Here is a 54,301-nt window from a genome sequence, read left to right on the forward strand (position 1 = left end):
CTGTTCGGCCAGATGTACTCGTGGGCCCTGGAGGGACGGGAGCGGGAGGCCGAGCGCGCCGCCGACGCGCGTGCGCGCGACCTGCACAACCGGCTCATGGGCGCCATCGCCTCGCGCGACGCGTCCGTCGCCGACTTCGAGGATTATCTCGGCGAGATGAGGGGGGTCGTGGCGTGCGACGGCATCGCCCTGTGCGTCGAGGGGCGCGTGGCCTGCGAGGGCGTCACGCCCGACGTGCGGGACCTGCCCGGCCTGACGCGCTTCCTCAACCGCACGGCGACGAGCCGGGTCTACGCCACGCACGCCTTGGGCGGAGCCTACGAGCCGGCGGCGGCCTTCGCCGACCGGGCCTCCGGCATCCTCGCCATCCCGGTCTCCCGCGAGCCGCGGGACTACCTGCTGTTCTTCCGGCGCGAGGTCGCGCGGACCGTGACCTGGGCGGGCAAGCCGGAGAAGGTGCTGACCCTGTCCGACGACGGTTGGCGCCTGTCGCCGCGCAAGAGCTTCGCCGCCTGGGAGGAAAGGGTGCGCGGGACCGCCACGCCCTGGGGCGCGTCCGACCTGCGCGTCGCCGAGGCGCTCCGGGTGACGCTGCTCGAAGTCGTGCTGCGCCTGACCGACAGCTCGGAGAAGGAGCGGAGGTCGGCGCAGGAGCGGCAGGAGGTGCTGATCGCGGAACTGAACCACCGCGTCCGCAACATCCTCAACCTCATCCGCGGCGTGGTCGGCCAGAGCAGGGGGCAGGCGACGACGGCGGAGGAGTTCGCCGCGGTGGTCGGGGGACGCATCCAGGCGCTTGCCCGGGCGCACGACCAGATCACCGCGATGAACTGGACGCCGGGCTCGCTCAGGGACCTGATCAGGCTCGAAGCGGAGGCCTACCTCTCCGACAAGGCCTGCCGCGTACATGTCGCCGGGGAGGACGTCCTCCTCGAACCCCAGGCGATGTCGACGATGGCGCTGGTCATCCACGAGATGACGACGAACTCGGCCAAGTACGGCGCGCTGGCCGACAGCCGGGGGCGGGTCGACGTGTCCCTGGCGCGGACGGGTGACGGGGCCCTCGTCATGGACTGGGCCGAGGCCGGGGGCCCGCCGGTCCGGCCCCCGACGCGGCGCGGCTTCGGCAGCGTCATCGTCGAGCGTTCGGTTCCCTACGAGCTCAAGGGCGAGGCGGGAATCCGCTACGAGCCCGGCGGCGTCGAGGCGCGCTTCGTCGTGCCCGCGGCGTTCGTCCATGAGGCGCCGGCCGCGCTGGCCGTGCCGGAGGCGGCCAACGCCAACGAGGACATCGAGGCGGCGGGCCTCGTCCTGCGCGGAACCGTCCTGTTGGTCGAGGACAACATGATCATCGCCCTCGAAGGCGAGGAGATGCTGCTCGGTCTCGGCGCGCGGGCGGTGGAGACGGCGGCCTCGGTGCGGGACGCCCTGCGCATCGTCGAGACACGCGATCCCGATTTCGCGCTGCTCGACATGAACCTCGGAACGGAGACGAGCCTGCCCGTCGCGGAACGGCTCCGGGAACGCGGGACGCCGTTCGCGTTCGCCACCGGCTACGGCGAGCAGCTTCGCCTCCCGGACGGGCTGCGCCACGTCCCCGTGGTGCGGAAACCCTACGACGCCCAGGCGCTGCGGCGCGCCTTCGGCCACTGAAAGCCCGGCCCGGCAACCGACCGGGATGTCGAACCTCGCGATGGAGCGGACGGGGATGTGGACCCGCAAGGACATCCGGCAGGTGACCGGGGAGTGCGAGACGTTCGGCGGTCGCGGTCACGCAGCGCTGACGGCGAAGGGGACTGTGCTGATCCTCTGCCCCCACTGTTCCCAGTTCAACGCACGCAAGCCGGCGCGCCCGGCCACGTGCATGTGGTGCGGGTTCGAGGCGATCGCCGAGCAGGCCGCGAAGCCTGGCCCGATCTTCCCGGACCCGACCCGCGCCAGGGCCACGCCGCGGGAGCGGCATCCGGGTATCTGGGGCCTCAGGGCGACCGGAGGGTGATCAGGGGGATCGGCGGACGCGAGTTGCCGAGCGTCGGTGTGTGCGGGTCGGGGGGAGCGGGGATGCATCGGAACGGGACGGGCGCGGGCGAGCCGGAGGGAACGCCCGCCCGCGGGCAATGGCCGGCCTTCGACCGAGCCGTGAAATGTCCCGCCCCCTGCGTCGCCGCGTTGTCGGTGCTGGTCTTCGGGCTGCTCGCCGCGCTCGGGGCGGCCCAGTGGGCGGAGGTATGGAACGCGCGCACCAAGGGCGAGCGATTCGAGGCGGCGGCGAGCCGGGTGGCCTCGCTCATCGAGAGGCGCATGGCTCTTTACGAGTACGGTACCCGCGGAGCCCGTGGCGCCGTGATCGTCGCGGGCGAGGACGCCATCACACGCGAGAGCTTCGGCCGCTACTCCCGGACACGCGACGTCGACACGGAATTTCCGGGGGCGAGAGGCTTCGGGCTGATCCGGCGCGTACCAGCCGCGAGCCAGGAGGCGTTTTCGGAGGCGGCGAGACGGGACGGCGCGCCGGACTTCCGCATCCGGCAGCTCCGGCCGCATGACGGCGAGCGCTACGTCATCCAGTACATCGAGCCCATGTCGCGCAACCGCGAGGCCGTCGGCCTCGACGTCGCCTCGGAGGAGGACCGGCGCGCGGGCGCGCTGCAGGCCATGGAGAGCGGCCGCGCGACGCTGACGGCGCCCATCACCCTCGTCCAGGCCTCAGGGATGAAGGAACGCGGCTTCCTGCTGTTCCTGCCGGTCACGCGTCCCGGTGCACCCGCCGGCACCGCGGAGGAGCGCCGGTCGGCGACGTGGGGATGGACCTACGCGCCGCTCGTCATCGACGAGGTGCTCGCGGGCGTGGACCTCGATTCCCCCGCCCTCGACGTCGGCATCCGCGACATGGAGGCGACAGCCACGCGCTTCTACGGGGACCGCGAGGGGGCCGGGACCCCGACGGACGGGCTCACCGCCACCCGGCGGCTCTCGATCCACGGACGGACTTGGCTCGTCGACGTGGCGGCCCGTCCCGCCTTCGTCGCAGGGCTGAACCTCGTCCGCCCGGCGACCGTGGCCGCCATCGTCGGCACGGGCACGCTGCTGCTCGCGGGCCTCGTCTACCTGCGCCTGGCCGGTCGGCGCCGCGAGGTGCTGGCGGCGGTCGAGAAGGGACGGCTGGCGGCCATCGTCGAGAACGCGGACGACGCCATCGTCGGCAAGTCCCCCGACGGCGTCGTCACCGACTGGAACCCGGGTGCGGAGCGGCTGTTCGGCCGTCCCGCCGCCGAGGCCATCGGCAGGAAGGCGGAGGACCTCATCGTCCCCGGGCACCTCCGGGAACAGGAGCGCGACGTCCTCCTGCGCATCCGCCGGGGCGAGGCCGTGCCGACCTTCACGACCCTCAGGATGCGCAAGGACGGCACGGTCTTCCCGGTGCAGGTGACCGCCTCCCCGATCCGTGCGCCCGACGGCACGGTGGCCGGCGTGGCGGCGGTCATGCGCGACGTTTCCGAGTAGGCGGCCGCGGAGGAGCGCATCCGCGAGGCCAACGCCTCGCTCGAACGGCAGGTCGCGGAACGGACCGAGGCGCTCCGGGCCGGCTCGGCGCTGCAGAAGGCCATCCTCGCCAACGCCGGTTACGCCGTCATCGCCACCGACATGCAGGGCATCGTGACCTTGTTCAACCCCGCCGCCGAGCGGATGCTGGGCTACGACGCCGACGAACTGGTCGGCCGGTCGACGCCCGCCGTCTTCCACGACCCGGCCGAGGTCGAACGGCGTGCCGTGAGCCTTTCACGAGAACTCGGACGGGTCGTGCGGCCCGGCTTCGAGGTGTTCGTCGCCAAGGCGCGCTCGGGCCGGTCCGATCCGAGGGAATGGACCTACGTCACCAAGGGCGGCGAGCGGCTGCCGGTGCTGCTCAACGTCAGTCTCCTGCGCGCCGACGACGGGCAGGAACTCGGCTTCCTTGGCATCGCCCTGGACCTGAGCGAGCGCTACCGCCACGAGGCCGAGATGAAGGCGGCCCAGGCCGGCACCTGGAACTACGAGGTCGCGACGGGCCGGGTCCTGTTCTCGTCCGAGTGCGCCCGCCAGCACGGCCTGCCGGAACGCGAGACTGAGCTCGACGTCGAGGCCGAGTGGAAGCCGCTCGCCCACCGCGACGACGTGCCCCGCGTGCTGGCCGACCTCGCGGGCGCCGTCGAGACCGGCGGCGGCTACACCACCGAGTTCCGGGTGCCGCTGGCCGACGGCGGCATGCGCTGGATCACCGCCATCGGCCGGGTCGAGGCGGACGCCGAGGGGCGGACGGCCCGGGTGATCGGCCTGACGCTGGATACCACCGCCCGCAAGGTGGCCGAGATCGCGCTGTCCGAGGCCAAGGCGGTGGCCGAGGCGGCGCGGGCGGAGGCCGAGCGGGCTAACCGGGCCAAGACCGACTTCCTGGCCTCGATGAGCCACGAGATCCGCACGCCGCTCAACGCGGTCATCGGCTTCACCGACCTGATGCTGGCCTCGGGCCGGCTCGATCCGGGCAACCGCCGTCAGGCTGAGCTCGTCCGATCCTCGGGCAATGCGCTCCTGACGGTCGTCAACGACATCCTCGATTTCTCCAAGGTCGAGGCCGGGGCCATCGAGTTGGTCGAGGCGTCGTTCCCGCTGCTCGCCCTCATCGACAACTGCGTCTCTATCGTCCGAGGCCCGGCCGACGCCAAGGGCCTGGAGCTCCGGCTTCGGATGGACCCGGCCTTGCCGCGCTGGCTCAAGGGCGACGAGAACCGCCTGCGGCAGGTTCTGTTCAACCTGCTCAACAACGCGGTGAAGTTCACGGCGGCGGGGTCGGTCACGCTCGACGTGGCGCCGGAGGAAGGTAGCTCGGGCGCCGACCGCCTTCGCTTCCGGGTCATCGACACCGGCATCGGCATCCCGAAGGACCGGCAGAACCGGCTGTTCCAGCGCTTCAGCCAAGTGGACGACTCGATCCAGCGCGATTTTGGCGGCACCGGGCTTGGCCTAGCCATCTGCCGGCATCTCGTCGAACTCATGGGCGGCGAGATCGGCGTCTCCTCGGTCGACGGCGGCGGCTCGACCTTCTGGTTCACCGTGCGCATGCCACGGGCCTCCGCGCCGGCCGAGGTGGCTGCGCCGGTCCTCGCCGCGGCGCCCCGCCGGACGGGACGCCTGCTGCTGGTCGACGATTCCGCAATCAATCGGGAGCTCGCCCTGGCGGTGCTCGGTGCGGCCGGGCACGTGGTCGAGACGGTGGGGGACGGGCAGGCGGCCGTCGACGCGGTTCGGGATCGAGCCTTCGACCTGGTGCTGATGGACGTGCAGATGCCCGGCATGGACGGGATGACCGCGACCCGCCGCATCCGGGCGCTCCCCGAACCGGTGTCGCGGCTGCCCGTGATCGCCATGACGGCAAACGTGCTGCCGGAGCAGGTCGCGGCCTTCCGCGCGGCAGGGATGGACGACCACGTCGGCAAGCCGTTCGACCGGGGGGTGCTCTATGCGACCGTGGACCGGTGGCTTCCGCGGGAGGCGGCGTTCTCCGAGGTGCCCGCCCAGGCGTCGCCTCCCGTCGCGTTCGACGAGGACGCATACCGCGAGGTGCGTCGGTTCCTGTCGCCGACCCGACTCCGCGAGGTCCTGGACATTCTCGTTCGGGAGCTCGACACGAGCTTCGTGGGGGACGCGGCTGTGGGGGAGGTTCGCTCCATGCTTCGCCATCGCGCCCACTCGCTGGCCTCCGCGGCGGGCATGATCGGCTTCCGCGAGTTGGCGACCGCCTGTCACGCGCTGGAGGCGTTCGGGGAGGCGCAAGTGTCGTCCGAGGGGGTTCCCGCGTTCGACGCGGTCCTGGGCAAGGTGCGCCATCTGGCCGACCTTTCGGCGAGGGCGACCGAACGCATGCTGGCGGACGTAGAGGCCCCGGTCGGTCCCAAGCTATCGTACGGCCTTCGATGAGGCAGCCGTCCCCGTCGTGGTCGCGGCGTTTGGGTCGATGTATCGACGGTGGATTCTCAACATCGAAGGAAGCGGCATCCGTGACGCGCTACGTCGGGACACCTTTCCTTAACCGTGTTCGCCGCAGCCTGACGGCTTCCGGAAGGTGCGGGCGATGGCGCAGAGCAACGGGGACCCGGCGCGGGCCCAGGCCCCGCGGCGGTGGGAGGTGTTCCGCGCGGCGGACCAGCTCCGGGCCGAGGGTAAGGAGCGAGTCCCCGCGGGCAACGTGTGGGCGCGGATCAGCGGAACGCCGGCGTGGCCGGCACCAACAAGCTGGTCAGCGGCCATCTGTCGGACTGAGCCTTGAAATGCGCCTACACCCCCGAGGGCTGCAATCGACTTGGAATGGTTAGTCGTGGCGATCAAGACATCTTGATATCCTGACCGCTCCGGGGAGGTCCGCTTCTTCGCTCGGAGCAGACGCCTCATCCGGCCAGCCGCTAGATCTTCAAAGGGTCAGGAGTTCGCGCGCCACGACGCCGATGCCGGCCGGCGCGCCGCGGCGGAGATGGAGCGGGCTACCGCCGCGCAGATCGCGGCGGCGTTCACGGCACCCCCATCGACCTGTGGCGGAGGGTGAAGGGACCGGTCCCCTCCGCCAAGCCATGCAGGATGACGGGCATGAACTCCCAGAGGGTCCGGACGCAGCTTCGCGCCGGGGACATCGAGGGCTGGGGCCTTGATAGACTGCTCGCCGTCGCGGCGAGCCTCGGTCTGCGGGCCGAGATCAGGTTAGTGGCTATCGGGGCGCCGCCCGAGGCGGCGTAAGAGGCTGCCGTCCTACCGGACCAAAGAGACCGTTCAGTATATCGGCGACAACTAATTGAAAGCTCGAAACATCCATGCGATCAATGCGTTAGACTGCATTGTCCATGGTGCGCGCTATGTCTGCTGGTTCAGTTCTCTCCCACTTCGACGGCATGTTCCAGGGCTTCGCCGGTGGACTGGGGAGCGCCCTCGCGCAGGGACGCGCCGCGCGGGCTGAGGCCGACGCGGCGGACCGGCAGGCTGCCCGGACGCTGGACCGCGTGGCAACCGTCGCGCGGGGGATGGCGCGCGACAGGCAGGAGATCCACGCCCTGCGGGAGGAGAACGACCGCCTCCGGGACGAGCTCGCTGCGATGCGGGCGCGCGCAGTCCGCGCCGAGGCCGTGGCCATCCGGGACCGGCGTCAGCCGTAGGCGAGACGCGGGCCGGCGTAGGCGAGGGCGGCGGGCTCCGGCTCGGCGACGCGAGGGGCCGGGGGCGTCGGTAGCAGGCTGGCCTGGTGCTGCCGGATCGTCGGGCAGAGGGACAGCCCCGGGATCGGCCATGTGCCCAGCATGTGCTCGCCGGCCTGGCGCGGCGTCAGCATCCGGAGGCGTCCGAGGTCCGCGTCGTCCAGGCCCCGCAGCCAGGCGAGCGCCGCCTCGTCCAAGGTGCGCAGGTCCGGCTCGGGCTCGCCGGCCTTGCGGGCGACGGCGTACGCCAGGGCGACGGCCCCCCACTCCGATGCGGGACAGACCGGGGCCGGCTCCGGCGCGGTGACCGCCGGCGCTGGCGCGGGCAGGCTCGCCTCCGCCAGGGCGTCGAGGGCCTCGTCCGCCGCGACGGCCGCCGCGGGAGCACGGGAGCGCGGCGCGGCGACCGACTCGGCGATCCATCGACCGGCCCGCCAGACCAGGCGGACGGTCGTCCGGACGGCTTCGGCCATGGCGGCCAGGATAACGGCGAGCATGATGGCGAGGCGGCGCATGGGATGGTCTCCAGTGTGACGAGGGGATGGTGCTGCGCGGCTCCGCATTGCACCAGGGCAGTCAGGCGGCCTGTCGCCGAGCCGCCCGGTAGGCGCTGAGGGCCGCGTGCCCCTCGGGCGTCTCGCCGGGACGGCCCTCCCACCTGGCGGGGTCGAGCAGGTCCAGTAGGGATAGCTGGCGGGGATCGGGACGGCGGCGGGCCATCGTCACGCCTCCGTCCCGAAGACAGCCCGCCGGAAATCCGGCGGTAGCTGCCGCCGGTGTCGGTGGACCGCCGCGAGGGCATGGCTCGCCTCGACGACGCTTAGGGTCTCCAGGCCCGCGAGGACGTGGCCGAGCCTGGAGTGCGACTGCCCCCATCCGGAGCGGTTGCGGACGCTGGCTTGATCCTCGTCGAGGGCAGTAAGCACCCTTACGGCGGCGTGGACGGCCTCGCGCACGGCGGGGTCGTCGGCGCGGGTGAGCCAGTCCTGATCGGGATGCTCCGCCGCCCGGGCGCGCGTCGCAGCGATGCCGGCCTCGACCTCCGCGACCAGGTCGCGGGCGAGGCGTGCCGCTCCGCTCCGGGGCACGCCGCCGGCACCGGGCGCCTCCGCCAGCAGGGCTTCCGCGACCTGTCGCTTCCGCGTGCCCCACGCCCACAGTTGCGTGTCGAGCGATTCGCGGAGGGCGGCGAGGTCGGCTCGGCGGGCCTCTCCATTGAGAGCCGCGTCGAGATCGGCGTTCCGGAGTGCCTGCGCGGCCTCGGCGGCCAGACGCTCATCGTCTTCCGCCAGTGCCTCGTCGGCGGCGGCGAGAGCGTAGTCCATCGCCGCTTCCGGAGCGGCGGGGTCCTCCCAGCACACCGGCTGCATGACGCCGTTGTCGGATTCGGCCGTGCCCCAACTGAAGCCGACGTCTCGGAGGGTCTCGCGGGCAAGCTTGTACGCGCGCCCGTACCGAACGTCGTCGCCCTCGCCGAGCCAAAGGACGCGCGGGCCGCGTCCGGTCAGAACAGCGCGGTGTCGGCGCCACGTCAGGCCGAGGGCGGCCACCGGCAGGGCCGCCCCGATGGGCGCGGGAACCGAGGCAGCGGGCTCGGGAGCACCCCGGGAAGCGGCGACGGCGGCGAGCAGCACGGGGGCGACGACCCCGGCGGCGGCGATGACGAGGATGAGGAGGGAGAGCACGGCGACAAATCCTGTTCGTCGTTGGCAACTCCGGACAGCATCCCCCTAGCCCCGAAATACGTCAAGTATTGATGGGCGCCTTCAGGCCAAGAATAAAGCTTTGAAATCCGAAGGATCGGCCTTGGCGATTTTTGGTAGAAAGTAACAAAAATAAAAGCGTGCTGCCCCTATGGACAAACGCACATCGAATCGTGCCGTGTTGCCTACAGGCGACGCGTCGCGTCGCCGAGGGCAGTCGGACTGCTTAGGCCATAAGGATGATAACTTCGATGGGACCGAAGGTGACCCCAGGTGAAGTGCGCGATCTGCTGCGACGGCGCATTGAGGAGGCCGGCTCCACCAGAGCCGCCTCCCGCGCGCTCGGCGTTTCCGCCGCGTACCTTATTGACGTGCGCCACGGGCGCCGCGCCGCGGGCGACCGCCTCTTGTCCGGGCTCGGTCTGGAGCGCGTCGTCGTCCCCGTCGAGCCGGCGGAGGGCGCGGCCCATGTCGCGTAACCCGTTCTTGGACGACGAGGGCATCCGGGACCTTCCGGATTTCCTTCGCTACCTGGAGGCGGACATCCGCCTCGCTGCAAGCCCGTCTTTCAACCGCCGCGCCGCCCGCCCACCGGTCGAGCCACTCCCGCCGGAAGCGCCCCCGGTCGCGCCGGTCGACGCGCGCCCCATCGCGCAGGTCCGCACCGTCCCGCCGCCGGCGCCCTGTCCCGCTCCGCGGCGCCCGGTGCGCATGCCTGACGCCGATCCCCGCCAGCCCGCTCAGAGGAGGATGCTGTGAGCGACGTCTACTCCATCGACGCTGCGGTCTACGCGATGCCGGCGCCTGGCGCGGTCGCGCGCCGCATCGATTCGCACGGGTTCGAGGCGGCGTCCGCGCGTTGGCACTGGCTGGGTCAGCGCACGATCAACTCGCTCGCGCAGCGTGGACGCGCCCAGGCCGGTGACGTCGCTCCCCGGCGCACCGGCGGCCGCCGCATGTCCTGTTCGGAGATCGACGCCGCCGTCGCCGTCGAGGCGGGACACGTCCTCGTAAACGCCGTGCGCGGCATCCGCGCGCCCGGCGCCACCGTCGCCGCGCAGGTCGTCTACGGGCGTCGCGGCCTGACGCCGCCAAAGATCTCCCCGTCCGAGCGCGGCGTCGCCTCGGCGCTCGCGATCCGCGCCCGGCGCGGCGACGTCGAGGCGGCCGAGGCCTGGGACGCTCGCCTCGCCCATGAACGGGCGGTCGGCGCCGTCATCCGTGCCGCGCTGGCCCTGGTCCCGGCGCAGCCCTCTACCGGCCGCTACCGCCTCCCGCCGCAGGACGACCGCCTCGCCGAGGCGCTTCAGGGCCTCGACCCGGACGCGATCAGCGCCGTCTTCCCCGACCTGCCCCTTATCCCTTCCGAACCGGAGCCCGACGTGACCCCGACACCTGCCGCCGAAACCACCCTCGCCGCCACCGAAGCCGCGTCGCCCGCATCCCGCGGCCGCCTGCCCGACGTCGAGATGCTGCGCGACCTGCACGCCAAAGGCCTGTCCTGCGCCGACGTCGCCGGCCGCTACGGTGTCACCGCGACGGCTGTTCATTCGCGGTGGGCGCGGCTCGGCCTGGACACGCGGGGCCGCTGCGGCGGCATCCCGTCCCGGACGCCGGCAACCGCCCCGCTGGCGGAGACGGAAAGCGCCGCGTCGCCCTCGGAAACGGAGGCGCCGGCTTGGACGCCCGGGACGGACTACGCCGACGTCACGGTTGTCCCCGGCCGCCCTGGGGAGCGCCTGTCCGTCGAGGATCTCGCGCTCGCAGTCGACCTGATGCGGGCACGATCGATGACGCCCGACGCCGCCATCGCCGTCGTCCGGGCCGAGGTAGCATCTTCCCAAGCGGCTGCGACCAAGACCACTTTCAACGGCATGCGCAAGAGCGCGATCCGCAGTTGGTTCTCCGCGCTCGCGGACGACCGTTCCCTGCCGTCGCTCGACCAGGAGTAAGCGAAATGGCCGAGATCCCCGCCGTCGCCCTGATCGAGAATAGCGACGCCGCCGAGGAGGCCGACCGTCTCCGAAACGGAGAGCCGTGGCACATGTCCTCCGTCGCCGGGCTGCAGGTCTACGACTACGGCACCGAAGGGCTCGACGAGCAGCCGGTACGCCCGCGAGAAGGCGACCGGCTGCATCTTATCCGGGCACCGGAAAACCCGTACGACGAAAACGCAATCGAGGTGTGGTGGAAGAACAGCATCCGCCTCGGGCGCGTCCCTCGCGACCTCGCGGCCCAACTCGCATGGAGGCTCGACGAAGGGCAGGTGCTCCGGGCCTACGTGGCGAACGGTGGCGACGGGTCGGCATGGTCCGCCCGCGCGCTTTTCGTCGGCGAGGCCGTCCGGCACATCTACGAGCGCCGGCGCGACCGTGAGATTGCGAACGGGGTGGACGCGCACTGGTATGCCGAGCGTTGCGACGAGGAGCGTCGGCGACGCGTCGGGCAGGATCACGGTCGGCAGTTCGAGCTTCGTATCCACGCCGTTCGGGAAGCCCGCATGGCCCAGGCCGTCGCGGTGTTCCGCCGGGCCATCACTGCCGACATGACCGAGGTCGAGGCGCGGATGCCGGCGGCCGGCGAAAAGCACGAGTTGATCATGCTGGAGAGCGCGGTCGGCTGCTCGCGCTCGACGGGGAAGCGCCTCGCGGCCCGGGCCGGCGCGCCAGTTAGGGTGGCCCGGCCCGGCTGCTACTCGGACGGCTCCTACGTCAACGTAACGCCCGCCCTCCGGACCGCGCTCGCGGAATGGGCCGCCCGCCACAACTGAGAGAAACACCTCATGCTCACGCTTAAGGACGTCGCCGCCGCGCTCGGGGGCAGCACCCGGCGGCCTCGGGGCTGGCTCCTCCTAGGAGCGCCCCACACCGGTCAGGGCCGGGACGTCCGCTTCGACCGGAACGCTCTCGTCGCATGGTGCGAGGAGGGCGCCGAGGGCTCCCGGGCCGCCGGCGACATCGAGACCTTCGCCCGGTGGCGTGGCTACGCCGACCAACTCCGGTCGGCCTGAGCCGGGACCGGGCGGGGAACGCTCGTTAACCTTGCGGCCTGTTTCAGCTGGCGCAACGACCCCCATTACGCGATTCTGGTCCCCATGCCGACTTACGAGCTAATCGTCGAAAAGATCTCTGTCCTCGAAGGCCTCTACGGCGAGGACATCGACGCATTGATGACGCTCGACCTGGCCCGCCACGCTCCGGAGATCCGGGATGCGAACGGCGAGCCGGCGTTCTCGACGTACCAGCTGCGCCGCGCCTGCGAGACGGGTGCGCTCAAGGCGTTCCGGCCAGTGAGAGGGTGGCTCGTGACTCGGCGGTCAATCCGTGAATGGAAGGACAGGCCGTGGCAAGGAAGCGCGAGGGAGCAAGCCTCCTCTACGAAGAAGACAGGAAGCAGTGGACGATCCGAGACTACGACCCCGCCACCGGCAAGCGCGTCAAAATCCGCCTCGACCGAGACCGCGTTAGAACTCGCGGCGAGGCTGAAAAGGCGTTCGCGCTCCACATCGTAGAGCGCGACCGGAAGGCCGACGCCCTGGCGCGCGAACGTGCCATCGTCGCCCCCGACACGGACGATCCGGCAAACCAGGACCCGCGCCTCGTCAGCATCGCGGCCACGCTCGCGTTTTACCTCGGCATCCTCGACCGGAAGGAGCAGGCCATCGAGGACCGCATCGGCGCGGGCGGCGGCGGGGGCCGGTCGGCGGGCGGGAACGCCGGACTGGCGGCCATCCACGTCGTGCACCTCCTCAGGCATTGGGACGGCAGGACGCTGGCCCAGGTCCGGGGGCAGACCTGCCGGGCGTACGTCACGGCACGAACCGGTGAGACGCACAAGCCGCGCGGTTCCAAGGGGCCGGGCAAGCCGATCTCCGAACAGACCGCCCGTCGCGAACTCCAGACGCTGAGCGCGGCCATCGGCGCTTGGCACAAGGAATTCACGCTCACGTCCAGGCCGGTCGTATCGATGCCTGAGGCCGGCCAAGCGCATCCGGATTGGCTAACCGAGCGCGAGTACGCCCGGCTCCTCCGCGTCGCCCAAGGCTGGCGCTGGGTGGCGTCAGACGTCTCGACCCGTTCGCCTGTGTGGGAGCGGGCAAACGACACCCCGTTCGTCGCGCAGTGGCGTGCGTCCGCCGGCGACGCCTACGTCGAAGACGACCACATGGAGCGGTTCCTTGAGATCGGCTTCGCGACCGGCACCCGCTCCGGAGCCATACTCGACACGCGCTGGGCACGGCACCGTGTCGATGGCCACATGGACCTGGCGGCACGGACGTACCACCGCTGCGGTCCGGACGCGCCGCCGTCGCGGAAGGGGCAGCCGCCCTGCCGCATCCCCGACCGGCTCCTGCCCCGGCTGAAGGAATGGCGCGAGACCGACAGGACGCGGCTCCCGGACAGCAGTCACGTCGTCCATGAACGGGGCGTGCCCATAGCGCGGGTCGACAAGGCGTTCGGGCGGCTTGCCGCGCTCGCCGGCCTGGACCGCCGCGACATCGACGGCGCCATGAGGGTCGGAAACCCGGACCCGCGCGACGACCTTGGCATGCCGACGCCGCACATCCTCCGGCACACGCGAGCGACCCTCCTTCTCCAGGCGGGCGTGTCGCCCCGCGAGGTCGGCGAGTTCCTCGGCATGTCGACGAAGATGGTCGAGCGGGTCTACGGCCACCACCACGTCGAGTATCAGGCCCGCGCAGCGGCAGCCTGACCGTCAGTCCAGTTCGACCTCTACCTCCTCACCCTTAAGCTGCGCGGACAGGTGCTTCCGGAGCTCGTCCACGGAGTTCCAGTGCTGGCCGGCATCGACGCCCATCTGGTCCATTACATCCACGTCGTTCTCGTCGGTCAGGTCGATGACTTGGAAGCCGCCTGCCCCTGAGCTCTCTCCCGTCTCGTGGTCAACATGGGCCGTGAATGTTCTCATGGTGTGCCTCCTCGGACCTGCATGAACAAGCGTCGGCGGGCCTATAGAGGAGAACCGCATCCGGGACCAGGGCGGGACCAGAACCGGGGTTTCGGGACCAAATGGGGCTTTACGGCGGTTGACGAGACTGCACTGGACTTCACGTCAAACCATTGATCCATTTGGATAAACCGTCTTTCTGCCTCGGAGCCGAGAAGCTCAGGGGTTACGTTGACATGGTAGGGGTCACAGGTTCGATCCCTGTCGCGCCCACCATCCTCAGCCTTGGCTAGGATCGGTGTTTCGAGGCCCCGGCAACGGGGCCTTTCTCGTTTCAGCGTCCGCATATCGGAAGTGATCCGGGCGCTCCGGCCCAGGCGATTTTTCGTCGATCGTCAGGGCTCAGGTGATCGAGATCGCCTGGAGGTCGGCGTTCCCTATGAAACGGATGCGGTGAGCGCGGCCCGCGGAAGGCGGCCCGGATCCGATGCCGGCCGTCCGCCTCAGTCGGGTATGGCGTAGCCGATGGCCGAAAAGGTCAGCGCCATCGCCGTGGCGCAGGCCGCGATCCGACCCAGCTCGCCGTGGGAGCGAGCCTCGGGGACGACGAACTCGTCCTGATAGCGGGCGATCATGGTCTCGACGGACGGGAATGCCCGGAGGGCCAACCGGATCCAGAGCACGAGCGCGGCCAGCCCCATGAGCAGGCCGCCGTAGGTGAAGCCTTCGTCCAGCACACGCGTTCCCGCTGCCAGACCCCCTTGCGCGGATCCTAGGCGGAGCGGGCCGGCGCCCGCAAGGCCGGGACGGGCCCGGCCAGAGGGGCCGCGTCCGGCATGTGCGCTTCCGCGCATGGTCGGCACGCGGCGGGCGCAGGGCAGCCTTCTCCGCGGGGCGCTTCCGGGCGGCCGCGGGCGGCTTACCTGACGGGCGCCGTGGGACGACGGTCTTCGTATCCGATCCCGCGGCTCCCCCGCGCCGCGCGTCGGAGGTCGGCCATCGCCGCCGCGGTCCCTCCGGCACAGCCTCAGCAGACGGAGCTTCGCAGATGCGGACCTACACGCTCGCCATCGCCGACGACGTCCTCTTCGTGTGCCTGCCCGACGAGGCGGACATCGCGGGTGCCATCCGGGACACCACCTGCACCGCCTACGGGCACGGGATCGAGCTGGAGATCAGCCGCGGCGCGATCCTCACCGACCGGCCGGATCCGGAGGATCAGGTGATCTGGAGCGACGGGCCCGACGGCGAACTGACCGACGCGGAGGGCCGCGCCTTCCGCTACGCCGTGCGCCGCAGGTCCTGAGGCGCCGCGGCGCCGAGCCACTCGGCGAGCTTCGTGTAGCGGCGCCGGTGGCCGCCGCGCACCGCCATGGCGATCGCCCGGCGCTGGCCTACCAGTACGACGAGCTGCCGCCCCCGCGTCACGCCCGTATAGAGCAGGTTGCGCGCCAGCATCGCGTAGTGCTGCGTCACGAGCGGGATCACCACCGCCGGGTACTCGGAGCCCTGGCTCTTGTGGATCGTGGTGGCGAAGGCCGGCACCAACGTGTCGAGTTCGCCGAACGGATAGCTCACTTCCCGGCCCTCGAAACCCACCACAACGGCGCCCTCCTCGTCGTCGATGCGCAGGATCCGGCCGAGATCGCCGTTGAAGACCTCGCGGTCGTAGTCGTTCTGCGTCTCCATCACCCGGTCGCCGGGCGCGAAGCGCCAGCCGAAGCGCTGCACCTCGGCCGGCGGATCCGGGTTCAGCACCCGCTGCAGCACGATGTTGAGGTTGCGTGCGCCCATCGCGCCGCGCTGCATCGGCGTCAGCACTTGCACGTCGCGGGACGGGTCGAGGCCGAAGGCGCGCGGGATGCGCCGGGTCACCACCTCGATCAGGCGCTCGACCCCCGCCTCCGGATCCTCGATCTCGACGACGTGGAAGTCGGCCCGCTCGCCGGCACGCGGCCGCTCCGGCATCCGGCCGGCATTGATCCGGTGGGCGTTGACCACGATCCGGCTCTCGGCCGCCTGCCGGAACACCTCCGTCAACCGCGCCACCGGCACGGCGCCCGAGGCGATCACGTCGGCGAGGACCTGGCCGGGGCCGACCGAGGGAAGTTGGTCGACGTCGCCGACGAGGAGCAGGCCGGCCTGCTCCGGAACCGCCTTCAGCAGCGCGTGCATCAGGGGGACGTCGATCATCGAGCACTCGTCGAGGACGAGGAGATCGCAGGAGAGGGGATTCGTCTCGGTGCGGGCGAAGCCGCCGTGGCGGGGGTCGAACTCCAGCAGGCGGTGGATGGTGCGCGCCTCGAGGCCCGTCTGCTCGCTCATCCGCTTGGCCGCCCGGCCGGTCGGGGCCGCCAGCAGGACGCGCACGCCCTTGGCCGCGAGGATGCGCAGCACGGTATCGAGCGTGCTCGTCTTGCCGACCCCCGGGCCGCCGGTCATCACGGCGATCTTGGCAGCGAGCAGCAGGCGCACGGCCTCGCCCTGCGAGGGCGAGAGCGTCTTGCCCGTGCGCGCCTCGGCCCAGGGCAGGGCCCGCGCGAGGTCGATCGCCGGCCAGGGCGGCGCGCCGGCCGCCCGGCGGACGAGGCGCTCGGCGACGCCCCGTTCGGCGGCGTGGAGGCCCTTCAGGAAGATGCAGGGCGCGCCCGCGACCGTGTCGGCGACCACGTCCTCGGCGCGGGCCAGCGCCTCGAAGATCGCCGCGCGCACGAGCGGGGCCCCCACCTCCAAGAGCGTCCCGGCGCGGTCCGTGAGATGGTCGAGCGGCAGCGCGCAATGCCCCTCGTCCATCGCGGTCTGGAGCGCGAAGGCGACACCCGCGCGCAGGCGCTGCGGGGCGTCGGCCGCGAGCCCGAGCTTTTTTGCAATAGCGTCGGCCGTGCGGAAGCCGATACCGCGCACCTCCCGCGCGAGGCGGTACGGGTCCTCGCTCATCACCGCGACCGACTCGTGGCCGTAGGTCTTGAAGATGCGCACCGCCCGGGCCGTGCCGACGCCGTGGGCGTGCAGGAACAGCATGATCTCGCGCACCGCCCGCTGCTCGGCCCAGCTTGCGACGATGCGGGCGGCGCGCGTGCGGCCGATGCCGCCGATCTCGGTGAGCCGGTTCGGCTCGGCCTCAATGATCTCGAAGGTGCGCTCGCCGAAGGCCGCGACGATGCGCCGGGCCATGGCGGGCCCGATGCCGCGCATCTGACCCGAGGCGAGATAGCGCTCGATCCCCTCCGGTCCGGTCGGCGGCGTGACCTTGAGGGTGTCGGCCCGGAACTGCAGGCCGTGCTGGCGGTCGGAGAACCACGTGCCCGTGGCGGTGATCCACTCGCCGGCCGCGACCGCGGGCGCGTGGCCGACCACCGGAACGAGCTCGCGCCGCCCCCTGGCCTGCACCTTCAACACGCAGAAGCCGGTCTCCGGGCTGTGGAAGGTGACGCGCTCGATCGTGCCGGCCAGCGCCTCGACGGGCGTACCGCGCTCCACGCTCTGCGGTCTCACCCGCTGCTCCATACGCCGCACGCTCGCTCGGGCCGCCTGGGTCGGGCCGGAGCACCCTAGCGCCACCCGGCGGTACCCGTGATTCGCGCCGCCCGCCCGTTCCAGGAAGATCGGGACGAGCGGTGCCGACGGGAAGGCGGCAGATCGTCCGACCGGGCCGGATCCGCCTAGCGGTCGTCGTAGAGGTCGTAGGGGTCGAGCGCGGTGCGCAGATTCCGTGCCTGCGGGTCGGCGATCAGGGCGAGTTGCCGGTCGAGACCGCGCAGGAAGGCCTCGCGGCCGTCCTGAAGGTCGCGGCCGAGCCCAGAGAAGCGCTCCTCCGGCTCGACATGGGCCGGGTTCGTCGTCACGACGAAGCCGATCCCGCAGCTCGGCAGGGCCTGGATCCCGGGCGGGCGCAGCCAGTAGCAGATCCGGACCCGGGTGAAGTCTTCGCCCACGCGACGCTCGGCCCGGATGTCGGCGACCCGGAAGCTCTCGGGCCGCATGCGCGCCGCGTAGGCCAGGGTCTGCGCCACGGTGACGAAGCCGTTGGTCTGGTGCTCGCGCACCAGACGCACCGCCTCGGCAGGGGAGGGCAGGGCCGGTTGCGCCGCGGCCCCGGAGGCGCAGAGCAAGACCGCCGGGAGGGCGGCAACAGCGATGCGGAGCACGGCTTCGGATCTCCGGGGACGGGCCGCCCGCACTCTAGGCGAGCGGTCCCTGCTGTCGAGGCCGATTCTCGTCCGCACGCCGCCCGGCCAGACCGGGTCAGAGCACGGCGCGGATCTGCTTCAGGGCGAGATCCTGCCCGGCCGCGAGATCGAGCGGGCCGACGAAGCGGCCCGCGGCATCCATCAGGTAGAGCATTGCGGTGTGCTCGAAGGTGTAGTCGCCGTCCTTCAGGGGCACCTTGCGCACCTCGGCACGGAAGGCCCGCTCGACTTGACCGACCTCCTCGGGCGTGCCGGTCAGGCCCGTGATGCGGTCGCTGAACGAGGCCATGTAGTCGCGCATCACCGCGACCGTATCCCGCTCGGGGTCCACCGTGACGTAGTAGACGCCGATGTCGCGACCCTCCTGGTGCAGGGCCTCGATCAGGTTGGTGAGGTCGGCCAGCACCGTCGGGCAGACGTTCGGACATTGCGTGAAACCGAAGCCGACGAGGTAGGGCTTGCCCACCAGCGTCGCGGAATCGAGCACCCCGCCCTTGCTCGATTGCAGCCGGAACGGTCCGCCGACCACCGACATGGCCGGCCGTGCCGGACCGCCCGGCAGCAGCGCCACGGTGGTCCCGACGATCGCCGCGAGGCCGAGGCCGAGCAGGCCGAAGGTGAGCAGGACGCTGCGGCGCGAGGCCCGCTCAGTGGGCATGCTTGTGGCCGGAATGATCGTGCCCGGCCTCGGCCCCGCCCTCCGCCGGCGCCTTGGCGGCGATGCTCTCCACCGCGAACTCGACCGGCACGGTGCCGGCCTTCTCGAAGACCAGGGTGCCCTTGATTCGCGCGCCCTGCTTCAGCTGGGTCTTCAAGTCCAGGAACATCATGTGGTTGCCGCCGGGGGCGAGCTTGATCGTCTCCCCGGGGGCGATCGCGACCCCGCCCTCGATCGGGGCCATCTTCATCACGTCTCCCTGCATCGACATGCTGTGCAGCTCGGTCCGCCCGGCCTCGTCGAGCGAGCCGCCGACGAGCCGGTCCGGCTCGGCGCCCGTGTTGGTCACGGTGACGTAGCCGCCCGCGACCTTGGCGCCCCCGGGCGTCGCGCGCGACCAGGGGTGGCCGATCTTCAGGCTGCCGGCCGTGTAGTCGTGCGCGGCGGCGAGCCCGGACGAGCCGGCGAGCACCAGCCCGGCGAGGGCGAGCGCGCGCAGGAGCGGGAAGCGGGCGTCCGGCGGGATGCGGGTCATCGCGAGGTCTCCTGGGACGGTCTTCGGGACGGTTGCAGGCGGCGCCTGGTTCGGCGCCGCCCAGCGCGTAGCGCTCCGTCGCCCGGCCGGGAAGCCCCCGCGGACCCGGTCGGGGGCGACATGATGACAGTCCGCCGGCGCTCCCGGCCGGGCGTAGGGCCGGTCCTTCCGTTTCCTTGCGTCCGCGGAACGGCGATCAGGCCGCGCTCGCCTGCAGGTCCGCCATCATTCGCAGTGTCGCCTCCGCCGGGGCGGGGCGACCGAGGTGGTAGCCCTGCATGAAGCGGCAGCCCATCGCTTCGAGCGTGGCGCGGTCCTCGGCGGTCTCCACGCCCTCGGCGACCACGTCGAGGCCGAGCGCGCGGCCGAGGCCGAGCACTGCCTGGACCAGCCCGCGCTTGTCGTCCACGGCGGTGAGGCCGGTGACGAGGCTGCGGTCGATCTTGATCCGGTCGGCCCGCAGGGCGCGCAGTGAGGCGAGGGCGGAGTAGCCCACCCCGAAATCGTCGAGCGCGAGGCGGATCCCGGCCTGCGACAGGGCGGCGATCTTGCCCTGCGTGGCCTCGATATCGAGCGCTGTCTCCTCGGTGATCTCGATTTCCAGCATCGGCAGGGGCAGACCGAGGGCCCGCAGCCGCCCGAGGACGATCTCGTCCACGGCGATCTGCGCCATCTCCCGGGGCGAGACGTTCATCGCCACGCGCACGTCGCCGAGCCCGCGCGCGCGCAGGGTCAGCATCATCGTGCAGACCTGCTCGAGGATGAAGCGCAGGAGCGATTCCGTGAGGCCGGCCGCGGAGGCGGCCGCGATCAGGTCGCCCGGCGGGATCCAGCCGTGCACCGGATGGTGCCAGCGCACCAGCGCCTCGAGGCCGGCCACCTCGCGCCCCGCCTGCCCGAAGATCGGCTGGAACCACACCGCGAGGGTCCCCTCGGCCAGGGCCCGGGATAGGTCGCGCTCGCAGTCGCGCCGCATCTCCAGGCTGCGCAGCAGGCCCTCGTCGAAGACGCGGAAGCGGTTCCGGCCCACGGCCTTGGCGGCGTAGAGCGCCTGGTCGGCGCGGGTGAGCAGGTCGGTCAGGCTGTCGGCCGGGAGCCGGCAGATACCGACGCTCATGCCGAGGCGGCCAGCGTCGAAGCCGTCGAACGGCTCGGCGACACGCCCGATCAGGCGCTCGGCGAGCCGTTCGGGCGGGCAGTCCGCGGCCGCCGGATCGTACAGGAGAGCGAACTCGTCGCCGCCGAGGCGGGCGGCCCGGCAGCCCGGGGGGATGCTCTCGGCAAGGCGCCGGGCCACCTCCGTGAGCAGGCGGTCCCCGACAGTGTGGCCATAGATGTCGTTGACCGACTTGAAGCCGTCGAGGTCGAGCAGCATCAGGCAGGTCTGTCCGGCGAGCCGCCCGTGCGCCGCCTGCGCGAAGCCGGCGCGGTTGAGGAGACCAGTCAGGGCGTCGTGGGTCGCGCGCAGCCGCATCTCCTCGGCCAGGGCGCGCGCGCTGGCGTGCGCCGCCTCATGCGCCGCGGCGAGTGCCGTCGCCTCGTGCTTCAGGCGGCTGGTGTCGCGGAAGCCGGCCTCGGAGGCGGCGCAGCTCCGGGCGAGGGCCAGGAGGTAGAGCACGACCGTCGCGGCAAGGCAGGTGCGGTCGAACCCGCCCGCGTAGGCTAGGCAGCCCGCCGCGGAGAGAAGCGGCGGCGTGATGAAGCAGACCGGAATGCGGGCGAAGGCCGTGCCGTGAGTGACCGCCCCCGCGGTAATGCCGCAGGTGACGGTGAGGTAGAAGAGCGTCTGGTCCGACGTGTAGCCCGCGCAGAGAAGCGGCAGGAAGGCCCAGACCGTGCCGGACAGGAGCGCGGCGAGCCAGCACAGGCGCAGGCGCCGGTCGATCGACCGGGCGGCGGCGGCGGCCCGCTCCGGTGGCATCGCGGGCGTCGGCACGAGGCCGAGGCACGGGGCCCGGCAGAGGCCGACGCGCAGGAGGTTGGCGGCGGTCGAGGCGGCGAACCAGATCAGGCCGGCCAGCGCCTCGCCCGCATGCGCCGCCACGAGCGCTCCGGCCAGGCCAAGCAGCGCGTTCACCGGGATCGCGCGCAGGACGCTCCGGCGAACGGCGTCGAGCTGATCGCGCCGGATCAGCCAGTCCCGTTGCGGCTCGACGCGACCCAGGACGCGCATCCGACCCAACACTCCCCCACGACACCCCGGAGACGGTGGTAGACCATATGCATATGCGGGAAGCGGAAACGGAACGTTGATGCGGCGCCGGGCCGGCCCGGACTGGGGCGATCCTGGAGCCGCGCACGCGAAGGGGCCGCCCGGGGGCGGCCCCTGTCCGGATGCGCCGAGAGCCCGGGGCGGCTCAGAGGCCGGCGAGGACGCCGGCCGAGCCCCAGAGGGTCAGGCCGAGACCGGCGACGAATGCGCCGATCATGCCGTACGAGAAGGCCTTCATCATCGTCTGCATGCCGTGTTCCCCTCAGCAGCGGTTCCCGCCCGCGGTCTGGCCGTACTGCTTGACCGGGAAGTTCTGCTGGTTGGCGTTGCCCTCGGCCGCCGAGCTCATCGGGCAGGTGGCCGGGTTGCGGCTGCCGAAGAAGCCGATCGCGCCCGTCGTCTCCACCCCCTCGGAGGCGAAGCCGGTGTAGTGGCCGCGCGGTGCGTCGTAGGGGAAGGCCAGCGCGGACGAGGCCGGGGCAGCAATGCCGAGCATCAGAGCGGCAAAAGCGGCAGCGATACGAGTCTTCATGACGGTATTTTTCTCCTGAAACCTTGGCGATCGGCTCTCTACGGTCCGTATCGCTCGATTGATTTCAATATAGGCTCCTATCTCGCAGCGCGACGTGCCAGGACGCACCTCGCACGAGGGAACAAGTCCTGTCGCGACCACGTGCGGGTCCGGTCCGCACCCGTGCCGCGCCCGTGGTGCCGCGGCGTGCGGAAGCGACCGCCCGGAGCGTAGTCCCGTCCCACCGTCGCGCGGCCGCATCGCCGGCCGGTGGTCGCGGGTGCCGTGCTCGCGCTCTCGCACGATGGTCGCGCCGGCCAGACCGGTCGCGGGCAGGCTTCGGAGAAGCGTGCGGTACCCACCTGCCGAAGGGTCTCCGGGCGTCAGCGCGACGACGCCGCCCCGCACGCGATGCGCGGTCGCCGGCCCGGCTCCCGAAGTTGCGGGGTCCCTGGCAGCGGGCTTGCCGTCAGCCAGCCTTGATCGCGATGCGTTGGGGCTCGGGCTGCTTCAGGCTCGGCCGCGGAAGCTTCAGCTTGAGAACACCCTTGTCCATGCTGGCCTCGATGTCCTCGGACTTCGTGCCGGCCGGCAGTTCCAGGGCACGGGAGAAGGCGCCGTAGGAGCGCTCCACCACCTTGCGCGCGCCCTTGGTCTCCTCCGTCTCCTGGCGCTTCTCGCCGCTGATCAGGAGCATGTCGTCGGCCAGCTCGATCCTGACGTCGTCGCGCTCCAGGCCGGGCAGCTCGGCGGTGACCTCGATGTGGCCGTCCTTCTCGACGACGTCCATGCGGGGGATCGGCGGCCCCTGGAACAGCCCCGGCATGCCGAAGCGGATGTCACCGACCATGCGCTCGATCTCCCGCTGGAGGGGGAACAGCGTCGGCGTCGCGGGTGCCTCCGGAGCGCGGTCTCCGAGGGCGAGCAGGCTGCGAAGGTTCATGACTCGTCTCCATCCAGGGTGGCGGGAGGGACCCGCGCCCCGGATCAGAAGAGCACCCGGCGCGGTGCCGGGACCTTGCGCTGAATCAAGAGATCGCCCTGCCCGCCCGCTCAGCGGAGGCCGTCCCGCAGCTCCGCGCGCATCGCCGCGACCTCGGCGGCGCAGCGCCCGAGCACGGCCGCGCGGCGAAGCTTCCGGGTCGGCGTGACGAGACCGTTCCCGATCGTCCACGGTTCCGCGAGCAGGCGGACGGCGCCGACCTGGGCGGCCGGCGGAAACGGGCGCAGGGCGGTATCGATGCGGGCGAGCGCGGCGCGGCGCGCCCGCACGCTGTCGAGCGCGGCGGCATCCCACGGATCCAGCCCGAGCGCTCGTGCCAGCGGCCGCCAGACCTCCGGCGCGACCACCGCCAGCGCCGTTGCGCGCGGCTGGCCGTCGCCCACGAGCAGGACCTGCCCGAAGAGGGGATCCGCCCGGATGGCCGCCTCGATCGCGTCGGGCCAGATCTTCTCGCCCGTCGAGAGGACGATGCCGTCCTTCAGGCGGCCGCGGACGACGAGGCGGCCGCCGCGCAACGCGCCGCGGTCCCCGGTGTGGAGCCAGCCGTCGCGAAGGGCCTCGGCGCTCGCCTCCGGACGTCTCCAGTAGCCGAGCATCACGCCCGGCGAGCGCACCAGGATCTCGCCCGCCTCCCCGATACGCAGCGCCACGCCCGGCAGCGGCGGGCCGACGGAGCCGGGCATCGTCGTGCCGAGGCTGAACCCCGTCACCGCCGAGGCGGCCTCGGTCAGCCCGTAGCCTTCGACCAGCGGGAAGCCGAGGCCGAGGCAGAAGCGCGCCGTCCGCGCGGGGAGCGGCGCTCCGCCCGAGACCGCGAGCCGGATCCGCCCGCCAAAGGAGGCGAGGATCGGCCGCGCGACGACCCGGCGCAGCAGCGGCCAGAGCAGGGCGTCGAAGAGGCCGACCGGGTGTCCGCTCCGCGCCGCCCGGAAGACCTGCCAGCCGCGCGCGAGCGTCAGGTTCAGAAGCCGCCGCCTGATCGGGCTGCGCCGGGCCGCGGCCAGCACGGTCTCGTGGAGGCGGTCGAGCAGGCTCGGCACCACCAGGAGGACGGTCGGCCGGGCGGCCAGCAGATCCTCTCGGACCTGCTCGACCGATCGCGCGAACACGACCCGGGCGCCCAGGACGAGCGGCAGGTAGCAGCCGACGACGCGCTCGAAGATGTGGGCGAGCGGCAGGTAGGAGAGGAACACGTCCTCCTCGGTGCCGGGGTTGCGCTCCAGCACGGCCCGGGCCACGCCGAGGAGAGCGCGCTGGGTCAGCATCACGCCCTTCGGCCGTCCGGTCGTCCCCGAGGTGTAGACGATCGTCGCGAGCGCGTCGGGATCGGACGGTGCGGGCGGGCGTGTGGCGGGCCCGCGCGCGGCGAGCCACTCGCCGAGGCCCCGCACGATACCGGGCTCGGGCGCGGCGGGCGCATCGACGGCGATCACGCGCCGGACCAGGGGCGCCGCCGCGGGTCCGAGGCTCCGCCAGTCGTCGGCACCCTGCACGAGGACGAGGATTGCACCCGAATCGGCCAGGATCGCGCGCAGGCTCGCGGGCGAGTCCCGGGTAAAGAGCGGGACGACGACGAGGCCGAGCGCCAGGGCGGCCTGATCGAAGCACACCCATTCGAGGCCGTTGGGCAACCACAGCGCGATCCGGTCGCCGGGGCTCAAGCCCTCAGACGCGAGGGCCGCGCGCCGTTCCTCCACGCGCTCCGCCACCTCGTCCCAGCTCCACGACACGAAATCACCCGCCTCGCCATCGTAGGCGACGTAGGCCGGCATCGCCGGGCGCCGGCTCGCTTGCTCCCGCAGGAGCCCCGGGATCGTGTCGCGGGCGAACCGGACCGGCTCGGCCGTGGTCTCGAGGGAAAGTGCGCGCATGAGGTCGGCCACCGTCTGGAATCAGGCCGCGGAGGCGGGCAGCCGGGTCGGCACCTCGTCCGCCAGATCGGGCTCGCCGCTCCGCGCCAGGATCGCCGCGCGGGCGGCGTCGCGCAGGCGCAGCGCGGCGTGGAAGTCCTCGCCCGCAGGGACGAGCGGCGCCCCGACATGGAGGCCGACGGCGCCGCGGCGCGGGAACCACTGGTCGGCCCGCAGGATCGAGCGCGTGCCCGAGAGCGTGAGCGGCAGGACCGGAACGCGGGCCCGGCAGGCGGCCTGGAAGGCGCCGAGGTGGAACGGGAGGAGGCCAGGGCTCCGGGTGAAGGTGCCCTCCGGGAACGCGATGAGCCGCTCGCCCGCGCGGATCCTGTCGCACAGCGCCGCGGCGTCCGAGACGCCGGTCGCCTCGTCGCGGTGGACGAACACGGTCCCGAGCCGGCGCAGGAAGGGGCCGGCCACGCGCTGCCCGGCGAGTTCCTGCTTGGCCAGAAAGACGGGAGATCCTGGGAGAGAGGCGGCGAGGACCAGGCCGTCGAGATAGCTCTGGTGGTTCGCCACGACGACCGCGGCGCCCTGCGGTTCGAGCGGCGCGCCGGTCACGCTCAGGCGCGTGCCGCTCAGCCGCAGGAAGGTCCGGGCGGCGGCCCTTAGAACGGCGTGGCGCCAGCTCCGCCGGGGCAGCGCCAGGACGAGTGCCCAGACCGGCGCGCCGAGGACGAGGAGGAGCAGCCACCACCAAGCGGCGTAGGCCCACGTGGCGGCGCGGCGGACGGTGCGGTGGAGCCGGCCCGCGGCGGCGGCGCGCAGGAGCTGCAACCGGAACGTGCCGCCCTCGGGCGCCGGCCCCGTGAGCTCGCCCGCCTCGTAACGGGCACGGGCCGCCGCGCGCCGGATCTTACCGCTGGAGGTCTTGGGCACGGTGTGGGGCGGACACAGCAGGATCGCGTCCGGCGGCTGTTCGAGCGCCGCGGCGAGTGCGGCCTCGATCGCGCGCCGCAGCGCGGCCCGCGCGGCCGGATCGGTCAGCCGGGTCTCGACCGCGAGGACGAGGCGCTCGGTGCCCGTCTCGGGATCCGGGCTCGCGAAGGCGGCGACGCAGCCCCGGCGAGCCCCCGGGACCGCTTCGGCGATCGCCTCGATCCCCTGCGGATGGATCTTGCGGCCGGCCCGGATGATGACGTCCTTGGTGCGGCCGGTGACGTAGACGTCGCCGGCCGCGACGTAGGCGAGGTCGCCGCTGTCGAGCCAGTCCCCGTCGAACAGGGCGCGGGTCTTCTCCGGGCTGCGGAAGTACCCGGCCGTCGCGGAGGGGCCCTTGAACTGCAGGCGCCCCTCGACTCGCTCGGGCACCTCCCGCCCGGCCTCGTCGACGATGCGGATCTGGTGGCCGGGCAGCGGCCGCCCGCAGGCGACGACGTCCATCGGGTGAGCGGTGGCCGGGCCGGCGCGGCGGGCGGCGCCGTCGCGCGCGAGCGCGTCCCGGTCGATCCGGTCGATGAGCGGGCCGCGGCCGAGCGGCGGGAAGGCGAGGCCGACGGCGCATTCGGCGAGCCCGTAGACCGGGGCGAGCGCCGTCGGCCGCAGGCCCGCGGCGGCGAAGCGCCGCGCGAAGCGCTCCAGCGTGTCGGCACGGACGGGCTCGGCCCCGTTGGTGAGCACGCGCAGCGATCCGAGGTCGAGGCCGGCGAGATCGTCCTCGCGCAGGGCCTTGAGGCTGAGTTCGTAGGCGAAGTTCGGTGCGGCCGAGATCGTGCCGCGGTAGCGGTGGATCGCGCGGAACCAGCGTCCCGGATCCGCCAGGAAGGCCAGGGGCGGCAGGATCACCGCGGGCGCGCCGTAGTAGAAGCTCCCGAGCCAGCAGCCGATCAGCCCCATGTCGTGGTAGAGCGGCAGCCAGCTCACTACGACGTCGGCCGACGAGGCGCCGAGCGCGCCGCCCATGGCACGGATGTTGGCGAGCAGGTTGGCATGGGAGAGGACCACGCCCTTCGGGTCGCCCGTGCTGCCGGAGGTATACTGGATCAGGGCCGGGCTCGCGGCCGTCGTGGCCGCCGCCCGGGCGAGCGGCGCGCCGCCCGCGAGTTCCTCCGGCGTCGCGACCGCGCTCAGGGCCGGCACGCGCTCGCGCAGCCTGTCGGCGAAGGTCTGTATCTCGCCGTCCGCCACGAGGATCCGGGGCTCGGCGTTGGCCAGGATGTGCACCTGCCGCTCCAGATGGTCCGCGATCTGGCTGCGCCGGACGGGCGGGTAGAGCGGCACCGGCACCCCGCCGGCCATCAGGGTTCCCAGGAAGGCCGCGAAGAAGGCGCTGCCGGTCGGCAGCATGAGCGCGACGCGGTCACCGGCGCGCAACCCGTGCGCCCGGAAGCCGGCTGCGAGGGCGCGCGCCTGCCCGTCGAGATCCGCGTAGGTCAGAACCGTCTCCTGATCGCTCTCGGGGCCGGGCTGGAAGCAGAGGCGCAGGTGCGGCCGGTCGGGGTGCAGAGCGACGTGGAAGGCGAGGACGTCGAGCAGCGTCGCGGCCTGCAGGGGTTCCTCGGCCGGCGGAAGGGGCGCCCCCGGCCCGGGACGCGGTTCGGGCTCCCTCGCCGGCCCGGCGGCCACGATCGCCGCGAGGAGGTCGCCCGGAGTCGCGGCCTCGCCGATCAGCCGGTCCGGCAGCGCGACCCCGAAGGTGCGCGCCAACCGGAGCAGGAGCTCCGCGCGGCCGAGGCTGTCGAGGGCGAGATCGCGCGCGAGATCGCTGCGCAGATCGACAGGGGGCACCGCGCGCGCCTGCGGATGCAGTTCCGCGAGCAGCGCCCGGATCTCGCCGAGAAGGACCGCGGCCGTCCGCGGCGGCGCATCCGGCCCACCGTCCCCTACCTCGCTCCCGAGCGTGACGTCGGTGCTCACGGCTGCTCCTCGCGGCGCGGTCCCGGCCCATGCCGGTCGGGCCTCAGCCTGCGGGCGCGGGGCGACGGCGCGCGTTGATCTGGCTCAACGGCGATGCCCGGGCCACGCCGCAGGGGGACGCGCCCGTCAGCGGTCCGGGGCGTGCAGGTGCTGGCCGAACCAGTCGGCCGCAGCCCGCGCGACCGCCTCGAGCGCGCCCGGCTCTCCGAACAGGTGCGAGGCCCCGCCCACCACGACCAGCCGCTTCAGGCAGGTCAGCCGGGCCATGGCCCGCTCGTTCAGGTCCAGCACCTCGGTATCGCGGCTGCCGACGAGCAGGAGCGTCGGGGCGCGGACCAGGGGCAGGGCGGAGGCTGCCAGATCGGGACGGCCGCCGCGCGACACGACGGCGCCGACCGCGTCCGGGTGCGCGGCCGCCGCGAAGAGGGCGGCCGCCGCGCCAGTGCTGGCCCCGAAATAGCCCCGCGGCAAGGCGCCCAGCTCCGGCCGGCGCTGGACCCATTCGGCGACGGCACCGAGCCGCACGGCCAGGAGCGCGATGTCGAAGCGCAGATGGCAGGTCCGGCGGTCGATCGTCTCCTCCGCTGCAGTCAGCAGGTCGGCCAGGACGGTGACGAATCCTGCCGCGTTCAGCATCTGCGCGACGCTCCGGTTGCGCGGGCTGAAGCGACCGCTGCCGGAGCCGTGCGCGAACAGCACGACGGCGCGTGCTCCGAGGGGGGCGCGGAGCGTAGCGGCCAGGGTCGCGCTGCCGGCCGGTATCGTCACCTCTTGCTCGCCGGGGACGTCCAGGGAACTCACCTCAGCCTCCTCGTCAGCGTGGTGCCGGCGGTGCGCTTCGGCCCTACAGGCCGACCGGGAAGGTCTCCGGAACCTCGCCCGCCTCCCAACCGGCCGTGCGCTCAAGGGGCGTCACCGCGCGCGTCTCGTCGAAGTGCAGGATCGCGTCGAATTGCTCGGGCAGGCGCGCCTCGAAGTAGTGGCTCCGCCGTTCGGTGTCCGGACGGTAGATGACCCCGATCGCCCGCTCGCCGCGCGCCGCCCCGAGCAGCCGCGCCGCCTCGCTGCCCGGGGCCAGCGACAGGAAGAAGCGGCCGGGGCCGAGCGCGTGAAAGAGCGCCTCGTAGCTGTCCGGCAGGGCGGGCCGGACGCGCTTGCGCTCGGCCGGCGCGTCCCAGTCCGAGGCCGCCGTCACGGTGCCGGAGAAGGTGGTGAAGCCGACGTTGAAGACCGCGGCGCCGTGGCGCTCGCGCATGAGCTGCCCGAGGTTGAGTTCGCCGCGCGCGCCCATCTGCGTCGCGCGGGCGTCGCCGAGATGCGAGTTGTGCGCCCAGACGGCGACCTTCGCAGGCTCCCCCCGCCGCTCCGGATGCGCGATCAGCGCCTCCAGGCTGTCGGCCATGTGGCGGTCGCGTAGGTTCCAGGAGGAGACCTCGGCGAGGAACATCGTGCGGTAGTAGGCCTCGGCGCTCCGGACGACGCGCGCGTTCTGCTCGGCGTTGAACAGCTCCTCCCGGTCGGTGCTTCCGCTCCACGACAGGGTGTCCGCCATGCGCCGCTGCAGGGCGAGCAGCTGGGCCATCGCCGGTTCCTGACAGGAGCCGACGCCCTTCAGGCCGGTCATGAAGCCGTAGACCTGGCCGCTCTCGCCGAACCGGTCGAAGCAGGCGTAGCGGGTGCGCGCCGCCTCGGCCGCCGCCGGATCCACGGCCGCGAGACAGCGGATCACCGCCTTCATCGAAGCGCGCAGGCTGTACAGGTCGATGCCGTAGAGGCCGACCTTGGGCTCGGAGGCCGGCAAATCCCGATTGTACGTGCGCAGCCACTCGACGAACGCGACCATCTCCGTGTTGCGCCACATCCAGGTCGGGAAGCGGCGGAAGCCGGCCAGCGCCTCGGTCGCATCGAGATCGTCGCTGTCGCCGCGGACATAGCGGTTCACCCGCCACGCATCGGGCCAGTCGGCCTCGATCGCCACCGCCGTGAAGCGTTTCTCCCGGATCAGGCGCGCGGTGATCGCGGCCCGCTCGCTATAGAACTCGTGCGTGCCGTGCGACGCCTCCCCCAGCAGAACGAACCGGGCCTCGCCGATCAGGCCGAGGAGCGGATCGTAGTCGCCCGCCGACCCGTCCAGGCGGGTCGCGCACGCCTTCAGGCGTGCGACGAGGGCCGCGTCGGTCGCCGCCCCAGCCTCAAGGTCGGGGGCGGGCGCCTGGGCACGCCCGAGCAGGCGCCGCACCTCGTCGTCGCTCGTCTGCTCGAAATCCTCGTAGGAGGCTCCCACCGCCCAGAAGGGCTCCGGCCGAACGGCGCAGACCACCTCGTCGGCCTCGCTCTCCAGGCGCGCGGCGGTGCTGCGCGCGGCGGTCGGCACGGCCACGACGATCCGCCCCGGCCCGCGCTTCCGGATTGCCCGGATCGCGGCCTGCATCGTGGCGCCGGTGGCCAGCCCGTCGTCAACGAGGATGATCGCGCGGCCCCGGACCTCCGCGGGCGGACGGCCGCCCCGGTAGAGCCGCTCGCGGCGATCCAGCTCCTCGCGCTCCTGCGCGGCGACACGCTCGATCAGGTAGGGCGGGATCTTGAGGGAAGCGACGACCTCGTCGTTGAGGACGCGCACGCCGCCGGTCGCGATCGCACCCATCGCGAGCTCCTCGTGCCCCGGGACGCCGAGCTTGCGCACGACGAAGACGTCGAGGGGCGCGGCGAGGGCCCGCGCCACCTCGGCCGCCACCGGGACCCCGCCGCGGGGAAGCGCCAGGACGACGACGTCCCGGCGTCCGGCGTAGCCCGCGAGATGGCTTGCGAGTTCGCGCCCCGCCTCCGCGCGGTCGCGAAAGATGCGCGTGCCCATTCAAGCCTCCGGGAATGTTCAACCGGCCCGCCGGGGTCGGCGCCCCCGCCGCGCGGGAGCGCTCAGTGGCTGAGGAAGAGAGGTGCGGGGCTGTTGCGCAGGAGGGCTCGTGTGACGCCTCCGAAGAAGAATTCGCGGACCCGGGCGTGATGGTAGGCGCCCATGACGATCATGTCGGCGCGCAGGCGGCCTGCCTGGGCGCGCAGGGTGTCGGCGACGTCGCCGGCGCGGGGCAGGTCGGTGACGGCGACGCGCACGCCGTGGCGGGCGAGGTGGGGGGCGAACTCGGCGCCGGGGAGGCTTGCGTGGATCTCGGCCTCGGTCGCGACGGCCACGATCTCGACGGCCTCGGCGGCGCGCAGGAAGGGCAGGGCGTCGTTGGCGGCGCGCGCGGCGTGGGCGCTGCCGTCCCAGGCCAGCAGGATGCGCCGGGCTGCGAAGGCCGTGTGGGCCGGCGGCACCGCGATCACCGGACGCCCGCTGAAGAGGAGAGCCTTCTCGATGGTCTCCCGGTCGAGGTCGTAGGTCCGCGGCCCCGCGTCGAGGACCGTCAGATCGTGCAGCCGCGCCCGCTCGGCCAGCCGGCTCACCACGTCCGGGTAGGACAGGCTCGGCGTCTCGGTCGTGCAGATCAATCCCGCCTGCGCGGCGTCGCCGGCCGCGCGCTCCGCGATCGACCGGGCCAGCGTGTCGAGCCGCCGGTCGATGACGGCGATGCCCGCATCGTCGAAGTCCCCGAGCCAAGCGTCGTCCCCCGAGAGGCGCCACGAGGTGGACTGGACGGTCAGGTGGGCGCCGGCCGCCCTGGCCAGCGTCAGACCGTAGCCGATGGCCGACGAGGCCGGCTCCCGCTCCCCCTCGACCGTGGTGCCGACGAGGACGTCGCGGATGCCGGCGAGCGCGGTTGCGGTGGTCGTGGGCATGGGGTGTCTCCGATCCGGATGCCGCATGGTTCGGCGCTCCGGGGCGGGCGGCCTTGATCCAGCTCAAGTCTCGGCGTGCCGAACGATCGAGGACGTCCGGAGGCTCAGCTCTCGCGGGCCCGTGGCTCAGGGCGGATCGTCGTTTCCAGGCGGCCTGCCAGGCGGCTTGCGCGAGGTCGTGTCGCGTCTGCGGGGCTCTGTATCGGCGGGTGGACCGAAGCCTTCGCCGTCTTGTGTCCGGGCTGCGACATGTACAAGTTGTCACCCGGGGAGCTCTGGTCCGGGGTGTAGTCTCGGGATGTACGATGACGAACAGTGCTGATGTGTCCGACATAGGACCAGATCGCACCGATACGCCGACCCTCGACGAACTCCGGCAGACCCTCGACGAGATGGGCGTCTGCGTGTGGTCGCTGGATATCCCGACCGGCCGCGCCACGGTCTCGCCGACCTGCGCCCGCCTCTTCGGCGTATCGCCCCGGAAACTCACCACGTTCGCCGCCTCCCAGGCCCTGGTGCATCCCGACGACCGCCAGGCGCGGGCGGACGCTATCGACCGGGCGTTGCGGGAGGGCGGCAGCTACGAGGTCGATTACCGGGTCGTCCGGCCCGACGGGTCGCATTCCTGGCTGCGCTCGCGCGGGCGGGTGCAGCGCGATGCGCAGGGTCGGCCTTTCCGGCACCGCGGCGTCGTCCTCAGCATCGACGAGCAGAAGCGGGCCGAGGTGGACCTGCGCGCCCGCGAGGCGCACCTGCAATCGATCCTCGACACCGTGCCCGAAGCCATGGTGGTGATCGATGAGGCGGGGCGCATCCACTCGTTCAGCGCTGCGGCCGAACGCCTCTTCGGCTACGCGGCCGCCGAGGTGACCGGGTGCAACGTCAGCATGCTGATGCCGCAGCCGATGCGGGGCGAGCACGACGGCTATCTCGACCGGTACCGCCGCACGCGCGAGCGCCGCATCATCGGCACCATCCGGGTCGTCACGGGCCAGCGCCGGGACGGCACGACCTTCCCGATGGAACTCGCCATCGGCGAGATGCGCTCGGGGGACCGGGTCTTCTTCACCGGTTTCATCAACGACCTGACCGAGCACCAGCGCACGCAGGCGCGGCTTCAGGAGCTCCAGGCCGAGCTCGTCCACGTTTCCCGCCTCAGCGCGATGGGCGAGATGGCCTCGACGCTCGCCCACGAGCTGAACCAGCCGCTCGGCGCGATCGCCAACTACACCAAGGGCTGCCGCCGCCTCCTGGCCGATCCGAGCCCCGCAGCCATCGCCAAAGTGATGGAGGTCCTCGACAAGGCCGCCGAGCAGGCGCTGCGGGCCGGCCAGATCATCCGGCGGCTCCGCGAGTTCGTCGCTCGCGGCGAGACGGAGAAGCGGATCGAACCGGTCGCGCGGCTGATCGAGGAGGCGAGCGCGCTCGCCCTCGTCGGCGCCCGCGAGCAGGGGATCACCGCACATGTTGCGCTGGCTCCGAACACGGGCGCGGTCCTCGCCGACCGCGTGCAGGTTCAACAGGTTCTGATCAACCTGATGCGCAACGCCCGCGAGGCGATGCAGGAGGGCGGACGGCGCGAGCTGACCGTGGCGGCCCGCCCCGCCGGGCCGGAGACCGTCGAGATCGCCGTCTCGGATACGGGGCCCGGCATCGCGGGCGAGGTCGCGCACCGGCTGTTCCAGCCCTTCGTGACCACGAAGGTCAGCGGGATGGGCGTCGGACTCTCGATCTGCCGCACCATCGTGGAGGCGCATGGCGGGCGCCTCTGGGTCGAGCGCAACGAGGCCGGCGGGGCGACCTTCCGGCTGACGCTGCCGGCGGTGCCGAACGGAGAGCTGGGCCATGGCGTCTAACCTCGTGCACGTGGTGGACGACGATTCCGCCATGCGGGACTCGGTCGCCTTCCTGCTCGACACGACGGGCTTCGAGGTGCGGCTCTACGAGGCCGGCGCGCAGCTGCTCGACCGGCTCGCCAAGCCGGCGACGGGATGCGTGCTCACCGACATCCGCATGCCCGGGATCGACGGGCTCGAACTGCTCCGGCGCCTGCGGTCGGCGGGTCACCGGCTGCCGGTCGTGATGATGACCGGGCACGGTGACGTGCCGCTCGCCGTGGAGGCGATGAAGCTCGGCGCCTGCGACTTCATCGAGAAGCCGTTCGAGGACGAGGCCCTCCTGCACGCGATCCGCTCCGCGCTCGAGCGCGGCGGCCCGACCGAGACCGCCGACCCCGGCCTGCGCGAGTTCGTGAGGCGGGTCGGGACGCTGAGCGAGCGCGAGCGGCAGGTCCTGGACCAGCTGGTCGGCGGCGCCACCAGCAAGGAGATCGCGCGGACGCTCGACATCAGCCCGCGCACCGTCGAGATCTACCGGGCCAAGCTGATGGCCAAGACGCGGGCGGGAAGCCTGCAGGAACTGGTGCGCTGGGCCGTCCTGGCCGGCCTCGCCTGAGGCGGACTTGAGGCAGGTCAAGGCGGCCGACCCGCTGCGTCCCGCAGGGTGAGGCCCTCGACGCCACCCGGACCCGGCGCCCGCCGGACGACGCCATGCTGCCAGACCGTTCGAACCTCATCTATGTCGTGGACGACGACCCGGCGGTCCTGCACTCCACCCGCTTCCTGCTGGAGGGCGAGGGGCATCGCGTCGAGACCTTCTCCGGCGGCCCCGAGCTGCTGGCGGCCTTCCCCGGCCCCAGCCCCGCCTGCGTGCTCCTCGACCACGTGTTGGAGGGCATGGACGGCCTGGAGGTCGTCACCCGCCTGCGGGGCCTCGATGCCGGTGTCCCGGTTGTCCTGATCACCGGGCATCCGGACCCCGGCATCCGGACCCGCGCCCACTCGGCCGGCGTCCCCCTCGTGGAGAAGCCCTTCGCCCTGGAGGCGCTGCTGAGCCTGCTCGTGGCCGGCGCTGCCGGCAGGGCTTCGGCCGGGCCGACCTGAGGCGCCGCGGGCGCCGAACCGTCTTCGCAGCGCGACCCGGCGGCAGGTCAGTCGATGCGCGAATGCTGGATCGCGATCTCCGCAGCGGGGACGAGGGCGGCGGGTCGATCCATGCGGAACGCCAGGGACGCCCCGAGCAGGTTCGCCAGACCGATCAGCGCCAGGACCAGGACGACGGCGATCTCGTCCGCCCGCTCGCGCTGGGCGTGGATGATCACGCAGCCGGCCGTGAAGGCGCCCGCCAGGACGAGACTCGTCACGTTCGGATACATGGGTCCTCCCGCGGTGACGGTGCCGCCCCGGGACGCCGCACGGAGCCGGGCGGCACGCTTCAGGCCCCTCGCAGCCGATCGATGCGCGCGGCGTTCGGGCAGAAGGCCGGATAGGTGGCCGCAGCCGTTCCGGCCCGGATCGCGTCCTCGCAGCGCCGGCGCTCGGCGCAAGCTGAGCAGGCGGCTTCGAGATCCCGCATGGTCGCCGGATCGCGCCGCCGGACGGCGTCGGGGTCGAGATGGAGGCTGCGCATCAACGCCTCGATGCCCTGGATCCTCGCGGCCGACAGGGATCCCCCCGCGCCGGCCTCCAGCAACGTCTCCCGCATCTCCTCGTCGGCGTCCCCGAGTTCCCGTGCCGCCTTCAGCAGACAGCACCACGCGTCCATGGCGGGGAGGACGCCGAAGGGGTCGAGCAGGTCGGGATCGTCGGCTGGTACGGGCATGGAGGTCTCCGACGCGGCGTCGAAGGGGTACACGCCGCACCGGCGCCCTCCTTGATCCAGCGCAAACCCGCCCCGGACCACGGGGCCGACCGGGCGCGTCATGGGCGCGGCCGCGCGCGTCATGGGCGCGGCCGCGCGCGTCATGGGCGCGGCCGCGCGCGTCATGGGCGCTCCACGGCGGCGATCCGGATCCGTTCGAGCGCGGCGCGAAGCTGCCGGTCCCGCGCCGGATCCAGATCGAGATCCGGCACGACGCCGCCGCGCAGCCCGTCCTCGCGGGTCGGGCGCGATGAGCCGGGCCGGGCCGGGCCGGGCTCCCGCCCGCGCGGGCCGGCCGCCGCCTCGGCGGCGACCACGTGGTCGGGCTCGATGCCATGCCCCTCGATCCGCCGGCCGGACGGCCTCACGGCCCAGGCCGTCGTGATGTGTAATCCGCGTCCGCCGGGATGCGCGAAGGTCGATTGCACGGCGCCCTTCCCGTAGGTGCGCGTCCCGACGACGGTGGCGCGCTGATGGTCCTGAAGCGCGCCCGCGACGATCTCGGCGGCGGAGGCGGTCTCGCGATCGACGAGCACCACCATCGGGAGGCCGCCGATCAGGTCGCCCGCCGGCCCGTCCAGGGCGAACCGCTCGACCGATCCGGGACCGCGTCCGACGAGGCGCACGATCTCGCCCCGCCCGAGGAAGGCTCCGGCGACGGCCGCGGCCTGGACGACGAGGCCGCCCGGGTTTCCGCGCAGGTCCAGGACGAAGCCGGTGAGGCGGTCGCGCCCGATCTCGGCCTTGAGACGCGCGATCGCCGTGAGCAGGCGCCCGCCCGTGCGGTCGTCGAAATGATCGAGCGCGATGTAGGCGACCGTATCGAGGGCAAGGATGCGGACGGGGTGGAGCGGCAGCCACGCCCGCGTCAGGGTGACCTCGGCGGCGGTGGCCTCGCCCGGGCGGGCGACCCGCAGGCGAACGCGCGACCCGGGCTCGCCGCGGAGGCGCCCGACGACCTCAGCGGCGCCGAGTCGCCGGACGGGGCTGCCGTCGATCCGCTCGATGACGGTGCCGGCCGTGAGGCCGGCGGTCGCCGCGGGCGTGCCGGGGACCGTGCGCTCGATTCTGCCCTCCGCCCCGATCTCGACCCCGATCCCGGAATAGCCTCCGACATTCTGCTCGCCCAGGCGGGAGAGCTCGTCCGCGGTCAGGTAGCGCGCGTAGGGGTCCAGGGCGGCGACCATTCCGGAGAGCGCCGCCTCGACGAGGCGATCCGGGCCGCGCCGGTCCGCGGCCCGCGACAGCACGGCGTGCAGCGCGTCTCCGAAGATCGCGGCCTCCCGATAGGGCGTGTCGGCGCGCGGCGGCCGGGCGCCGACGCCCTGCGCGACCGCGACCGCCAGGTGGGCGCCGGCAGCACCGGCGACCATGGCGGCCGCGAAGAGCGCCAGCCCCCCCGCGCGGCCGGCCGGCGTCCGGCCCGCCGCGGGCCTGTCTCGGATCGATCGCGGCATGCTCCGGGCCCGCACTTCTGGCACGGGCGCAGGACTCGCCCCGGACCCGGCCCGCCGCCTTGAGCTGGGTCAATGTCGGTACGTCCCGGCGGGCGCAGCCTCGATGTCGAGAGCCGGCGCGGAACGGCTCCTGCGGAGAGGCGCCATGACCCGGGACCGATCACCCGCGCTCGCCGACATCCACGACGTGCAGGTCGTCGTCGTCGAGGAAGAGCGGGGCGGTACATCCCCGGCCGCGATCGGCTTCGGGCTGACGCTCGCGAAAGCGGCGGGGGCCCACCTGACGATCCAGTCCGCCGCGCGTCGCCTGACCTTCGACAACCCATGGGGCGGCGGCTTCGACGACGGCGCCGTTGAGGCCGGGAACAGGCGCCTCGACGCGCTGGCCCGCGCCACCGCCGTGCGCGCCGCGGGCGACGCGGCCCAGGCGGGCGTGGTCTGCACGACCGAGGCGCCAAGCGTCAGCTTCCCGGAAATCCTTGCCCGGCTCATCGCCCGTGCGCCTCTCTACGACCTCACGGTCCTGGATGCCGACCCGTCCGCGTTCGACACGCACCGGATGCTGATCGAGGGCGCCATCCTCGAGAGCGGGCGCCCGGTGATCGTGGTGCCGCCGGCCCACACGGCCTTCGCGGCCCGGCGCATCCTGCTGGCCTGGGACGGCAGCGCCCAGGCCGCGCGCGCCGCCAACGACGCCCTGCCCTTCCTGCGCGCCGCCGAGGCCGTCGAGATCGTGGCCGTCGCGACCGAGGCCGAGATCCACGCAAGCCTCCCCGGCGCCGAGTTCGCCCCCCACCTCGCCCGCCACGGCGTGCGCGTCGCCGTCACCGACCTGCCCCGCGCCGGCGACGTCGCCGACACCCTGCGCGCCCAGGCAGGCCGCCTGCGCGCCGACATGATCGTCATGGGCGCCTACCATCACGCCCGGGTCCGCGAATTCCTCTTTGGAGGCGTCACACGAGCCCTCCTGCACGACAGCCCCGCACCCCTCTTCCTCAGCCATTGAGCCCTGGCAGGTCGGCGATGCTCAAGCGAACCCGCTCCAGAACCGGCGCCGCCACCCGGACGGCGCGCAAGCGCAACCTTCCGCGCCGGTCGCCCCGCCCGAAACCCGGCCTCGATCGCCCCGATCTGCCGGACCGCGCGCAGACCGGCCCGGCAAACAGCATGGATTGGGCGGATCCGCTGAGCGCGGAGGAGCGTCGCGCGCTGGAAGCGGGCTGGAGCTTCGTCGAGTGATCGGCGGGCGCCCTCGCAGGGTGCGCCCCGCGATGCAGGATCCGCCGCCGTCCGCGGCGGGCTCGGCCGCTCCGACCGACCTCGGCGACGCAGCGTCCGACGGTCGGCGGTGAGGTTCGCGGCGGTGGGCGGGCGCGGCACGATGGGCGGAAGGGCGGGCGCGCGGCGAACGAGACGCCAGCCCCCGCGCCGGGGCACCCGCACGAGCATCCCGCCGAGGACGCGCCAGCTCAGTGGCTCATCAGGCAGCACAGGGTCGTGCGGTCGAGGAAATCGCGCGTGACGCCGCCGAAGATCCACTCGCGCAGGCGGGAACGACCGTAGGCGCCCATCACGACGAGGTCGGCCTCCTGCCGCAGGGCGAAGTCGAGGATCTCGTCGCTCTCGCGCATGGCGGTCCGCAGGAGATGCGTGGTCACCTGGGCGCCGTGCCGGGCGAGATGCCCGGCGACGTCCTCCGCCCCCTCCCGGTGGGCATCGGGGCCGACGCTCACTACGAGGACGTGGTCCGCCTCGCGCAGGAAGGGCAGGGCGGCCGACACCGCCCGCCGCGCCGCCGGACCGTCCTTCCAGGCGACGACGACGCGCGTCCCCTTCAGGCCGGCGAGGCGGGGCGGAACGACGAGGACGGGCCGGCCGGCCTCCATCAGCACCGGCCCCGGGGGGACGCCGAGGGGACCGGGATCCGCGTCCTCCGCGCCGCGCCGCCCGACGACGACGAGGTCCGCGACGCGCGCCTGCTCGACGAGGTGCGTGAGCGGGCCGGCGAGGGCGGGGCACCACTCCGTGCGGATCCCGTCGCCCGCGCCGCTCTCGAAGAGCGGGCGCACGCGCGCGAGGATCTCGCGCACCTCCGCCCTGTTGCGCTCCTCCTGCTCGAGGGCGTCCTGGATGTCGCGCACCAGCAGGGGCGTCGGCACCGCGTGGCCGGCCGCGCCCGTGAGGATGGCCCCGAACCGCCGCGCCACGCCGGCGGCGAGCCTGATCCGGTCCGGGGCCGCCTCGCCGAGATCGGCGGACACGAGGACGTTCGCGTAATCCATGGCCACCTCCGTCGCGCGTCGCGGCCGACGGGTGGAGCCTAAGGCTCGGCCGGGGCCGTCCACCTTGATCCATCGCAAGCCGCTCCGCCCGCCCGGCTCAGGCCCCGACCGGCCGCGGCGACGGCTCGGGGCCGGCCCCGGTGCCGCCGAGGACCCGCATGGCGTTGAGGACGACCGCGACGTCGATCACCTCCTGAAGCAGCGCGCCCTGTATGGGCGAGAGGTAGCCGAGCGCCGCCGCCGTCATGCCGGCGAGCGAGAGCCCGAGCCCCGCCGCCACGCTCTGGACCGCGATGACGCGGGCCCGCCGGGCGATCCGGATGGCCTCGGGCAGCGGCGCGAGGCTGTCGACCAGGAGGACGACGTCCGCCGCCTCGGCCGCCGCCGCCGCGCCCCGGGCGCCGAGCGCGACGCCGAGGTCGGCGGCCGCCAGGGCGGGCGCGTCGTTGACCCCGTCGCCCACCATCATCACGGGGCCGTTCCGCCGCTCGGCGGCCACGATGTCGGTCTTGTCCGCGGGATCGAGATCCGCCGCGACGGCGTCGATGCGAAGCCCGGCCGCCAGTGCCTCCGCCACGGCACGCCGGTCCCCCGTCGCGAGCACCACACGCGAGACGCCGCAGGCGCGCAGAGCGTCGAGCGACCGGCCGCCGTCCCGCCGCAGCGGGTCGGCGAACGTGAGGATCGCGGCGGGGCTGCCGTCGATGGCGACCAGCACCGTCGCCGAGGCGGCGGGTTCGTCCCGCTCCTCCTCGATCCGCGGGAAGGCACCGGCATGCTCGCGCAGGAGGCGCGGTCCGCCGACCACGACGCGCCGGCCCGCCACGATGCCGGCGACCCCCGCGCCGGGGATCTCGGCGACCGCCTCCGGCCGGGAAAGCGCGAGGCCGCGCCCGCGCGCCTCGGAGACCAGGGCGCGGGCCATCGGATGGCCGGAGGCCTGCTCGAGGCTGGCAGCAAGCCCCAGCGCCTCCACCTCCTCGAAGGGGGGTAGGGTGCGCACCGAGACCAGTCGGGCGGCGCCGTGCGTGAGGGTGCCGGTCTTGTCCACCACCAGTACGCGGATTCCGGCCAGCGTCTCCAGGGCGCCCCCGCCCTTGATGAGGACGCCGATGCGCGCGGCGCGCGAGAGGCCGGAGACCAGGGCGACGGGCACGGCCAGGATCAGCGGGCACGGAGTGGCGACGACCAGGACCGCGAGGGCCCGCAACGGGTCGCCCGCCGCGACCCAGGCGGCCCCGGCCATGAGGAGCGTCACGCCCAGAAAGGCGAGGCCGTAGCGATCCGCCATGCGCGCCATCGGGGCCTTCCGGGACCGGGCCGCCTCGACGAGGCGGACGATCCCCGCATAGGTGCTGTCGGCCGCGGCGCGCTCGGCGAGAAGCGTGAAGGGCGCGCCGACGTTCACCGACCCGCTCAGCACGGGCGCGCCCCGCTCGATGGCGACGGGCAGCGCCTCGCCGGTCAGGCTCGACTGGTCGAGCACGGCGCGGCCCGCGGCGACGCGGCCGTCCACCGGCAGGACGTCGCCGACGCGCACGAGGACGCGGTCTCCCGGTGCCAGCGCCCCGAGCGGCACCTCGGTGAGCCTGCCGTCCGCCTCCCGCAGGGCGGAGCAGGGCTGGCGCGCGATCAGAGCCGTCATGGATCGCTCGGCGCGCCCGGCCGCGTAGGCCTCCAGCGACTGGCCGCCCGCGTACATGAGGGCGATGACGACGCCGGCCAGCGGCTGCGACAGGGCGAGCGCCCCGCCCATCGACAGCAGGGCGACGAGGTCGAGTCCGACATCGCCCCGCGCGAGGCCGGCAACCACCTGCGCGGCGAGCGCGGCCAGGATCGCCAGCGTCGCCAGCGTCCAGGCCCAGTTCGCGGCGCCGGGTTGGCCGAGCGCCTGCGCCGACAGGCCGACGCAGAGGCCCGCCAGCGGCACGACCGCCAGCCAGCGGCGCAGGCGCGGGCCCCATTCGGCGAGGGTCGGCCCTGCGATCCCGGTCGCGCCCGTCGCCGATGCCGTCGTCATGCCCGCGTCCGCTCCGGCTGCCGCGCCCTCGCAAGGCTCCCACCGGACCGTCGCGGCGCCTTGTGCTGGATCAAGGCGGACGCGACCGCGCTCGCCTTATTCGCGGATCCGCGTCGGCTTGCGTCAGATCAAAGCCGTGCCGGGTTCCGGCCCGCAGCATGACGGCGATCCATCGCGGGTCCGGGGAGGGCACGATGACGTACGCGAGCATCATGGTGGGCGTCGATGACGGGCTCCACGCCTCGGCACGGGTGCGCCTGGCCGCCGATGTCGCGCAGCGCTTCGGCGCCCGCCTCCTCGGGGCCGCCGCCTGCCTGCCGGACTATCCGCAGAGCTACGGCGAGACGGCCGCACCCATGGGCCTCGTCATCGAGGAGATCCGGCAGGCGGCCCTGGACAAGCTCGCGGGCGCCGAGCGGGCCTTCCGCGCGGCCTCGTCCCTGGCTGACCGCACGGTGTGGCGCTCCGACCTCGCCGGCCCGGTCCCGTTCCTCGCGCGTCAGTCACGGGCGGCGGATCTCGTCGTCCTCGGTCGCTACGCGGACGACGAGGGCGTTTCACCCGGCATGACGGTCGGCGTCGGGGACGCGCTGATGGGGCTGGGACGGCCCGTCCTGGTGGTCCCGGCCGGCACGGGACATCTCGACGCCGCGCGCGTCGTCATCGGCTGGAAGAACACGCTCCAGACGCGCCGGGCGATCTCCGACGCCATGCCGTTTCTCCGCCGCGCCGAGGCCGTCCAGGTGTTCAGCGTCGCCGACCCCGCCGACCGCTCGGACGTGGAGGACGTGGTCGGCTACCTCGCCCTGCACGACGTCAGCGCGAGCGCGCACGTCGCCGCGCCGTCCGGCTGGAGCGTCGCCGACGACCTGCAGCGGGCGGCGCGCCATTTCCGCGCGGACCTGATCGTGGCGGGCGGGTACGGCTACGGCCGCCTGCGCGAATGGTTCTTCGGCGGCGTGACGCGCGACCTGCTGGAGAGGACGCCGGTCTGCTGCCTGATGTCCCACTGACGAACCCACCGCTGCGCCCGGTGCGGGAAGCCGGGCCGCGCCCCCCGGATCCCGCCGCCCCCGCTCAGCCGCGCATCGGGCCCCGCCGGACGGCCGCGAAGCCCCGCGCATCGGGGCGCTCGCCGAAGACGGACACGCCCGGCGCGCCCGCCTCCGACGGGGCCGCCGTCGCGCCGTCGGAGAGGTGCAGGTAGCCCGGATGGAAACCCGCGAAGGCGGCGAGGCGGGCGAAGTCGGGCACCGTCACGACGCCTTTGGCCAGCTTGATGAGGTGGCCCTCCTGGAGGGCGTGGAGCACCCGGTTCACGTGTACGGTGGAGACCGCGGTGATGTCGGCCAGCGTCACCTGCCGTATCCCGTTCGAGAACACCTCGTGCTCGTCGCAGCCCGAAGCGCGCTGTCGCGCGAGGATCTCGCAGATGGCGTGCGCGATCCGCCGCTCGGCATCCCGGCCGGCGTTGACGAGCCATTCCTGCGCGATACTCAGCTCCACCACCGACAGCCACCACAGGGCGAGCCCGATGCGCGGATAAGCCCTGACCAGCGTCGCCAGCGTGCCGAGCGGGACGTCGGCGACCACGCAGGCCGACAGCGCCCCCACGGTGCTCGTGACCGTGCGCGGCACCAGCAAAGGGACCCCGCAGAACTCTCCCGGGAAGTAGAGGGCGATGATGCAGCGCGTGCCGTCCGGCAGCATCTCGTAACGGCAGGCGACGCCGCTCACGATCAGGTGCGCGCCGTCATGGTCGCGGGTCCCGCGGATGTCCGCACGGGCCGGAACCTGCCGCCGTTGCGGCTTCAGGCCGAGGAGGACCTGCCGCTCCGGCGCACCGAGCAGCCCGGCCCGGTCCAGCCGGCGCGTGAGGCCTGCGAGTATGGCGTGCAACGGCATCCGGATGCCCTCAGGACGGCGTGTCCGCGATGCCCTGCGCGGTCTGCGGCTGTCGCGGGCGCCGTGCCGGGCGGCGAAGGGTCGGCGACCCGTCGCCAACGTCGACGGCCGGGCGCGATCTGCTCGTCATGGGGTCGGTTCCAGCTGTCCAGCCGCGGTCGATCCGCTGGCAGGATCCTGTCCCCCCGCGTTCGAAGCCGCCTTGCGATGGATCAATCGACCGCGGTCTCGCGCGCCCGGAAGAGGGACGGCCGGCCCGATCGGGCGGGAATCGTGGACAGGGGGAGCCGGCACGCCTCGCGGGCATCGGCCGGATCCCGTGCGACGCTCCCCGCAAGCGACGCTCCCCGCAAGGGGCGAGGAGGCGATCCGAGAGGGTGGCTCGGATCGCCTTGCACGCGCTGCCCCGGTGTTGAGACGGTGACCGGCAGCTCGCTGTCCGAGCTAGGTTGTCATGGTTAACGAAACGTTTCCGCGAAACGCCGCGGCGTCCGGCAGGACGGGCGGCGGAGAGCGGCGAAACGGTCCCGGTGGCCGCGGGAGAACGACGGATCCCGCGCGCGCGGATCCGGTGACGGAACGGCCGTTCAGTCCCAGTCGATGTCCAGGGAGCGCTCGAAAGCGACGGCGCCCATCTCACGACCCTTCGGGTCCAGGACCACCACGTCGCGGAACCCACGGCGCTGGAGTTCCCAGGTCTTCTCCATCGCCTGTTCGTCGGTTCCGCAAGCGAAGGTCATGACCCGGCCGGACGGATCCGTCCCTCTCACCTTGTACACGACGTGCTCCTCGAACGGCCTGCGGCTGAGACAGAACGCTTCGGCGGATGCGGGGTTCTTCCCGGATCGCCGAACCACGCCACGATGCCGAGCGCGGACGGTATCGGAGTCGTCGCTGCCCGTACAGGTCGAGGGCCGGGGCAATCCGCGAAGCCTGCAGGATCGCGGGGTGCGGGCAGGGAGGCGGGACACGGCGTCACTCCCCGTGACCCGCGGGCGGAAGCCCCGGCGGCCCGGACGCGCGGGCGTCAGCGCTTCGAGGCCTTCTGCGCCGGGAGCTTGACGTCGCCCTTCCACTCACCCGTGAAATCGGTCCTCGAGACGTAGGCGAGCGAGAAGGTCCCGCTGCCCTTCACGCCCTTGAACTCGCCGGTACTCGACTTGTCCCGGTAGGTTCCGGTCGCGGTCACGCGACCCTGAGCATCCGTCGTCACCGTGCCGCGGTAGGTGCTCGAGGTCGATCCGGCCGGTGTCGTGAAGGTGATCAAGCCCTCGACGGGTCCCTGACCGTTCGTCAGCGTCGCGGTCTCGGTCCATTGAACCGTCGCCCCATCCAGCGGCGTGCCGGGACCGGTGTTCACGCCGGTCGCCTTCTGTTGAATTCGGATCTGATCGGGTCCGATCGGCTGCGGCGTCTGGCTCTCCACGCGGCCCGTGTACGAGCCGCCCATCGGCATCGCCTCGGCGATTCCGACAGGGATGATCAGGGCACAAAGGGCGGCCGTCGCACTCAATGACTTGAGCATCGCACTCTCCTCCAGTTGATTGTATTGTTGAGTACTCACTGCACAGCGACTTACTTCAAACATTAAAAACACAATATCGATATCAGTCAAACCGTGGGCGATCGGCCCGCGGATCCCCCCGCCATCGACACGTCGGCGCCTGGGGCCATCGAGGACTTGCGCGAGGACGGCGGCGCGCCCGCCGGCCTCACGGTCCCCGCGCCGGGCGCGGCTGAACCCTCGGGGATCTCAGGGGTTGGGCTCCGATTGCGGAGGGCGGAGCAGCATCGATGCGGAACCTCAAGGCCTTCGCCGTCGTCGCCACGCTCGTGCTGGCCGACCCGGCCGCGGCGCAGGTCGTCACCGGCGGCGCGGGCAATACCGGTGTCCGAGCCCCCGCCGGGACGGGTGGCGTGCGCCCCGACGATCGTGATCTCGGGCCGAGACCGCCCCGTGCAGGAAACACGGCGAACCCGAGCAATTCGCCCGTTCCCGGGACGACGCCGGGCGTCGATATCGGCGGAACGCAGACGAGCGGACCGCCGGGCACAGGGGGGACCGCCGGAGGTCCAACGATCGGCAACCGGTGAGGGTGGAGCGGGCGGGTGCCTCAGCAGTCTCCGCCACCGCCGGAGGATCCGACGTCACAGGTCGACGGGTTGAAGGAGGCCGGGGGGACCCAAGCCTGGCCGCCCGTCCCGGAGCAGGATGCCGAGGCTGCGACGTTGGCTCCGATCCAGTCGCCTTCGCTTGTGCCGCTCGGCCGGAGGTCTCGCGCCATCGCGCGCTCGCGGCGCTGCCAGAGGCGGAGCTGAAGCTTGTGGAGCCAATCGGATACCATCGGCGGCCCTCCCCAGGATCGGGGGCCATCCTGGTCCGTCCGCGCCGCGATCTCAACCGCGGAGGCGAGCCGGCAAAGCCTGCCGCGACCCGCAGGCAACGTCGATCCGTCGGGCGGGTCCGCGAGAGCCATGGGATTTCTGGCCGCTCGCGCCCGGAGCGGCAGACTCGGTCCCGCGAAAGCCGCCGACATGCCGAGCGATCGAGGCTCGACGGCGCCCCTGGGGGGACCTGTAACGGACGTTGCTATGAGATCTCGGGATATTTGGTCGGAGTGGCAGGATTTGAACCTGCGACCCCCACGTCCCGAACGGGGGCGTGTGCCGACGGCGGTGTCTCTACGATGCCGCCGTCGGCAGCGCAAGGGGGTTTCTCTCGTCATCTCTCGTGACCCCAAATCACCTCCCCTAACGGCAACATGTTTGGTCGATGTTTGGTCGGTTCACGTTATGAGCTGCCCCCCGTGTCCCGTTCCAGGCCACGCCGGTGGGCGCCTTCCTCGTCCTCCTCAACCAGGGCCAGCCGGAGGCCCGGCGGGACGCGGTCGCGCCGGCCCATGCGGAGCTCAAGGACTACGGCCTTGACGTAATCGGGGTCCAGGTCGGGGCCGCCTGGGATATCCGAGATGCGCCGGCACCAAGCCTCGGCCCCGGCATGCGCCACCCGGGCGCGCAGAACCTCGCGGACGAGCTCGTCCGGCAGGTCCTCGGCGACCAGCGTCTCGCGGTACAGCTTCATCAGCCTGGCCTGGGCGGCCTCCATCCGGGTAAAGGCCTCGTTGTATTCTGGCGTCGCGATGAAGCGGCCGGAGCCGTCTGGCAGGCGGACGTTGCAGGCGGCCTCACGGAGTTCGAACCGGTTCCTGGCATCGGCGACCCGCCGCTGAGCCTTCTCTAACAGGAAGGCCCGCTCGGCCGTCGCCAGGTTCGTCATCTCTACCATGCTGCCCCCTCGATCATGCTTGGGGGACCGTGGACCAGCCCGAGTTACCGCTCCGTCTATGGGGGGCGGCCTGACATCGGGACGCGGCCATGGAAAAGGGGGCCTCTACTATGGTGGCGCCCCGTTACATCAGCACCCGGCCTTCGGATGCGTCCAGGATCTCAGGCCGCCGCGTCCGTCTTCGGGGTCTGCGGGGTGCCCAGCAGCCGCCCGGCGAGCATCAGGGCGGCGCTTTCCGCGCTCGCCCCCTTCTCCATCAGGACCACCTTGGCCTCCCCGAAGACGGGCAGCAGCGGGACGCGCAGCCCGCCGATGGCGCCCGCCAAAGCGACGGTGTCCTTCACCCCCATGCGGGCGAGGTGGGCGGCCAGCGCCGCCACGATGACGGCGTCGATGGAGGGCGTCTCCAGCAAGCCCGCCTCGCGGCGCTTGAGGCGTTCGACGCGCTTGCGCTCGGCGTCGTCGCGCCTGCGCTCGGCGGCCGCGGACGAGCCTGCCCGTCGGACACCCGCAGGCTTGGGAACCGGCAGCGGCCCGGGCCCGGGCGTGTCGAGGTCCTGATCGGCTCGCGCCTCGGCCAGCACCCCTTCCAGGAACTCGTCGCCGGCGTCGTCATCGTACATGGAGGCCCTCCCGGTCAGGAGGGGAGCATGCTGCGTCGGCCGGCAAGCCACCAGGCGGCCCCGGCCAGGGCTTCCTTTACCCTGCGCACAGGAAGGCCGTCGGGGACTCTTGGCGTCCGATTCGCGAGCTGCGATCTCTATCGAGCACGAACGACGGAGGCGGCCCTGATGACGCACTACCACACCAGCGCTCACCAAGTCGGGCAGGCCTTCGAGACCACCGCCTACGCCTTCGCCGGCGCCATCGGCTTCGCCCTCATCGCCGGCAAGATCGCCCGCGCGGAGCAGGCTGCCGCTGCCGCGGACGAGTGGCACGCCGTCGCCGCCCGCGTCCGCGCCGGACGTGTCGCAGTGGCCCGGACCCGGCAGGCGGACGCGTCCCGCGCCGAGGCCGCCCGGCAGGCCGACGACGAGCAGCGCATGCGCATCCTCATGCTCCGGGCACGTGCCGGCGCGGCATGAACTGATGCCATCACGGCATCGCCCAGGGGCGCGCAGCAAGAGTCAATGGCCGCAGGCAAGTCAGACGCGCTTTAGACTACGGATTCCAAAAATATATGAGCCCGCCTCGGTCCCCCGAGGCGGGCTCGCTGGTTTCGAGGGACGTCCGATCAGGCGGCGGCGAAGGCCGGGCTCGGCCGGTGGGACGCGTCCCGACGTCCGCGCTGGGGCTCGGCGTCCGGACGCGGCCGGGGCTTCGCCGCCGCGGCGAGGCGCTCTGCCTCCTCCTTCCGCCACTCCGCCATCGTAAGCGGCCGGGGCAGCGCGGCGAGCGGCCGGTCGCCGAGCAGATGCGCGCCGACATGGCGGGGCTCCAGCGACGCCAGCTTTAGCGCCTGTTCCGGGGAGAGCCGGTCTAGGTAGCGCCGCGCCGCATCGTCGAGGCACGCCGTCGCCGCGGGCGTTTGCCCGGGCAGAGGGGCCAGATGGGCGACGGCGGCGCGCCCCCATGCTGTCTGGACGTCGGCCGGCGCGGCGACGGGCTTGGCCTGAGCCGCCACGTCCTCCTGCGCGGCGGCCTCGATCTCGGCCATGGCCTCGGCCTGGGCGGCCGCGACGCCCGACGGCGGAGCGGTGACGGCCCGGGCGACCCAGCGGGCCCCATCCCAGACCATGCGGGGGGCGGCCGCCATCGCGGCCATGGCGGCCTTCATCACGGCAGCGATGAAGCGGGCAAACGAACGCACGAGATCCTCCTTCGGAAGTGACCCCGGCAAGGTGCGCCCGGACGACGAAAGCCACACGGCCCGAGGGGCCTTGCGGCATGCATCGCGAATCGTACTATTCACCCTATGCGGTCGGCCCTGCCGACCGCCCATCGCCGCAAGGGAGACCTCGGCACATGCGTCCCACCGCCCCCATCCTCTCACGTCCCGCCCACCGCCTCGAACAGGCCGACCGCGAGCGCATCGCCGACGCGCTCCACGCCGCCGGCGCCACGCCGGTCGTGCATGCCCGCATCGCGGCACCGTACGACGAGTACCCGCATCCGGAGCTCGACCTGGTCATCCAGGTCGATTGGCGCAGCACCCGCCCGATCAAGGCGGCGTGGATCGACTGGGCCCTGGAGCAGGACCTCGACATCGACGGGAAGATCGAGGTCCGCCTCCTCTACACGCATGCGCTGCCCGAGGGGCGCAAGCGCCGCGAGCGGGAGGGCCTCGGCGGCTTCGAGGTCGACCTTGCGCAGGTCCTGCTGGAGCGCGATCTCGCCGAGCTCGATGCCGACGACCGCGCCCTCGGGCTCTGCATCTGAAGGAGGCGACGGTGAACGACAACAACCCCATCGTCATCCACGACCTTGCAGCGCGCCGCGCGTCCCTGGGCGCGCTGCCCGCCATCCAGGTCCTGCGGTCCGCCCGAACCGAGGCCGATGCCAGGCGCGCCGCGGCCTCCATCGCGGCGGCCTGCACGCGCCCCCGCCCGGCCTGGTACCGCGAGGACCGGCCCGGGGACGTGTACCTCGGGACCCTTTCGTCGGGTGAGGTCCTGGCATGGGCCTGCGGCACGCCCGACGAGCCGTTGGAGTTGATCGCGTGGATCACGGAATGGTCGGGTTCGTGCGTCTGGAGGGCCGAGGCGTGAGGCCCGATCTGCTCGCGGCCGCCGGGGAGGCGCTGTTCGGTCCCGAGTGGCGCCGCCCCGTTGCGGCCGCTCTCGGCGTCGATGCACGCCTGGTTCAGCGGTGGGCCGCCGGGCAGCGGGATATCCCTGACACGGTGGCGCCGGCGCTGCTCGCCCTGCTCGGGCGGGAGGCGTCAGCGCTGGAGGCGCAGGCCCTTGCCCTGCGCCGGGCGGCCGCCGCCATCGAGGAAGCCGAATAGCCGAAGGGCCCCGGGACGCTCCCCGGGGCCCTCGTCGTTTCAGGCCTCCTCGGCCTCCCGCTTCGCCTTGGCCTCGCGCTCCTCGGCGATGCGGCGCTCCTCGTCGGTCTCGGGCGTCGCCGCCATGCGCTCCTGGATCTCCGCCAGGGACACCGGGCGATACCCCCAGGCGTCGACGCCGACGTCGAGCGAGCGGTTCGTGCCCGGCAGCTTGCCGTGCGAGTGCCCGTAGAGATGGAGCGCGCCGCGCCACGAGCCGTTCCAGGTCCGTAGGGCATAGTGGCAAAGGACGAGGCGAACCTGGTCAACATGGATGGTCCGCAGGTCCGCCGGCGGGGACGCCCAGCCGAGCTCCAGGTGGCGGTCGCCATCGTGGTTGCCGATGATGAGATGCAGCTTCCCGTTCAACCGGGAGAAGATCTCCCGGCACCGCTCGGCCGACGAGTTCATGGCGAAGTCGCCGAGGAAGAACACGTCGTGCCCCGGCCGGACGCGCGAGTTCCAGGCGTGCACCAGGTCGTCGTCGTGGCGGGCGATGTCGTCCCAGGGGCGGTTCTCCATCCGGAGAATCCCGCGGTGCCCGAAATGGGTGTCGGCGGTGAACCAGGTGGTCGAACCGGCGAAGTGGTTGTGCTTGGTCTTGGACATGAAGGCAGCCTCCGTAGCGGGGGGCTGCGCGCATGGCGTCACGCCCCGGGGGTCGGTCTCAGGCGGGGGTGGCGTATGCGTTTCACGGCGGGCCTCATGGGCTTCGGTGAGAGAGGGATCGCAGCTCGCGCCGGGGGCGGCAAGCGGCGCTTGGGGTCGTGGTTACGTAATCCCTGGACGGTTCGCCTTGGCCTCAGTCGCAACGGTCCGTTAACCATGACTCGGCCAGCTTGGCCGCATGATACCGAAGGCGAAAATTCATTCTGACGACCCGGCCACGGGCTACCGGCAGGCTTCGGTCAGTAAGCGCATCCTGGCGCTGTTCCTGGCGAACGTCGGCAAGGTCGTCACCCGCGAGCAGATCCAGAAGGCGGCCACGAACCCGGAGACTGGGCTGATCCCGGAGAATTGGCACCAGCGGCTTTCCGAGCTCCGCACCGATTCCGGATACACCATCCTGGCCAAGCGCGACTGGCCCGAACTCGCCGCCTCCGAGTATGTCATGCCGACGACCGACCAGCGGCCCACGGCGGCCAAGCGGGTCATGCCGACGGCCAAGACATGGGCCGAAGTGCTTCGCCGCGCTGGAAACTGCTGCCAATGGCGGGAGGACGGCCAGCCGTGCGGCCTGCGCGCCGGGGACATCGACCCCATTGGCGGGGGCACCGTCCGGTTGACGGCGGACCACACGACCCCGCACTCCATCAACCCGGCCGCGGACCCGAACGACCCCGAGGCATGGCAGGCCTTGTGCGCCCGCCACCAGGTCACGAAGAAGAACTATTGGGACAGCACCACCGGCAAGATGAACATTCTGGGGATCCTCCAAAACGCCAACCGACAGCAGAAGGGGGAGGCGCTAGGGTTCCTGCTCACGTATTTCGGGCTTGAGACCAAGCCCAAGGAGTGACGCGTTTGATCGAGGTTTGGAAGCCGCAGGACGTCGAGGACGCCATCGCCGAGATGAAGGCGTCGGGGCGGACCGTGAAGGTGACGATGCTCGACCCCTGGTACAACAAGGGGTTCGGAGGGGTCCGCGACGACTACGAAGACTACATATTCAGGTTGCTGCAGGGCGTCGCCGAATTCAGCGAGCACGTCTACCTGTGGGGCTTCCCTGAGATCATCGCGCCTTTCGTGAAGCGCGGCCCGCCTGGGCACAAGCTCGTCGCTTGGCTGACTTGGTACTACAAAAACAACCCCTCGGTGATCCGCGGCTGGCGGTCGAGCCAGAACGCCTGCTTGCACTTCAGCAAGCCGGACGCGAAGCTCTACCCCGAGCACTTCATGAACGCCGCTCAAATGGCGCTCAAGGAGCAGGGCAAGCTGCGGTACATGCCCGGCCCGACGAGCGTCATCGAAAGCGCGCTTCTGACAGGGTTCGTCGGGCGCGCCGAGCAGACCGGGCACCCGTCGCAGAAGCCGGAGGCGGTCTACGAGCCGCTCCTGATGATGACCTGCGTCGAGGGCGACCTGGTGTTCGACCCCATGTGCGGCTCCGGCACCACGGCCGCGGTGGCCCGGCGCCTGAAGCTGGAGGCTGTTCTGTCCGACATGAACCCCGAGTACGTCGCGATGGCAGAGCGCCGCGCCCAGGGTGCCCCGGGGCGGCCCCCTTCGGACGAACCGCCCGCCTATGACTTGGGCGGGGAGATCCCGGCGCCGCTGGTCGCGCCGAAGAAGTCGAAGAACGGGCGCGTTCCGACCGGCCGGCCGCGTGGTCGTCCGCGGAAGAACCCAATCGCGGCTGAGTAGCGCCTACGCGACTGCGCCGGAAATCTGGCGCATGGCCCTCGTCCAGTCTCTCATGTGAACGAGCCAAAGCCGGCCGGTCGGCGTTCCGGCCGGGCTTCGTGTTTGCCGGATTTCCGGCAAGTGGGTCGGAGGCCATCCTCCGATGGGTACGCCCGCGCGTCGATTCGAACAGGGACGCGCCGGGCCGCTGGCGCGCCGCCGGGGCCGTGCTATCGGGGACGGCATGGAGATCTCGCTGCAATACGTGTCGCCGGACCGCTGGCGCCGCCCGAAGACCTGGACCGCCGTCGGGCTCGTCGGGCGCCTGGCCCTCGCCTACGACCCCGAGCGCCGCCCCTACCTCATAGGCGAGGGCGAGCCGAAGCCGCTCGACCCGGCCGCGGTCAACGCCGCGCTGGTTGACGCCGTCGACGCCGCGGCGGATCGGCTCTGGCCGGGCGGGTGGACCACGGCGTTCGCCGAGGCGTTCGCCGTCGACCGCCGCGGCCTCTCGATGACGCGTCTCGCCCGCCAGGGACTGCCTCCGTCCGTCCTGCTCGCCCTAGCCCAGACGACGGACTCGCACGCGCCCGAGGCCCTGGGCGGCCTCCTGCTCGCGCTGGCGCGGTACGCGACCAAGGCGGCGGAAGGCTCGCATCCGCGCGCCCAGTTCGAGGAGGCCATGGAGGTCTCAAGGAACGCCGTCGAAATCCTCATGGTCGCGAGACGGGAAAAGTCCGCCTGGAGGGATGCGGTGACAGGGGCTGTTAAGGATTAGCGGCTAAAACCACCGGCTGACTAAGCGCTCGAAGGGATGCCCCTCGGCGCTGCACGATGGAGCACTCCATGACCTGCCCCCCCGATGCGGGCGCGCTCGCCTGCGCGCTCGAACGTTACCTTTCCGGCGACGCCGAAGCCCCCCGCCGCGCGGGCTTCCCGCACGCTCCCGCCGCCCTTTTGCTCACCGCTCGCTATGGCAGGTCGGTCCCCGTGCTCCGGACCGCCGACGCGCTCGGTGAGGACGTGCGCCTGGCGGGGATCTACCGCGGCCTGGCGCTCGCATTCGACGCCTATTCGCATGAGGTGAAGCGCGACCGGCGCGAGGCGGAGCAGACCCTGGCCGTCCAGGTCTCGACGGCTTTCGACGCCGTCGTCGGATGGCTACGCGAGAGCAACATCGTCGCCGACTTCAGCGACGTCTTCACCGACGAGGACGCGTACGTCGCAGGACACCTGCGGCTCCTGGCCGGGGTGCTGGCGCTATGCGCATGGGAAGTCGGCCACGAACCCGCTCGGGTTTACATCCGCGCCCTCCTGCCCGAGATCCTCGGGCTAGCGGACGGGCACCGTTACGTCAGGGTCGCCATCGGCCTGATGGAGGACGTCGATCCGCTTCATTGGCGCCCCGGCCAAGGCGCACTCGGACGGCTCGCCCTTGCGCTGGTTCGCGGCGGCCATCTTCTCGCTGAGGCATCCCGGGGCGCGCCTCAACCGGAGCCGGCCTGGGCCACGGCCGCCCGCGAGATGGCCGCCGAGGAGGCGGCCGCCGCGGCGGCCGTGGCGAACGGCCCGAGCCTGCTCGTCCTCGCCAGCGTCTCGCACCTGCCCGGCTTGGCGAAGTCCGGTGAGAGCAAGCCGGGCGGTCATACCGGCTCGACGCCCCGCTCGGAGTGGGCGCCCGTCGCCGGACGGCGGCTCCGCCTCGTCCGCGTCCCGGACCTCGCCGAGGCCCGGGCGACGCTCGCCGCCGAGTTTCCGGACGACACCGCCACTATCGACGCCATCCTCCGTCCCCTCTCAGGTCGGGCATACGTGTCGCTCCCTCCCACGCTGCTGCTGGGGCCGCCCGGCACCGGCAAGAGCAGGTTCGCCCGCCGGCTCGGCGAGGTGCTCGGCTTGGCCGTCACCGTCTACGCGTGCGCCGGGGTGAGCGATTCCAGCTTCATCGGCACGTCCCGCCAATGGAGCACGGGTCGCGCTTGCGTGCCCCTGCAGGCCATCCGGCGCGCCGATGCGGCCTCGGTCCTCGTTGTCCTCGACGAGCTCTCCCGCGCCGGGACGCGCCGCGACAACGGGCTATTGACCGACGGCGTCCTGGCCCTGACCGAACGCGAGACCGCGCGGGCGTACCAGGATCCCTATCTGGAATGCGCGGTCGACCTCAGCGGCGTCTCCTACATCGCGACGGCGAACACCCGCGACGGCCTCGACGCGGCGCTGCTATCGCGGTTCCGGGTACTGGAGATGGGGCCTCGCACGCTGGCCTCGCTCCCGGCCCTGACGCGGGGGATCATGGCCGACATCAGGTCCGAACGCGGCCTCGATGACGCGTGGCTGCCCGGCCTCGATCCCGAGGAGGAAGCCGTCCTGGCCGCCCATTGGCGGGATGGCAGCGTGCGCTCCCTCCGGCATCTCGTCGAGGGCCTGGTCGCTGCCCGTGACGCCCTCGCGACGCGCATGTGATGGGGGACGTCATGGTCTCCCCATCCACCGCCGCCGTCGAGGTGGCCGTCTATTGGCACACGCGCCGCCGGGCCTGGAGCATCAGGGCCGGAAACCGCGTCGTCCGGCACGTCGCCGAGACGGCGCTGCGGGACGTCCGCTTCGTGGTCCACCACGCCGCCGTCGCCAGGGTGCAGCGCCTGCAGGTCCGCGAGGTCTGCGCGTTCGCCGTCGGCACGCCCATCGTCGCCCCGCGCTGGCCGAGCACCATCCGCGTCCGCTTCGACCCGTTCGAGGCGGCCTCTTTCCTGACCGAGGACGGCCTGCCGGTCGTCCGCGCTTCCCTGGTTCATTTCGAGGCGGACGGCTCATGCTACGCGGTGCTCTGACCCTCGCCCTGG

Annotated in this window: 58 protein-coding genes (2 of these 58 only partly in view); 29 read left to right on the plus strand and 29 right to left on the minus strand. The window is 72.5% G+C overall.

What is annotated here, in order from left to right; genetic code table 11:
- The 6 genes from MFF56_RS03385 to MFF56_RS03410 form a co-directional block, all read left to right on the plus strand.
- Positions 1-1,653: the 3' portion of an HWE histidine kinase domain-containing protein gene (locus MFF56_RS03385; protein ID WP_238229459.1), read on the plus strand. It extends 909 nt beyond the left edge of the window; only the last 1,653 of its 2,562 coding nucleotides appear in the window; the start codon falls outside the window, past its left edge; the stop codon is at positions 1,651-1,653.
- Between the two features lie 25 nt (positions 1,654-1,678).
- Positions 1,679-1,999, plus strand: a complete 321-nt coding sequence (locus MFF56_RS03390; protein ID WP_238229460.1) for a hypothetical protein — start codon at positions 1,679-1,681, stop codon at positions 1,997-1,999.
- Positions 2,000-2,061: 62 nt separating this feature from the next.
- Entirely contained in the window at positions 2,062-3,504 is a 1,443-nt protein-coding gene (locus MFF56_RS03395; RefSeq protein ID WP_238229461.1) for a CHASE domain-containing protein, read from the plus strand.
- A gap of 102 nt (positions 3,505-3,606) precedes the next feature.
- The gene (locus MFF56_RS03400; RefSeq protein ID WP_283207401.1) at positions 3,607-5,955 is read left to right on the plus strand and encodes an ATP-binding protein; all 2,349 of its coding nucleotides are present in this window, start codon (positions 3,607-3,609) and stop codon (positions 5,953-5,955) included.
- A 663-nt stretch (positions 5,956-6,618) separates the two neighbouring features.
- On the plus strand, positions 6,619-6,765 hold the full coding sequence (locus MFF56_RS03405; RefSeq protein ID WP_238229463.1) for a hypothetical protein: 147 nt from the start codon (positions 6,619-6,621) through the stop codon (positions 6,763-6,765).
- A gap of 116 nt (positions 6,766-6,881) precedes the next feature.
- Entirely contained in the window at positions 6,882-7,178 is a 297-nt protein-coding gene (locus MFF56_RS03410) for a hypothetical protein (protein ID WP_238229464.1), read from the plus strand.
- On the opposite strand, the gene MFF56_RS03415 is transcribed toward MFF56_RS03410, so the two are convergent.
- The 3 genes from MFF56_RS03415 to MFF56_RS03425 form a co-directional block, all read right to left on the minus strand.
- Positions 7,169-7,732, minus strand: coding sequence for a hypothetical protein (locus MFF56_RS03415; RefSeq protein WP_238229465.1), 564 nt, complete (start codon positions 7,730-7,732; stop codon positions 7,169-7,171). The genes MFF56_RS03410 and MFF56_RS03415 overlap by 10 nt on opposite strands.
- A gap of 61 nt (positions 7,733-7,793) precedes the next feature.
- A complete protein-coding gene (locus MFF56_RS03420) occupies positions 7,794-7,937 on the minus strand; it encodes a hypothetical protein (protein WP_238229466.1) in 144 nt (47 codons plus the stop codon).
- 2 nt (positions 7,938-7,939) lie between these two features.
- Positions 7,940-8,902 carry a hypothetical protein gene (locus MFF56_RS03425; protein WP_238229467.1) on the minus strand — a complete coding sequence of 321 codons (963 nt, stop codon included), beginning with the start codon at positions 8,900-8,902 and terminating at the stop codon, positions 7,940-7,942.
- 269 nt (positions 8,903-9,171) lie between these two features.
- Here MFF56_RS03425 and MFF56_RS03430 point away from each other — a divergent pair, with 269 nt between their 5' ends.
- The 5 genes from MFF56_RS03430 (at position 9,172) to MFF56_RS03450 (ending at position 13,633) form a co-directional block, all read left to right on the plus strand.
- Positions 9,172-9,399: a transcriptional regulator gene (locus tag MFF56_RS03430; protein ID WP_238229468.1), complete on the plus strand. Its 228-nt coding sequence runs from the start codon at positions 9,172-9,174 to the stop codon at positions 9,397-9,399.
- A gap of 276 nt (positions 9,400-9,675) precedes the next feature.
- Positions 9,676-10,872, plus strand: a complete 1,197-nt coding sequence (locus tag MFF56_RS03435; RefSeq protein ID WP_238229469.1) for a hypothetical protein — start codon at positions 9,676-9,678, stop codon at positions 10,870-10,872.
- Positions 10,873-10,877: 5 nt separating this feature from the next.
- On the plus strand, positions 10,878-11,690 hold the full coding sequence (locus MFF56_RS03440) for an HIRAN domain-containing protein (RefSeq protein WP_238229470.1): 813 nt from the start codon (positions 10,878-10,880) through the stop codon (positions 11,688-11,690).
- 12 nt (positions 11,691-11,702) lie between these two features.
- Positions 11,703-11,930, plus strand: coding sequence for a hypothetical protein (locus MFF56_RS03445; protein WP_238229471.1), 228 nt, complete (start codon positions 11,703-11,705; stop codon positions 11,928-11,930).
- 332 nt (positions 11,931-12,262) lie between these two features.
- Positions 12,263-13,633, plus strand: coding sequence for a tyrosine-type recombinase/integrase (locus tag MFF56_RS03450; protein ID WP_238229472.1), 1,371 nt, complete (start codon positions 12,263-12,265; stop codon positions 13,631-13,633).
- Positions 13,634-13,636: 3 nt separating this feature from the next.
- Here MFF56_RS03450 and MFF56_RS03455 read toward each other — a convergent pair whose 3' ends face one another.
- Both MFF56_RS03455 and MFF56_RS03460 read right to left on the minus strand, forming a co-directional pair.
- Positions 13,637-13,849, minus strand: coding sequence for a hypothetical protein (locus MFF56_RS03455; RefSeq protein WP_238229473.1), 213 nt, complete (start codon positions 13,847-13,849; stop codon positions 13,637-13,639).
- A 482-nt stretch (positions 13,850-14,331) separates the two neighbouring features.
- Entirely contained in the window at positions 14,332-14,565 is a 234-nt protein-coding gene (locus tag MFF56_RS03460; protein ID WP_066918013.1) for a hypothetical protein, read from the minus strand.
- Positions 14,566-14,876: 311 nt separating this feature from the next.
- Between MFF56_RS03460 and MFF56_RS03465 the strand changes: the two genes are divergently transcribed.
- Positions 14,877-15,134, plus strand: a complete 258-nt coding sequence (locus MFF56_RS03465; protein WP_066918009.1) for a hypothetical protein — start codon at positions 14,877-14,879, stop codon at positions 15,132-15,134.
- Here MFF56_RS03465 and recD2 read toward each other — a convergent pair.
- The 12 genes from recD2 to MFF56_RS03525 all read right to left on the minus strand — a co-directional run bounded on the left by recD2 (position 15,110) and on the right by MFF56_RS03525 (position 31,480).
- The gene (gene recD2 / locus MFF56_RS03470) at positions 15,110-17,335 is read right to left on the minus strand and encodes an SF1B family DNA helicase RecD2 (RefSeq protein WP_066918007.1); all 2,226 of its coding nucleotides are present in this window, start codon (positions 17,333-17,335) and stop codon (positions 15,110-15,112) included. The genes MFF56_RS03465 and recD2 overlap by 25 nt on opposite strands.
- A 155-nt stretch (positions 17,336-17,490) precedes the next feature.
- Positions 17,491-17,976 (minus strand): hypothetical protein, encoded by a 486-nt coding sequence (locus MFF56_RS03475; protein ID WP_066918005.1) that lies wholly within the window; start codon positions 17,974-17,976, stop codon positions 17,491-17,493.
- Between the two features lie 97 nt (positions 17,977-18,073).
- A complete protein-coding gene (locus MFF56_RS03480) occupies positions 18,074-18,676 on the minus strand; it encodes an SCO family protein (RefSeq protein WP_066918004.1) in 603 nt (200 codons plus the stop codon).
- Entirely contained in the window at positions 18,666-19,211 is a 546-nt protein-coding gene (locus tag MFF56_RS03485; RefSeq protein WP_156453428.1) for a copper chaperone PCu(A)C, read from the minus strand. The genes MFF56_RS03480 and MFF56_RS03485 overlap by 11 nt, the downstream gene beginning before the upstream one ends.
- A gap of 196 nt (positions 19,212-19,407) precedes the next feature.
- Positions 19,408-21,384, minus strand: a complete 1,977-nt coding sequence (locus MFF56_RS03490) for a putative bifunctional diguanylate cyclase/phosphodiesterase (RefSeq protein ID WP_066918003.1) — start codon at positions 21,382-21,384, stop codon at positions 19,408-19,410.
- A 301-nt stretch (positions 21,385-21,685) separates the two neighbouring features.
- Positions 21,686-21,955, minus strand: a complete 270-nt coding sequence (locus MFF56_RS03495) for a hypothetical protein (protein ID WP_238229474.1) — start codon at positions 21,953-21,955, stop codon at positions 21,686-21,688.
- A gap of 448 nt (positions 21,956-22,403) precedes the next feature.
- Entirely contained in the window at positions 22,404-22,877 is a 474-nt protein-coding gene (locus tag MFF56_RS03500) for an Hsp20/alpha crystallin family protein (RefSeq protein WP_066926916.1), read from the minus strand.
- 110 nt (positions 22,878-22,987) lie between these two features.
- Positions 22,988-24,808 (minus strand): AMP-dependent synthetase/ligase, encoded by a 1,821-nt coding sequence (locus MFF56_RS03505; RefSeq protein ID WP_238229475.1) that lies wholly within the window; start codon positions 24,806-24,808, stop codon positions 22,988-22,990.
- 21 nt (positions 24,809-24,829) lie between these two features.
- Positions 24,830-27,703, minus strand: coding sequence for an AMP-binding protein (locus MFF56_RS03510; RefSeq protein WP_082773276.1), 2,874 nt, complete (start codon positions 27,701-27,703; stop codon positions 24,830-24,832).
- A 126-nt stretch (positions 27,704-27,829) separates the two neighbouring features.
- Positions 27,830-28,504 carry a dienelactone hydrolase family protein gene (locus MFF56_RS03515; RefSeq protein WP_238229476.1) on the minus strand — a complete coding sequence of 225 codons (675 nt, stop codon included), beginning with the start codon at positions 28,502-28,504 and terminating at the stop codon, positions 27,830-27,832.
- A gap of 43 nt (positions 28,505-28,547) precedes the next feature.
- Positions 28,548-30,557, minus strand: coding sequence for an erythromycin esterase family protein (locus MFF56_RS03520; RefSeq protein ID WP_066919953.1), 2,010 nt, complete (start codon positions 30,555-30,557; stop codon positions 28,548-28,550).
- 62 nt (positions 30,558-30,619) lie between these two features.
- Positions 30,620-31,480: a universal stress protein gene (locus MFF56_RS03525; RefSeq protein WP_238229477.1), complete on the minus strand. Its 861-nt coding sequence runs from the start codon at positions 31,478-31,480 to the stop codon at positions 30,620-30,622.
- A gap of 305 nt (positions 31,481-31,785) precedes the next feature.
- On the opposite strand from MFF56_RS03525, the gene MFF56_RS03530 reads away from it, so the two are divergent.
- The 3 genes from MFF56_RS03530 to MFF56_RS03540 all read left to right on the plus strand — a co-directional run bounded on the left by MFF56_RS03530 (position 31,786) and on the right by MFF56_RS03540 (position 34,422).
- A complete protein-coding gene (locus MFF56_RS03530) occupies positions 31,786-33,336 on the plus strand; it encodes a PAS domain-containing sensor histidine kinase (protein ID WP_066923789.1) in 1,551 nt (516 codons plus the stop codon).
- A complete protein-coding gene (gene fixJ, locus MFF56_RS03535) occupies positions 33,326-33,934 on the plus strand; it encodes a response regulator FixJ (protein ID WP_066923787.1) in 609 nt (202 codons plus the stop codon). The genes MFF56_RS03530 and fixJ overlap by 11 nt, the downstream gene beginning before the upstream one ends.
- A gap of 95 nt (positions 33,935-34,029) precedes the next feature.
- Positions 34,030-34,422, plus strand: a complete 393-nt coding sequence (locus MFF56_RS03540) for a response regulator transcription factor (protein WP_238229478.1) — start codon at positions 34,030-34,032, stop codon at positions 34,420-34,422.
- Positions 34,423-34,469: 47 nt separating this feature from the next.
- Here MFF56_RS03540 and MFF56_RS03545 read toward each other — a convergent pair whose 3' ends face one another.
- The 3 genes from MFF56_RS03545 to MFF56_RS03555 form a co-directional block, all read right to left on the minus strand.
- Complete coding sequence (locus tag MFF56_RS03545) at positions 34,470-34,694, minus strand: hypothetical protein (RefSeq protein ID WP_066922085.1); 225 nt, start codon at positions 34,692-34,694, stop codon at positions 34,470-34,472.
- Between the two features lie 59 nt (positions 34,695-34,753).
- Positions 34,754-35,140: a DUF6455 family protein gene (locus tag MFF56_RS03550; RefSeq protein ID WP_066922088.1), complete on the minus strand. Its 387-nt coding sequence runs from the start codon at positions 35,138-35,140 to the stop codon at positions 34,754-34,756.
- Positions 35,141-35,301: 161 nt separating this feature from the next.
- Positions 35,302-36,636 (minus strand): S41 family peptidase, encoded by a 1,335-nt coding sequence (locus tag MFF56_RS03555; protein ID WP_082773028.1) that lies wholly within the window; start codon positions 36,634-36,636, stop codon positions 35,302-35,304.
- Positions 36,637-36,781: 145 nt separating this feature from the next.
- On the opposite strand from MFF56_RS03555, the gene MFF56_RS03560 reads away from it, so the two are divergent.
- Positions 36,782-37,642 (plus strand): universal stress protein, encoded by an 861-nt coding sequence (locus tag MFF56_RS03560; protein ID WP_238229479.1) that lies wholly within the window; start codon positions 36,782-36,784, stop codon positions 37,640-37,642.
- 17 nt (positions 37,643-37,659) lie between these two features.
- On the plus strand, positions 37,660-37,875 hold the full coding sequence (locus tag MFF56_RS03565) for a hypothetical protein (protein WP_066923568.1): 216 nt from the start codon (positions 37,660-37,662) through the stop codon (positions 37,873-37,875).
- Positions 37,876-38,105: 230 nt separating this feature from the next.
- Here MFF56_RS03565 and MFF56_RS03570 read toward each other — a convergent pair whose 3' ends face one another.
- Together MFF56_RS03570 and MFF56_RS03575 are read right to left on the minus strand one after the other, a co-directional pair.
- Complete coding sequence (locus MFF56_RS03570; RefSeq protein WP_066923565.1) at positions 38,106-38,918, minus strand: universal stress protein; 813 nt, start codon at positions 38,916-38,918, stop codon at positions 38,106-38,108.
- Positions 38,919-39,015: 97 nt separating this feature from the next.
- Entirely contained in the window at positions 39,016-40,938 is a 1,923-nt protein-coding gene (locus MFF56_RS03575; RefSeq protein ID WP_066923562.1) for a heavy metal translocating P-type ATPase, read from the minus strand.
- A 194-nt stretch (positions 40,939-41,132) separates the two neighbouring features.
- On the opposite strand from MFF56_RS03575, the gene MFF56_RS03580 reads away from it, so the two are divergent.
- Positions 41,133-41,951, plus strand: a complete 819-nt coding sequence (locus tag MFF56_RS03580) for a putative universal stress family protein (protein WP_238229480.1) — start codon at positions 41,133-41,135, stop codon at positions 41,949-41,951.
- Positions 41,952-42,015: 64 nt separating this feature from the next.
- On the opposite strand, the gene MFF56_RS03585 is transcribed toward MFF56_RS03580, so the two are convergent.
- The 3 genes from MFF56_RS03585 to MFF56_RS03595 all read right to left on the minus strand — a co-directional run bounded on the left by MFF56_RS03585 (position 42,016) and on the right by MFF56_RS03595 (position 44,368).
- Positions 42,016-42,843 (minus strand): Crp/Fnr family transcriptional regulator, encoded by an 828-nt coding sequence (locus tag MFF56_RS03585; protein ID WP_066923823.1) that lies wholly within the window; start codon positions 42,841-42,843, stop codon positions 42,016-42,018.
- A gap of 587 nt (positions 42,844-43,430) precedes the next feature.
- Entirely contained in the window at positions 43,431-43,622 is a 192-nt protein-coding gene (locus MFF56_RS03590; RefSeq protein ID WP_066923821.1) for a hypothetical protein, read from the minus strand.
- A 248-nt stretch (positions 43,623-43,870) separates the two neighbouring features.
- Complete coding sequence (locus MFF56_RS03595; protein ID WP_066923819.1) at positions 43,871-44,368, minus strand: hypothetical protein; 498 nt, start codon at positions 44,366-44,368, stop codon at positions 43,871-43,873.
- 269 nt (positions 44,369-44,637) lie between these two features.
- Between MFF56_RS03595 and MFF56_RS03600 the strand changes: the two genes are divergently transcribed.
- On the plus strand, positions 44,638-44,937 hold the full coding sequence (locus MFF56_RS03600) for a hypothetical protein (protein WP_066923817.1): 300 nt from the start codon (positions 44,638-44,640) through the stop codon (positions 44,935-44,937).
- Positions 44,938-45,634: 697 nt separating this feature from the next.
- Here the strand turns inward: MFF56_RS03600 and MFF56_RS03605 are convergent.
- Positions 45,635-46,120, minus strand: coding sequence for a hypothetical protein (locus MFF56_RS03605; RefSeq protein ID WP_238229481.1), 486 nt, complete (start codon positions 46,118-46,120; stop codon positions 45,635-45,637).
- Between the two features lie 170 nt (positions 46,121-46,290).
- Complete coding sequence (locus MFF56_RS03610) at positions 46,291-46,752, minus strand: hypothetical protein (protein ID WP_238229482.1); 462 nt, start codon at positions 46,750-46,752, stop codon at positions 46,291-46,293.
- A gap of 168 nt (positions 46,753-46,920) precedes the next feature.
- On the opposite strand from MFF56_RS03610, the gene MFF56_RS03615 reads away from it, so the two are divergent.
- Positions 46,921-47,214, plus strand: a complete 294-nt coding sequence (locus tag MFF56_RS03615; protein ID WP_238229483.1) for a hypothetical protein — start codon at positions 46,921-46,923, stop codon at positions 47,212-47,214.
- Between the two features lie 149 nt (positions 47,215-47,363).
- Here MFF56_RS03615 and MFF56_RS03620 read toward each other — a convergent pair whose 3' ends face one another.
- Positions 47,364-47,939 (minus strand): hypothetical protein, encoded by a 576-nt coding sequence (locus tag MFF56_RS03620; RefSeq protein ID WP_238229484.1) that lies wholly within the window; start codon positions 47,937-47,939, stop codon positions 47,364-47,366.
- 155 nt (positions 47,940-48,094) lie between these two features.
- On the opposite strand from MFF56_RS03620, the gene MFF56_RS03625 reads away from it, so the two are divergent.
- From MFF56_RS03625 to MFF56_RS03635, 3 genes are read left to right on the plus strand one after another with little or no spacing between them, the layout of a single operon-like run.
- Entirely contained in the window at positions 48,095-48,508 is a 414-nt protein-coding gene (locus MFF56_RS03625) for a hypothetical protein (protein ID WP_238229485.1), read from the plus strand.
- Positions 48,509-48,519: 11 nt separating this feature from the next.
- Positions 48,520-48,837: a hypothetical protein gene (locus MFF56_RS03630; RefSeq protein WP_238229486.1), complete on the plus strand. Its 318-nt coding sequence runs from the start codon at positions 48,520-48,522 to the stop codon at positions 48,835-48,837.
- A complete protein-coding gene (locus tag MFF56_RS03635) occupies positions 48,834-49,076 on the plus strand; it encodes a hypothetical protein (protein ID WP_238229487.1) in 243 nt (80 codons plus the stop codon). Before MFF56_RS03630 ends, MFF56_RS03635 begins: the two co-directional genes overlap by 4 nt.
- Positions 49,077-49,115: 39 nt before the next feature.
- Here the strand turns inward: MFF56_RS03635 and MFF56_RS03640 are convergent, their stop codons facing one another.
- The gene (locus MFF56_RS03640; protein ID WP_238229488.1) at positions 49,116-49,724 is read right to left on the minus strand and encodes a metallophosphoesterase; all 609 of its coding nucleotides are present in this window, start codon (positions 49,722-49,724) and stop codon (positions 49,116-49,118) included.
- Between the two features lie 238 nt (positions 49,725-49,962).
- Between MFF56_RS03640 and MFF56_RS03645 the strand changes: the two genes are divergently transcribed.
- The 6 genes from MFF56_RS03645 to MFF56_RS03670 all read left to right on the plus strand — a co-directional run.
- The gene (locus MFF56_RS03645) at positions 49,963-50,634 is read left to right on the plus strand and encodes an HNH endonuclease (RefSeq protein WP_238229489.1); all 672 of its coding nucleotides are present in this window, start codon (positions 49,963-49,965) and stop codon (positions 50,632-50,634) included.
- An 86-nt stretch (positions 50,635-50,720) separates the two neighbouring features.
- Positions 50,721-51,479 (plus strand): DNA methyltransferase, encoded by a 759-nt coding sequence (locus MFF56_RS03650; RefSeq protein ID WP_238229554.1) that lies wholly within the window; start codon positions 50,721-50,723, stop codon positions 51,477-51,479.
- 142 nt (positions 51,480-51,621) lie between these two features.
- Positions 51,622-52,236: a hypothetical protein gene (locus tag MFF56_RS03655; protein ID WP_238229490.1), complete on the plus strand. Its 615-nt coding sequence runs from the start codon at positions 51,622-51,624 to the stop codon at positions 52,234-52,236.
- A gap of 68 nt (positions 52,237-52,304) precedes the next feature.
- On the plus strand, positions 52,305-53,921 hold the full coding sequence (locus tag MFF56_RS03660) for an AAA family ATPase (RefSeq protein WP_238229491.1): 1,617 nt from the start codon (positions 52,305-52,307) through the stop codon (positions 53,919-53,921).
- A gap of 11 nt (positions 53,922-53,932) precedes the next feature.
- Positions 53,933-54,289: a L5-gp82 domain-containing phage-derived protein gene (locus MFF56_RS03665; protein WP_238229492.1), complete on the plus strand. Its 357-nt coding sequence runs from the start codon at positions 53,933-53,935 to the stop codon at positions 54,287-54,289.
- A protein-coding gene (locus tag MFF56_RS03670; protein ID WP_238229493.1) for a hypothetical protein crosses the window boundary here: on the plus strand, positions 54,271-54,301 show its start. The gene runs 413 nt beyond the window's last position; the window shows 31 of its 444 coding nt (coding positions 1-31); its start codon is at positions 54,271-54,273; its stop codon lies beyond the right edge, outside the window. Before MFF56_RS03665 ends, MFF56_RS03670 begins: the two co-directional genes overlap by 19 nt.

The organism is Methylobacterium hispanicum (genome assembly GCF_022179285.1).
Lineage (GTDB): Bacteria > Pseudomonadota > Alphaproteobacteria > Rhizobiales > Beijerinckiaceae > Methylobacterium > Methylobacterium hispanicum.

Coding starts and splice junctions, on each gene's coding strand:
- MFF56_RS03580 (WP_238229480.1), top strand. CDS start 41,133: ATGACGTACGCGAGCATCATGGTGGGCGTCGATGACGGGCTCCACGCC.
- MFF56_RS03500 (WP_066926916.1), bottom strand. CDS start 22,877: ATGAACCTTCGCAGCCTGCTCGCCCTCGGAGACCGCGCTCCGGAGGCA.
- MFF56_RS03530 (WP_066923789.1), top strand. CDS start 31,786: ATGACGAACAGTGCTGATGTGTCCGACATAGGACCAGATCGCACCGAT.
- MFF56_RS03570 (WP_066923565.1), bottom strand. CDS start 38,918: ATGGATTACGCGAACGTCCTCGTGTCCGCCGATCTCGGCGAGGCGGCC.
- MFF56_RS03595 (WP_066923819.1), bottom strand. CDS start 44,368: ATGCTCAAGTCATTGAGTGCGACGGCCGCCCTTTGTGCCCTGATCATC.
- MFF56_RS03485 (WP_156453428.1), bottom strand. CDS start 19,211: ATGACCCGCATCCCGCCGGACGCCCGCTTCCCGCTCCTGCGCGCGCTC.
- MFF56_RS03660 (WP_238229491.1), top strand. CDS start 52,305: ATGACCTGCCCCCCCGATGCGGGCGCGCTCGCCTGCGCGCTCGAACGT.
- MFF56_RS03480 (WP_066918004.1), bottom strand. CDS start 18,676: ATGCCCACTGAGCGGGCCTCGCGCCGCAGCGTCCTGCTCACCTTCGGC.
- MFF56_RS03555 (WP_082773028.1), bottom strand. CDS start 36,636: ATGCCGCGATCGATCCGAGACAGGCCCGCGGCGGGCCGGACGCCGGCC.
- MFF56_RS03395 (WP_238229461.1), top strand. CDS start 2,062: ATGCATCGGAACGGGACGGGCGCGGGCGAGCCGGAGGGAACGCCCGCC.
- MFF56_RS03445 (WP_238229471.1), top strand. CDS start 11,703: ATGCTCACGCTTAAGGACGTCGCCGCCGCGCTCGGGGGCAGCACCCGG.
- MFF56_RS03440 (WP_238229470.1), top strand. CDS start 10,878: ATGGCCGAGATCCCCGCCGTCGCCCTGATCGAGAATAGCGACGCCGCC.
- MFF56_RS03525 (WP_238229477.1), bottom strand. CDS start 31,480: ATGCCCACGACCACCGCAACCGCGCTCGCCGGCATCCGCGACGTCCTC.
- MFF56_RS03495 (WP_238229474.1), bottom strand. CDS start 21,955: ATGAAGACTCGTATCGCTGCCGCTTTTGCCGCTCTGATGCTCGGCATT.
- MFF56_RS03625 (WP_238229485.1), top strand. CDS start 48,095: ATGCGTCCCACCGCCCCCATCCTCTCACGTCCCGCCCACCGCCTCGAA.
- MFF56_RS03420 (WP_238229466.1), bottom strand. CDS start 7,937: ATGGCCCGCCGCCGTCCCGATCCCCGCCAGCTATCCCTACTGGACCTG.
- MFF56_RS03520 (WP_066919953.1), bottom strand. CDS start 30,557: ATGGGCACGCGCATCTTTCGCGACCGCGCGGAGGCGGGGCGCGAACTC.
- recD2 (WP_066918007.1), bottom strand. CDS start 17,335: ATGGAGCAGCGGGTGAGACCGCAGAGCGTGGAGCGCGGTACGCCCGTC.
- MFF56_RS03430 (WP_238229468.1), top strand. CDS start 9,172: ATGGGACCGAAGGTGACCCCAGGTGAAGTGCGCGATCTGCTGCGACGG.
- MFF56_RS03655 (WP_238229490.1), top strand. CDS start 51,622: ATGGGTACGCCCGCGCGTCGATTCGAACAGGGACGCGCCGGGCCGCTG.
- MFF56_RS03610 (WP_238229482.1), bottom strand. CDS start 46,752: ATGTACGATGACGACGCCGGCGACGAGTTCCTGGAAGGGGTGCTGGCC.
- MFF56_RS03615 (WP_238229483.1), top strand. CDS start 46,921: ATGACGCACTACCACACCAGCGCTCACCAAGTCGGGCAGGCCTTCGAG.
- MFF56_RS03560 (WP_238229479.1), top strand. CDS start 36,782: ATGACCCGGGACCGATCACCCGCGCTCGCCGACATCCACGACGTGCAG.
- MFF56_RS03565 (WP_066923568.1), top strand. CDS start 37,660: ATGCTCAAGCGAACCCGCTCCAGAACCGGCGCCGCCACCCGGACGGCG.
- MFF56_RS03605 (WP_238229481.1), bottom strand. CDS start 46,120: ATGACGAACCTGGCGACGGCCGAGCGGGCCTTCCTGTTAGAGAAGGCT.
- MFF56_RS03550 (WP_066922088.1), bottom strand. CDS start 35,140: ATGCCCGTACCAGCCGACGATCCCGACCTGCTCGACCCCTTCGGCGTC.
- MFF56_RS03600 (WP_066923817.1), top strand. CDS start 44,638: ATGCGGAACCTCAAGGCCTTCGCCGTCGTCGCCACGCTCGTGCTGGCC.
- MFF56_RS03545 (WP_066922085.1), bottom strand. CDS start 34,694: ATGTATCCGAACGTGACGAGTCTCGTCCTGGCGGGCGCCTTCACGGCC.
- MFF56_RS03390 (WP_238229460.1), top strand. CDS start 1,679: ATGTCGAACCTCGCGATGGAGCGGACGGGGATGTGGACCCGCAAGGAC.
- MFF56_RS03575 (WP_066923562.1), bottom strand. CDS start 40,938: ATGACGACGGCATCGGCGACGGGCGCGACCGGGATCGCAGGGCCGACC.
- MFF56_RS03665 (WP_238229492.1), top strand. CDS start 53,933: ATGGTCTCCCCATCCACCGCCGCCGTCGAGGTGGCCGTCTATTGGCAC.
- fixJ (WP_066923787.1), top strand. CDS start 33,326: ATGGCGTCTAACCTCGTGCACGTGGTGGACGACGATTCCGCCATGCGG.
- MFF56_RS03410 (WP_238229464.1), top strand. CDS start 6,882: ATGTCTGCTGGTTCAGTTCTCTCCCACTTCGACGGCATGTTCCAGGGC.
- MFF56_RS03465 (WP_066918009.1), top strand. CDS start 14,877: ATGCGGACCTACACGCTCGCCATCGCCGACGACGTCCTCTTCGTGTGC.
- MFF56_RS03650 (WP_238229554.1), top strand. CDS start 50,721: ATGCTCGACCCCTGGTACAACAAGGGGTTCGGAGGGGTCCGCGACGAC.
- MFF56_RS03505 (WP_238229475.1), bottom strand. CDS start 24,808: ATGCGCGCACTTTCCCTCGAGACCACGGCCGAGCCGGTCCGGTTCGCC.
- MFF56_RS03455 (WP_238229473.1), bottom strand. CDS start 13,849: ATGAGAACATTCACGGCCCATGTTGACCACGAGACGGGAGAGAGCTCA.
- MFF56_RS03640 (WP_238229488.1), bottom strand. CDS start 49,724: ATGTCCAAGACCAAGCACAACCACTTCGCCGGTTCGACCACCTGGTTC.
- MFF56_RS03415 (WP_238229465.1), bottom strand. CDS start 7,732: ATGCGCCGCCTCGCCATCATGCTCGCCGTTATCCTGGCCGCCATGGCC.
- MFF56_RS03490 (WP_066918003.1), bottom strand. CDS start 21,384: ATGCGCGTCCTGGGTCGCGTCGAGCCGCAACGGGACTGGCTGATCCGG.
- MFF56_RS03540 (WP_238229478.1), top strand. CDS start 34,030: ATGCTGCCAGACCGTTCGAACCTCATCTATGTCGTGGACGACGACCCG.
- MFF56_RS03405 (WP_238229463.1), top strand. CDS start 6,619: ATGAACTCCCAGAGGGTCCGGACGCAGCTTCGCGCCGGGGACATCGAG.
- MFF56_RS03645 (WP_238229489.1), top strand. CDS start 49,963: ATGATACCGAAGGCGAAAATTCATTCTGACGACCCGGCCACGGGCTAC.
- MFF56_RS03585 (WP_066923823.1), bottom strand. CDS start 42,843: ATGCCGTTGCACGCCATACTCGCAGGCCTCACGCGCCGGCTGGACCGG.